Genomic DNA, 57,671 nt, shown 5'->3' on the forward strand with positions numbered 1-57,671 from the left:
TGAGGTGGTTCCAGAAAAAATCGATGCACAAAGCGCCTTGACGCTGATGTTGGCAGATCCTCTGTTGATTCGCCGTCCTTTGTTAGAGGTAGGCGATGCCTCTGACGGGCAAAGCCTACGCCGTGAGATAGGATTCGATGTAGAAAAGATTGATGCTTGGATTGGTTTAAAGCCTGTAGATGAGTCCTTGCGAGAAATCAGCGAAAATCTTATGAAGGAGAATTTGCAAGGCTGTTCTCACGGTCACGACCATAGCCATGATCACCATAAGAAAGGTGGCTGTAAGCATTAGTATGTTGTTCAATAATGCCTAAAGTAGCTGAAGTAGCGGCTGTTAATAAGACTACCATCTACTTCACTCACAAAGGCTTTGTGATTTCCTAAAAAACTAGGAAATCACATTGATCTGAAAGTACACCCGTAGGGGCACGGTATGCCGTGCCCCTACACCTTGGAATATAATGTTGTAGCGCATTTGAATAGGAACCGTTATATCTTCTCGGTTTCCTTAACGCACCCCAGCAGTTTCTAAAGCCAAGTCTTGAAACATGGGTGTGCTGAGGTAACGTTCGCCAAAGGAAGGCTGAATCATCACGATTAAACGTCCGGCGTTTTCTGGACGTTTACCTACTTGAATTGCAGCACACAATGCTGCACCAGAGGATATCCCAGACAATAAGCCTTCTTCTTTTGCCAAACGTCGCCCATAAGCGATCGCTTGTTCATCGCTGACTCTAATTACTTCATCAACCAATTCCAGACGGAGAACATCTGGGACAAATCCGGCACCAATACCTTGAATTCTGTGTGGCCCGGCTTCACCACCTGAGAGAACTGGACTGTTGCTGGGTTCAACTGCGATCGCTTGAAAAGTCTTCTTACGCTGTTTGAGTACTTCTGCAACCCCAGTAATGGTTCCACCAGTACCCACCCCAGCAATGACGATATCCACTTCCCCGTCTGTATCTGTCCAAATTTCTTCTGCGGTGGTTTCCTGGTGAACCTTGGGATTAGCAGGGTTGCGGAACTGTTGCAGCATAAAAGCATCAGGAGTATTAGCCACAATTTCTTCGGCTTTGCGAATAGCTCCCCGCATTCCCTCAACCCCTGGTGTCAACTCCAAAGACGCACCATAAGCTTTGAGCATAGCCCGTCGTTCTTGGCTCATTGTTTCTGGCATTGTCAAAATCAAACGGTAGCCACGCGCTGCTGCTACCATCGCTAGAGCAATTCCTGTATTACCGGAGGTAGGCTCAACTAAAATGGTTTTTCCAGGGGAAATTGAGCCAGCAGCTTCTGCTGAGAGTACCATACTTAACCCAATGCGGTCTTTCACCGAAGCTGCTGGGTTCATCCCTTCTAATTTGGCAACTATCCTTGCTACTACTCCCTCAGCTTGAGGAATTTTGTTCAGTTGAACTAAAGGAGTCCGTCCGATCAGTTCTGTTATGTCTTTAGCAATCCGCATTATTTAACTCCTAAAATCCTAAATCTTAGTACAAAGTATTTACTTCTAACAATAAGCTTTTGTGTATTTAATTTGTAGTGTAGTGTCAATGACTGCATATACTATCTATTCTAACTAAATCACAAAATATGAAAGCTTAGGAAGAACCTTTATCAGATGTTCCCATTGATTCTCACTTCAGCAGAAGGCTAGCTTGCCATACTTGTATTTTACCATTTGGAATTGCTGACTATTGTTTTTTGGACTAAAAATCTGTATATATGCATAATTTTTACCATTATTTTTAATATCTCCTATATGTTATAGAAATATAATTTACTTTCACAACATTTAATTGTTTTTTCTAATTTTTTAGTCTATCTTTATCAAAAGACATTGATATTTTCTTTTGAGTGCAGTTTTTGTCTTCTAAAAAATGCATCAGAAATAGTCCTTAATCATTGCCTACACTGCTTTGAGGTTGAGTGCAGAAATACCAGAACCCCACCTCGTAAACACTAGAACCCCGTCCTAAAAACACTAGCACCCATACCCCAATTAATTTTTGTAAGACTTATCAGGCAAGGATTACAGGGTTTGAGTACTATTCTAATGAATTTAATAATCTTAACACGGCTAGGGTAAACTGTTTTGTGGAGAGCGGCTGATATAAATCGTATAGGATTTACGCAGAGATTCCCCTCTACCCCCCAACATTCCTGAGCGAAAGCTTAGTGAACTAGGGGGGACTTCTTAATCTCTCTTTTGAAAGGAAGATGAAATCACATTCTCTGAATCTGAGTGCGTTATTTCTAGCTGATTAATCCTACGTTTTGTGAAAAGGTTGGTAACTTTTCAGTGGTCAGTAGTCAGTGGTAATTATAAAAATGACTGGCAACTAACAATTGTAAAACTACCATTTACACATATTTTAATATCAAACCTGTTTAAAAAGTAGAAATATATAGCTACTTTCAATAAGCAGCAAAAGATATTTTCTTGCTGAGTGCATACTACCTAGCAAGGGAGAGCCGAGATGAAAGCCAAACTTTTAAATCTTCTCACAGTTTGCGTAGTTACATTAGTAGTGCTTTCTCCAGGAGTAGTAGTATTTGGCATAGTTTGGGAACGACATTTGGAGTTAGTAAAATCCCAGAATTTAGCCTGCGAAATTAACAAGACTAGTAGAAATGCTCCTATCTTGGCTCCCCGGATGGAGGGTACACATTCCCCTCAGACTAACATTAAATCCTCTGACCGTAATGTGATTCATCAAATGCTGACTGTTGCTGAACAATATAAATTTGCCACGATCCTACAATGGTTCTTCTTGCTAACCCCTATTTGTATTGGGTTAGGGATTCTTTTTTACGACAGATATTTTGTTCATCGTGCTGCTGTTTTAAAAGAACAAGTTGAAATGTTGGAAAGGCTATGGCAGCACAGTATCGAACAATAACCAATTCACAATTAACTCACTAAAATCAACAAAATTACTATGTCAGAACAACGCCAACAACTGTATTTCAATCTTATTGATGAGCTACTCAAATGTCCTAATGGTCAAGAACCAGAAGTTTTGGAAAGTAAGCCAGAATTGATTGATTCTGGGTTTGTAGAGACAATGTTACAAGTAGCAACTATGTTTGCCCATGAAGGCAATCAAGATGGTGCTAAGTTTTTATTTTTTGTAGCGCGTGAGCTAGCTAAAGAACTGGGTTTATACCCAGAAGTTTCCAATCCTGAAGTTGCAAATACTGAAGCCGCAAATAAGGAGTAAAAATGCTGTTGACTTCAACGGATGCGGGACAAATAGCTTTAGAACTGCTGATGGCAGATTGGAATATTTCAGAAGAGAATCGGGAGTGGTTTACAATCTTTAACTCTCGTCTAATTGGCGAGAGTTGGTACACTGTAGAATTAGGTGTAGAAGGATTTCCCGATAGATGGTTTCTTCAAGTATATGACAATGGAGTGTGCGATCCAAACTACACATTTATATCGCCAGTGCATGGTTCTGAAGGATTTACGGACTTTGTAAATGTGCCGGATATTGTAGCAGAAGTCTTAGTTTGTGAACGCAATGCTCGATAATAATTAAAAAGGCAAAATTTAGAATTCAACATTAAGATATGCTATTTAAATGCATTTTCTTTGAATTCATAATTTTCGATATTAGAGTATTTGGGAGCATCTCACCTTTGCAAATATACCTGTCGATTAGAAATCGCGGTTAATCTTGCAAACATAGACGCTTTGCTGCTACTCTTACGAGAAGGGTTTCAGCGTCACTCGCAGGGTAGTTCGCCTACGCTGACTAAGAAAAACAATTTGCTCAAGCAACTGGTTTAACCCACACAGGTGGGTTAAGTCTCTTATAACTGCGAATTCCATTTGCCAAGTCTAATACCGCAAGGCGGAAGTCAAAAGTCACGCATAATTGTATTCTAAACTCTTGCGCCATTTCAAATGATATGTTTATTTCTGCCGTGCTGCACTAAGGTTTTCAAACCAATACTTTTATATTTAAATATAAAGATGCTTTACGCAAAGCTGAGGTAATACTAAACAATGTATGCCTCTTTTTTTGTAATGTTTAATATTTTATTTAAGCCTGTTAGGCTATTTTGTCATGTTTAATTGATAAAATTATGTTATATTAAATAGCGTGATGGACGCTACAGAAACATCAGTTCCAATGATTGCTGAAGATATCTTAGCCAAAGAATTCACAAGAGTCCTCAACGAATACTACCCAAAAGTTGGAGAATTACTAGACGGGTGTTATGTAAAAGTCATCACCTGTTTTTGGGGACGACCTGCTAGACGCTTGCAATATATAGGAATTTATTGCTCTGACGAAATGATTTCCTGTGTGCAAGCCCATAAAGAAATACTCAGAGAAGTAGCAGACAACATGGGTTTAGTACAAGTAGTCTGCATGAATGCCAAGCGATTATTGCGCGATCCAATGTCGAACATCAAACACAATAACCCACGTCTATGGTTGGAGTTACAGTGGGTTGCAAATTAGTCTTTGATCGCATTAATTGAGAGGAGTAAATATGTTTGTAGTGAAAACTTTAGTCCTCAAATATTTAAGCACTAAAGCACTTCCTACGAACCTATCGACCACTAGAATAGCCAGCACAAAGTATTAACGCAAGTAATGAAAACTGGAATTTTCTGCAATTACGATAATCATCACCAAGATGCTCGTCGTGCCATCTTTGAGCAAGTCACGCTGATAAAACAGGCAGAAAGTTTAGGTTTTGAGTCAGCCTGGGTGAGTGAGCATCATTTTAGTGAATCCAATCTCAGCCCCTCCATGTTGCTGTTGATGGCACATTTGGCGGGGCTGACTTCAACTATCCAATTAGGCACTGCGGCGGTGTTACTGCCATTCCATAACCCGATTCGGGTAGCGGAAGATATCGCCACTCTGGATAACCTGTGCAATGGACGATTATTATTTGGAGTTGCCAAAGGCGGCCCATTCCCCCAACAAAATAAGCATTTTGCGACACTCCCAAGTGAAGCACGTCCTAAGACGCTAGAGGCGATCGCAATGATTCACAAGCTGTTATATGAAACTGAGGTATCATTTAATGGCAAGTATTATCAATGCGATCGCTTAACAATTTACCCAAAACCATTGCAGAGTCAAATACCAGTGTATGTTGCCACTGGCGGCGATGATGGTATCGAGTTTGCTGCTAAACATTCCTTCAGCTTGATGGGTGGGCCGCCATTCTCCCTACAGAGATTGAAGGATACTGTTGCTAAATATCGAGCCTTAAATTCTAGTGGTGCGGAAAATTTCGTGCTGGCACGCTTTTTTTATGTTGGCAAAACATTTGATGAGGCAGTGAGTGAGGCATTACCTTTCATCCGCCAATTTAGCAAGAAAATGACAGCTAATTCGGCTGAAGTATTACAGAATAGTGCGAATCCCAACCAAAAACCATTTGATCGCACAAACATTTGTTTCGACGAAGATTATTTGATTGAGAACTCAATTATTGGTGATGTGGAGACTTGTCGAGACAAAATCAAGAAATTTCAAGACGAATTAAATTTAGGTACGTTAGCACTCAAACCCTCATCTTCGGATATGCAAAAAAACCTAGAGAGTTTGACGCGCTACAACCAAGAGGTGCGAAATTATGTCTTCTAAACTATATCAGCTTCCTCCCGATGATTTACCTCCATCTGAGGTAACAAAAGAGGATGGAATGCTGCAAATGGAGCTAGAACAGTCAACAGGTAGATGCTTTTATCTAGCCTGCGATCGCATTACGCGAGTCCTGTTGTCTAATTGTCAGTGGTATATCACAACAAATGCTAGCATTCTAACATTAATTGTTGACTGTCCTGATTTAGTATCTTACTGGCATATAGTCAGCAATATTGCCCAGTTAGGTAATAGATTAGAGCGGTTTGCTAGCAACGGTAAAATCCGCGTTTATCCGCCATTTGGCAAGGGGATGCCATTTGAAATCAGCGTAAATGAAATATCAGCTTATCGAGATTGGCTTTGAGGTAAATAGAAACTGGGAATCACACAAAATATAGCTGTCTTACACCCTGTACTCCTAAAGTGCAGGGTGTTGCAATTTTTATCAAAGCCAATTCTAAAAATATCAGTGTTACAGAATAGAATTCAATACAGTTCAGTTAAGCAATTTTTCCTTCTCTTTCTTCTCTCTGTGTCCTCTGCGTCTCTGTGGTTTGTAAAAAAATTAGATATTCGTCAAGCGGTAAGAGATTAATGCTGACAAGTTTTTAAGTTTTCAATTAGCCACGCATACCACTTCTCTAGCCCAGTACCAGTAGTTGCGGAAACCTGAAAAATCTGAATTTGGGGATTAATTTCTCTAGCATAATCTATGCACTTTTGAACATCAAAATCTACATAAGGCAGCAAATCAATTTTGGTGAGAATCATGATGTTACTAGCACGGAATATATGCGGATATTTTAGCGGCTTATCTTCTCCCTCCGTGACAGAGAGAATCACGACCTTTGCCTGTTCTCCTAAATCAAATAAGGCTGGACAAACCAAATTTCCGACATTTTCAATCATCACAACTGAGTTTAGTGGCGGATTCAGTTGTTGTAAACCCCTCTTTATCATTAATGCATCTAAATGACAGCCTGTTCCGGTGTTGATTTGGATGACTTTAGAACCTGTTTCTTTTATTTTTTTGGCATCGTTAGCTGTTTCTTGGTCGCCTTCAATTACACTGATAGATAATTGATGCTTTAAATCATTGATAGTTTGCGTCAACAGAGTTGTTTTCCCAGCACCGGGAGAACTCATTAAATTTAAAGCAAGAATATTTCGCCCTTTAAACCATCCCCGATTTTGGGCAGCTAGTAGATTATTTTTTGCTAAAATATCCTGTTCTAAAGATATTGTTGTATTGTGTATTTTTGCATGAATTTGAGGTGTTTCTATATGAGTATCATGACTGTGGGAATGAGTTATAACAGTACCATCGGGTAAAGTATGAGTATGATGATGTTCAGTTTCATCTGTTTCTAAATTGATAATTTTAGTTTCACCATCATCCGAACAACCGCAGGTTACACACATAATTCCTCTATTTCTATTTCTTTAATTTTCAGTTCTTCACCAGTAATTAAATCTAATTGCACACTACCACAGCTACAAATACCAAATGGTTTATCTAAATAAATTTCTGCACCACATTGGCGACATCGCCCTAAACCAGGAATTTCCAGAATTTCTAATGTTGCCCCTTCTAAAACTGTGCCTTGAGTGCAAATATCAAAACAAAATCGGATAGCATCGGGCATAATGGCTGAAAGTTTGCCAATTTCTAATAAAACTCGCTGCACTTTTGCGCCTTTGGCGTGTTCAGTTACAATTGCCACAATATTTTGGGTAATTCCAAGTTCGTGCATACTATAAAATTTATTAACAAATTCGTGGCAATTGGTCGCCTACCAGCATATCAACAATTCTTTCAGCACCAAAAACTGTTTTTAACAATACGATACCTGGGGGTGAAGAAATAACTTCGCCAATAATACAAGCATCTTTACCTGCTGGGTGTAATTTCATAGCTGATAAAACGTTTTCAGCATTCTTTTTTGGAACCACTACAACTAACTTACCTTCATTAGCTAAATACAACGGGTCTAAACCGAGAATTTCGCAAACTCCGTTGACTTCTTCACGTACTGGGATAAATTCTTCAAAAAGACGAATTCCTACATTGGAAGTGAGGGCAAATTCATTTAATACTGTAGCTAAACCGCCGCGTGTGGCATCTCGCATAGCATGAACTTGAGGACATACACGCAGAATACTTTCTACTAAACTATGTAACGGCTGACAATCGCTTTCAATATTAGTTTCTAAGGCTAACTCACCACGGGCAATTAAAATTGCTGTCCCATGATTGCCTATTTCACCATTAATTATTACTGCATCTCCAGGTTTAATATTTTGGGCGGAAATGTTAAGCCCTCGGGGGATGATACCAATGCCAGCAGTATTAATAAAGAGTTTATCGGCAGCACCACGATGTACAACTTTTGTGTCACCAGTGACAATTTGAATACCAGCTTTTTCTGCGGCTGCTTTCATGCTGGCTGCGACACGGCGCAAGGTTTCGACAGGTAATCCTTCTTCTAAAATTACGCTACAAGTTAGATATAAGGGTTTTGCACCGCTTACAGCTAAATCATTAACTGTGCCGTTTATAGCTAATTCTCCTATATCACTTCCGGGGAAAAATAACGGGTCTACAACATAAGAATCTGTTGTAAATGCGAGTCTGTCTCCTTGTTGGAGGAGAGGGGCTAAGTTGAAGCTGGCTTGGTCTTCTAGTTGTGAGAGAATTGGGTTATCAAAATTGCTGACAAAGATATCATCAATTAAATCGCGCATGGCTTTACCACCGCTACCATGTGCGAGAGTTATATGAGTGTCTTGCACTTTAGCTTGGCGACGACGGACTTGTTCTATTTTTTGGAATAGGGGATTTTGTATTGGGTTTATGGGGGGGAAATTCATATTATTTTTTTTAACGCAGAGGAACGCAAAGGGAAGCGCAGAGGTACGCGGAGTATTATAAGTCTGAGGAGAAGCCGCAGGCGGGGAGAGGTTCTTGAGTTATTTTTGGTTTTTGGGTGATTGTTCTTTTGGCAATGGTGGAGAGTCGCCCATATTTGTAATAGGCTGCACAAGCGCCTTCGGAAGATACCATGCAAGTACCGATTGGTGTTTCTGGTGTGCAAGCTGTACTGAATACTTTACACTCCCAAGGCTTTAAGACTCCTTTGAGAATTTCTCCACATTTACAAGCTTTATGGTCGGCTACTTTGAGGTTAGGAATGGTAAATTTAAGTTCGGCATCAAATTGGGCATATTCTGGTTTAATTTGTAATCCTGAATAGGGGATGTCACCTAAGCCACGCCAATCAAAACTATCTCGCACTGCGAAAACTTTATTTATGGCTTGCAGGGCTACTGTGTTTCCGCTTTTTTGGACAATTCGGTTATATTGGTTTTCAACTTCGCAACGATTTTCTACTAGCTGTTGCAATAGCATCCAAATTGATTGGAGAATATCTAAGGGTTCAAATCCTGAGACGACTATTGGCTTATTATATTGTTGGGAAATAAATTGGTAAGGGTCACTACCAATTACCATGCTGACATGGCCAGGGCCAACAAATCCATCTAGTTGTAAGTCGGGATTATCTAATAGTGCTTTGAGGGCGGGAATCACGAGGACGTGATTGGAAAACATACTAAAGTTATGAATTTTTTCGGCTGCTGCTTGCAGAATGGTGAAGGCGGTGCTGGGGGCTGTGGTTTCAAAGCCTAATGCGAAGAAGACTACTTGTTTGTCGGGGTTATCTCTGGCAATTTGCAGGCTATCTAAAGGAGAGTACACCATACGGATGTCTGCACCTTGTGCCCTAGCTTGCAGTAAAGTGGTTTTGGAACCGGGAACTCGCATTGCGTCGCCAAAGGTGGCAAAAATGACGTTATGATTTTGGGAGATTGCGATCGCATCATCTAATCTCCCTTTTGGCATAACGCATACTGGACAACCAGGCCCATGAATTAGTTCAATGGTTTGGGGTAATATTTCTTCGATACCGTATTTAAATATGGAATGGGTATGTCCGCCGCATACTTCCATGATTTTGATGGGTTTTTTTAGCCGATTGCATAATTTGGCGATTTCGCGGAGTATGGCTTCTGCTTTTTCCGGTTCGCGGAATTCGTCAACATATTTCATAGGGATTGAAAAATAGTTTTTGGATATCAGTTAGTTTCGCTTTCTTTCCGGGGTATTTTTTTAACGAACCGCGAAGACGCAAAGGGCGCGAAGAAAGAAAGAAAGAAATTAAACTCTTTCTCTGCCCCTCTACGTGAGACAGACAAGAAAAGTTTATTATTTAAGTACTAATCCCTGCTTGTGCTGCTGCTAATTCTTGAAAAAGTTGTAATGTTTCCGCCGCTTCTTGTTCGTTAATTCGATTCATGGCAAAGCCAACATGGACTAATACCCAATCACCAATACAAGCTTCGGGGGGATGTTGTTCATCAACGATACAAGCAATATTTACTTCACGCTTAACACCACCAATGTTAACTAGGGCTAATTTATGGTTGACGTTGGTAATTTCTATAATTTGTCCGGGGATTCCTAAACACATTTTTTTATTCTTTAAGATAAACTAACCGCAAAGGCGCGGAGAACACAGAGAGAGTTATTTGTGACAGAAAACTTGTAAAATATCAAGACTCATGTATTAATTGTGCGGCTGCAATAACTGCTTGTCCTAAAGATAAGCCGCCGTCATTAGCTGGAACTAAGCTATGAGTGAGTACTTTTATTCCCAATGTTTCTAATCTTTTGGTAACTTGCTGTAACAATATACAATTTTGAAATACTCCTCCGGTTAAAGCTACCTGATTAATCAGATTTTCTTGGTAAAGATGCTTAACCATTTCCACGATGGCATTAGCTAAACCTTTGTGAAATTTGGCAGCTATAACTGGTTGGGGAATCTGCTGCTGCAAGTCATTGAGTAAGGCTTGCCACATTGGACGCGGGTCTATACAATAAATACTATCTGAAAAGCTAAAACTAAAAGGGTATATTGGCGCTTCTTTATCATTATTTAAGCTACTAACATCTACTATAGCTTCCATTGCGATCGCAGCTTGTCCTTCATAACTACATTCATCTCTATAAATACCGATAGCCGCAGCCACTGCATCGAACAACCGCCCTACTGAAGAGGCTGGAGGAGAGTTAATTTTTTTCTCTATAAGTTGATTCAGTAGTTTTAGTGGTTTTTTATTCAGCAATTTTACGATTTCTAAATCAGCATACTGTTCTTGGCAATCATCCCAAAGTTGAGCAGCTATTAATTGGGCGTAGGTATTACGCCAAGGCTGATAAGTTGCTTGTTCACCACCAATCATTGCCACTGGTTTAAATGTTGCTAGTCGCTGAAATTGGCGATAATCTGCTAAAAGAAATTCTCCGCCCCAGAGTGTACCATCATCACCGTAACCTAATCCATCTAAAGCAATACCTAATACTGGAGGTGAATTTAAAGGAATTCTATTTTCTACCATGCAAGCAGCAATGTGGGCGTGATGATGCTGGATTTGATGAATTGGAATTTGATTTGTATTTGATAGTTCTTTACCAAGTTTGCTGGAAAGATATTCTGGATGTTTATCAATGGCGATTACTTCTGGTGTATGTTCAAATAAATTCAAGTATAAGTTTAAAGTCTCTTGGTAAGCATTAAAAGCCGCAGCATTTTCTAAATCTCCCAGATGTTGAGAGAGAATTGCTTTTCCTTCACGCAATAAGCAAAAGGTATTTTTTAACTCACTACCCATTGCTAAAATTTGCGGTACATCTTGAAATCCCGGTGGTAAGCTAATAGATGCTGGTGCATATCCTCTGGCACGGCGAATTATTTGAGTTTTATCACTGATAACTCTCACCACTGAATCATCTACTCGATTAATAATTTCTCGATTGTGAAAGAGAAAATAATCAGCGATTGTCCTTAATTTATCTTTTGCTTCGTCATTATCAATACATTGTGGTTCATCGGCAAGATTACCACTTGTTAAAACAATTGGGCGATTCATCCGCCGTAGAATTAAATGATGTAAGGGCGTATAAGGTAGCATGAAACCGAGGGTATTTTGCCCTGATATTATCGATGGTGCTACTACTTTTTTACCTGTCGCTTGTAATAAAACAATTGGTGCAGCAGAACTTGCCAGTAATTCTTTTTCTTTGGCGTTGACTGTGCAATATTCTTCAATTACCTTAATATCTCGCGCCATTAAAGCAAAAGGTTTATGATAGCGCTTTTTACGCTGACGCAGTTTTTGTACAACAGTTTCCTGTGTTGCGTCGCAAGCCAGATGAATACCACCTAAGCCTTTAATTGCAACAATCTCACCCTTTTGCAACAAGGTACAAACGGCATCAACATCATCTAGCATGGAGAACATGGAAGCAGTAACCGATTTCCCATCAGCGCGTTCTAACCAAGCTGAAGGGCCACAAGCATAACAAGCTACAGGTTGGGCGTGAAAACGGCGGTTTTCGACATCGTGGTATTCCTTTGCACATTCGGGACATATAGCAAACGCAGACATACTGGTATTGCATCTGTCGTAAGGAATTTCACGAATAATACTCAGGCGAGGGCCGCAATGAGTACAGTTAGTAAAGGGGTAACGATAAAAGCGGCTAAAAGGGTCGAATATTTCTTGTTGACATTGTGGACAAGTGGCTGCATCAGGGGTAATTTCTGTTTTAATAGCATTACTAACACTAGTAGAAATCACAAAGTTATCAAATTTTAAGTCACCTTCATAAGGAGTTCTTGCTAATTGATTAATTCTTGCCAATGGTGGACATTCTGTTTGCAATCTGGCAATAAATTTGGTTATTGCTTCCTCACTACCAGATACCCGAATTAATACACCTTCACCATCATTACAAACATCTCCAAGCAAACCGCAAGCTTTAGCCAGACGATATACAGTAGGGCGAAATCCTACCCCTTGAACAGTACCGCGAACTCTAATTTCTTCAGTCGCCATACAAATCTTACTTTTAAAAATTACGAATTATTAAACTGCCATAGCAATATTCGGTTATTTCCAGAATCAGCAATTACTGCCGTATTGCCACAAACTTTTATGCCATAACACCAATTTAAGCTATCTCGTTTTGGCAATCCAAAATTACGATTTTCACCTTTATTTTGAAAATTTATTTGTCCTGCTAACCCACCTGCCATTACACCTTGCAACGATAAAATTGATTCTGGCTTTCTCCATCCTACCAAACGAGAATTAGCAGTATCTGCCACTACTAACCAATCTCCAGCCACCGCTACACCATAAGGCATACTCAAACTACTAGCACTAGGATAATAAACTCCTTGATTCATTTCCACAAAATTAAAGCTTTTTTGCCCTAAAACCACAGCACAAGGAGTATTATTTTCTGTAGGTATTCCCTGCCAAATCATTACCCGATGATTACCTGCATCACTGACAACCAAATTCTCTCCCCAAAAGGTAATATCGTGACACCAACGCATACTCGCTGCGGTTGCAGAACCACCGCCGTTTTCATCACGTGATATCATATCCGGTTGTCCCAAAACTAAATCAGCAGGTTGACCATTTTCTGTTGGTAATTGATGCCAAATTAATAACCTTCGATTACCAGTGTCAGCAATAAATAGCCGTCCTTGATGATAGTAAACACCATAGGGCCAGTGCATTGTACTAGCAAATGCTTGTTGATTTCCTCGATTTGGTTCATTATCAGTAAAATTAACTTGCCCTAATACCAAATCTGCTGGAACATTGTTATCTTCTGGCAAGCTTTTCCAAATCAAAACCCGATGATTCCAAGCATCAGCTACAGCTAACCCTTCGCCGCAAGCACAAATCCCTGTTGGTACACTTAAAGTTGCCCTTCCCGGTGTATTTTTAGCATTTTGTCCTTCATGGTAAAAATCAGGTTGTCCAATTACCCAATTAGCCGGTTGACTATCTCTTGTGGGTAAACTTTGCCATCCTAATAATCGATGATGTCCTGTATCTGATACCCATAAAGGGCCAGTTTCTGATAACAGGCAAGCACCACGAGGCCCAAACATTGTTGTGGCATTGGGTGCTACAGGTATAACTAATTGTTCAGGTTCAATAATGTTACCTAAAATTACCTCTGCACCTTGAGGTGATAGAGGCAAATTTTGAGAAATTTCTGTTGTTTCTGGCGGTAATTGTGATATGAGATTACTTATGATTGGGATATCTATGAAGCGCAAATAGACGCTGATAATTATTTAAAAACATTAATGTTGATCGGCGTGTAACAACAGTAACAGTTTTGCATTATGTTTTTTTCAAATTAAGTTAAAACCTGTAATTAACTTCCGTATTAATCAATTCTAAAAAAATCTAGCTAATCTTAGTAACTTTTACTACATAGTGAATTTTTTGCATGAGTGCGCGATGTACTGAAATAAGAAAGCAAACTGGGGTTTGAGAAAGTAAAAGCTGATTTTGCTTGCGGAAAACACCAAAATGAGAAAGTAAAAGCTCATTTTGCTTACGGAAAACACCAAAATTAATAAGTAAAAGCTGCTTTTGAGAAAGTAAAAGATGATTTTGCTTGCGGAAAATACCAAAATGAGTAAGCAAACTGGGGTTTGAATAAGTCAAATGACCTTTTGAGAAAGTAATATGCCTTTTTACTTTCTCAAAACACTAAAATCAATACCTAAATTACACAAATGAGAATTAATTTAAAGATATTGAGAAAGCATTCAGGCATTTTGCTTGCACAAAATACTAAAATCAATGCGCGAACTACCGAAATTAAAAAGCAAACTAGCTGTGATTGACTAATCGTCAAGTATATTTGCTGAAATGTCACCTTTGCATCATTTTTGCAGTTTCACAAAAACCTTATCACCTTTAATCTTGACTGGATACGACTGAAGCGAAATATCAGGCGCAGTTAAGCATTCACCTGTCTCTAATTTGTACTGGAATCCGTGAGAAGGGCAGGTAATAATACCATTTTCAACTTTACCCTTTTCTAAGGGAGATCCTAGATGAGCGCAACCATTACGATAGCATTTTACTGTAGCACCTTGGCGATGTAAAATTAGTGAAGTACCAGCAAGTTGTACTACCACTACACTAAATTCAGGAACTTCATCAAGGGTCGCTACTTTCATCCAAGTACAAGTTATTTTTGTAGAGAATGGACTGATTAAACTAGAATTAGCGTTGTTAACAGTAGAACTGTTATTGACTGCCACTACTTTGGTAATTTCGGGACAATGATTTTTTATTGCTTGTTCTACTCCCTGAGATAAAGTTAAAGTAGAAGTCGGACAACTGCTGCAAGTTCCGATTAATTTAACTTCTACTGTATCTGGTGGTTTAATTGCCACTAATTCTACATCACCGTCATGGCTTTTTAAAGCTGGGCGAACTTCTTCAAGTGCTGTCTGAATGCGCTGTGAAAGGGGAGGTTTTGGTGGTTTGACTAATTCGTGATACAGTAGCACCGCATACACTACTTCATCTGCAACTGCATGGCGCAAAGCTGGCATTGATTCTTCTTTCAAGCTTTTAATCAAACTAGTCAATGCAGCTTTATGCAAAGCTTCAATTGCTCTTTTTAGACCCACCGCTACACACCGTTGGCTTTCATCCCACTGGGATATAATTGCCTCAAAACGATTAATTTCCTGAACTAATTCTTCAAGGTTTGTCATTGGTCATTTGTCATTTGTCATTTGTCATTGGTTATTCATCAATGACCAATCACTTCATCTTGAAATCTTTGAGGAGAAATGGCATCATCATGCCCGTCACTAAGCTAGATAATATTATTGGTAAGTAGAAGGGAATCGGGGCTTGTGCGAGTAACACTAGCAATAAAAAACCTATAGCAATACCAATAGTAGTTTGCTTGACAAAATACACTGGGTCGCGTATTAGCTTTCCTTTAAAAAATAACTTAGCAGAAAACCAACCTATTTCTAACATGTTATCTCCTAATAATTTTTCAAGAAATTTAAGGCAGTAAGCCCTAAGAAAATGGCGGGAATTACACCCGCAGGAGCAAATAATGCACCTAGCATTGCTGAAAACTGATAGCCTATATCTCTCCCAGCTAATAGCATTCCACCAATTGCACCGCCGACCATAGACAAGGCTGTGGCGATGATTAACCACACAAATTCTGTTGCTATGTTCAAATCACCATCTGCTAAACTTGTGAAAAAATTGATGGCATTTGAGTAGGTAAAAATATCTCTCATGCTGTTTTGTCCTGATTGTTAGGAATTAGGGGAGTAGGGAGATGAGGGAGAAAGAATAACTAACCTATTCCCTATTCCCTATTTCTGCTTCTACATCTTGTAGCGCTTGGATTACTACTTCTGCTTGTGCAATTTGTTGATGTTCTGTAAATATTTCTAAAGCGTCTTGATAGTAAATACGTGCTTGCAAAAGGTTGTTAGGATTACCAGATTCTGGTTTTTCGGGGTCATCTGGTAAGTTGAATAGGGCGTTGGCTTTGTTGGAAATTGTGTTAGCGTACTCTAAAGGTGTATCTTTGGGATTACGCACTTTTAGCGCTTCGTCATAAGCTGCGATCGCACGCAAATTATTCTCTACAGGATGGGAACTCACTAAATATTGCAAAGCGTTACCTAAATTGTTTTGCAACATCGCATATTCTCTAGGATGGTCAATCAAATTAATGTGCTTTAGTGCCACCTCAAATGATTGCACAGCTAACCCTTGACGCAAGTATTCCCGTTCCGATGCTAAGGGCATAGAAAGGTAAGCGATCGCAATATTGTTATACAAAATCGCGTATTCTTGGGGGTAATCTTCCCAAGTAAACACCCGCAACGCCTCATGATAAGCCTGGATGCTGTCGGTTATTCGTGCCAAATTAAATGGCACTAGCGACTGTAACACCAGGCCAAAATTCATCTGCGTTTCTGCTACTTCCTCTGGCGTTGCTAATTGTTGTAAAATCGGTAATGCCTCTTCATAACCGACTTTCGCTTGCATCAGCAGTTGGTAATCAGCATCCGGTATTGCCTGTAACGTCCCTGCCATACCCACTTGGGCCCTAGCTTTTAACAGGGGATACTCCTCACCACACATCTCATAGGCCCGGTAATATAACCCAACTGCATTTCGCAAGTCTTGGGCAGCTTTGGGCTTTTTTTGAAAACCCTGTGCTATCTCGATCAGCATCTGGATTTTCTCATCTGCTGAGGCTGACTCTGAAGCAATAGCTGCTAACGCAGCCTTCACTGCTGAATCTGTAATGCTGGGGGTCATAACTCTGCCGTACTCTAGCCAATTGGGAATTGAGTCAACGCCCACGAATGATTAAGACACGCTTTAGGTGTCTAATCACGGGCCATACTGATTTACGCAGGCTTCGAGTCCTTTAGGCGGAATTCCCCTTGTTTGTCTGAGACTAGGGCTAAGAATAGAGAACAGGAGACAGTTTATAAACTCTATCCCCCATAAGTTATTTCTTTCCTTATACCCCATGCCTAAGAATTGAGTGAATCAATTTGTTTACTATAAAACACTCTATTTCTAAAATTCTAGGGGGAAATTGCCAATATTAATGTCAGCTTTAAACACCTTACTTTTTTCTAATATGTTTTGTATCATGACCTAACACAACGTAGTTATCCTATATTGATCTGATAACAGGTTATATATTTAATACCTAACTTTGTTATCCAAGTATAACTATTCACTCTGATATTAAAAAAAGTTTATTTACCGTTTATTTTTTTTGGTTAGCAGTCATATTTTATAATTTGCAAGGCTTTCAACTTGAAAATATTAGACCTGCCTTGAAAATAGGGACTGGGGATTGGGGACTGGGGAAGAAATATTTTCATTCCTTCGTTGTGCTCGCGTAGCGTGCGCTTTGCGCTCACCGTGTTCATGGAGTCTCTTGCATAAATCACAGATAATAACCCCACCTCGCCAAAGCTACGTTTTATCTCTCACCACCGAAAGCAGTGAATGCTTGGGGGTTGTGTGTTAGAAACTTTCGCAAGAGATACATTAGCCTATTCATATCTAAAGTATCTTACTTTTCAGAGATAATTGATTACTGCTATCTAAAACCAGCGTGTTTAGTTTATATTCAAGTTTTTTCTAAAGAGTCTGTTGTTAATACAACCTTTTAGCCAATCTTAATTAGATTTTAATTCTCGCTAATGAGTAATTTTTATTTAACAATAGATAATTTCATAAAAAGTATATTAATATTAATAAATAAATATTTATAAATACGTGAGGCTCCATAAGCATTATTCACTAAATCACGTATGGTAAACAATACAAAAAGACCTAGCCGATGACTAACGTACTATGGCTACAAGGTGGCGCTTGTTCAGGCAACACCATGTCATTTCTCAACGCCGAAGAACCGACAGTCTGCGATTTAATTGCTGACTTTGGCATCAATTTACTTTGGCATCCTTCCTTAGGATTGGAACTGGGTAACAACCTACAAACACTACTGCGAGATTGTATTTCTGGCACAATTCCTTTAGATATCTTGGTATTTGAAGGCAGCGTTGTTAATGCCCCCAACGGTACAGGCGAATGGAATCGGTTTGCCGATCGCGCCATGAAAGATTGGTTAGCAGACCTCGCCAAAGTTGCTCAATTTATTGTAGCGGTGGGAGACTGTGCCACATGGGGAGGAATTCCCGCCATGTCACCCAACCCCAGCGAATCGGAAGGTTTACAATTTCTCAAACGTCAAGAAGGCGGCTTTTTAGGGAAAGATTTTCTCTCACAAGCTGGATTACCTGTAATTAATATACCTGGATGTCCCGCCCATCCCGACTGGATTACGCAGATATTAGTTGCGATCGCTACTGGACGCATAGCAGACATTGCTTTCGACGAACTAAATCGTCCCCAAACCTTCTTCAACACTTATACTCAAACAGGTTGTACCCGCAACGTTCACTTTGCCTACAAAGCATCAACCGCCGAATTTGGTCAGCGCAAAGGCTGTCTATTTTATGACTTAGGTTGTCGTGGCCCCATGACTCATTCCTCCTGCAACCGCATCTTATGGAACCGCGTTTCATCCAAAACTCGCGCCGGAATGCCTTGTTTAGGTTGCACAGAACCAGAATTTCCCTTCTTTGATCTCAAACCAGGAACCGTATTTAAAACTCAAACAGTAATGGGAGTTCCCAAAGAATTGCCGCCAGGAGTCAACAAAAAAGACTACGCCTTACTCACAATGGTTGCAAAAGATGCAGCACCACCTTGGGCAGAAGAAGACTTTTTTACAGTTTAGTTATTGGTCATTGGTCATTAGTCATTGGTCATTAGTCATTAGTCATTTGACCAATGACCGTACCCTGTAACCCTCGACGAAAAATCAAGTATTTCGACCATTTTGCAGGGGGGCGAGTGAATAATTACCAATGATAAATGACCAGTGATAAATGACAAATGACAAGTAACAAATGACAAAGGACAAATGACAAATGACAATTCAATCATTAGATATATCGCCCGTCGGTAGAGTTGAAGGCGATTTAGATGTCCGAGTTGATATTGAACATGGAAGGGTAGTCAACGCTTGGACACACGCGGAACTATTTCGTGGATTTGAGGTTATCCTACGTGGTAAAGACCCCCAAGCCGGATTAATTGTCACACCTCGCATTTGCGGAATTTGTGGCGGTTCTCACTTGACTAGTGCATCTTGGGCATTAGATACAGCTTGGGAAACAGAAGTTCCCCGCAATGCGATTTTAGCTAGAAATCTAGGACAAATTGTCGAGACAATTCAAAGCATCCCTCGCTATTTTTATGGATTATTTGCTATTGATTTAACTAATAAAAAATACCGCAATAGTCGCTATTATGACGAAGCTGTTAGACGCTTTGCCGCTTTCACAGGCAAATCTTACGAACTAGGCATAACAATTTCCGCTAAACCCGTAGAAATTTATGCACTATTGGGCGGACAATGGCCCCACAGCAGTTATATGGTGCCTGGTGGTGTAATGTGCGCCCCAACCCTTACAGACATTACCCGCGCTTGGGCGATTCTTGAATACTTCCGCACCAATTGGTTAGAACCAGTGTGGTTGGGTTGTTCTTTAGAACGCTACGAACAAATCCAAACTTATGATGACTTCAGAGATTGGTTGGATGAAGACCGAAATCATCGAGATTCCGACTTAGGTTTTTATTGGCGCATGGGTTTAGATATCGGTTTAGATAGATATGGCGCTGGTGTTGGAAAATATGTCACTTGGGGATATTTAGCCCATGAAGATAAATACCAAAAGCCGACTATTGAAGGACGAAATGCGGCGATGATTATGAAAAGTGGAGTGTATGACAGCTTTGCAGACACTCACGTTTTAATGGATCAGTCATTTATCCGCGAGAATACAACTCACTCTTGGTACGATGAAGGGACAGAGGATATTCACCCTAGCGATCGCACCACTAAACCCACTGCAATCAATACAAAAGACTTCGATAACGCCTACTCTTGGTCGAGTGCAGTCCTTCACAAAGACTTCGGACGTTTGGAAACAGGCCCCTTAGCGCGTCAATTAGTAGCCGGTGGTAAACATGGCGAATCTTGGCAACACTACGACGGCTTTATTCTAGATGTCTTTAAAGAAATGGGTGGTGCTAGTATTCATGTGCGCCAGCTAGCACGAGTTCACGAACTTGTCAAGTTATATCGGCAAGCTGAACACTGTTTGCGCGAATTCAAGTTAAACGACCCCTGGTATATTAAACCCACAGAAAAAGATGGCAAGGGATGGGGTGCAACGGAAGCAGCACGCGGTTCTTTATCTCACTGGGTAGAAGTGGAGGGCGGTAAAATTAAGAATTACCAAGTGATTGCCCCTGGTACTTGGAATATCGGCCCTCGTGATGGTGAAGGTATCCGAGGCCCCATTGAAGAAGCTTTAATTGGCACACCAATTTACGATTCTAGCGACCCTGTGGAAGTTGGTCATGTGGCGCGATCATTTGATTCATGCTTGGTGTGTACAGTTCACGCCCATGACGCTAAGACTGGTGAGGAGTTAGCGCGTTTTCGGACTGCTTAATTTAATTATCAGTTATCAGGTAATGATAAAACTGATAACTGATATTTTGTTTTGAGAGATGAATGTAAATAAATATCGGCTTGTCAGTAGGTGTTACTTCACAAACAAATTCAAAAATTAAATCCCAATAACTTATCGTAAAATGTTGCTAATAGTTATTGTTATATTACCTGCCTTTAAACCAGCACTTAGTTAAGTGTAGTGTTAAGCTAGTTTTTCAAGCTCCGACTCAGAAGCAACAAGTATCAAAGAACTAGAATAAGGATCGATTCTATAACTTTTAGGAGATGGATCGTAAAAATATATATTAATTTATTAAGGCTCACAGCACTTGCGTCTATTATGAGGTATAATACGCTGCTACTGTACCTCATAACAGCCGTAAATGCTGTAATGTCGGGTTATGTGCTAATGAGGTGAATGCTTTTCTTAACCAATATCTACTAAAGTGATAGTTGAAGAGTTAGATAAAAATCTCTGTATAGTACAATTTTGTCAAATATCTTGACAGTAAGTCAATCATCTGTATCTATGCATAACTTTGCTTTCGCGTCAACTTCTGGTGAAATCCAAGAAGTGGGGAATTTTGTTCAACTTATACTGCATAACAATAAACTGCCCACTCCTAAACAAAAATCTTTTCGCTTCAATTGGGTATTTAGTGGCGATCGCGAGTGTTGCAGTCTTGCCAAGTATTAGTCTTGGTGCTAATGTTACCACTGTTACCAGTTTTAGTCCATAAAATATTTACAGGAGTAAATTACGTTGAAAATACCGCATCCAATGTATATATCTGCGTTCAGTAGGACACAAATGCAATTGTTACAGATATCTGCGTCTCTGTTATCCTAAATCCTTAATTGCAAAGAAAGGTAGTTATTAGTCGAGGAAATAAGTATTACCAAAAACTTTAGTTATAGATTATTGCCCACTAGTATCAAAAAAGTGTATTGAGTGGAAAGTGCTGCGCGATCCAAAGCGTCCACATAAGCTTCAGGCTTTTAAATGTGTGTTCTCTAAGCTCAAATGGCTTTCTACCTCCTGAAAAGTCTTTGATCTGGCTCCTAAAGAAAGCTGTTCTTGAGCGGGAGGAGCAAGAAAAGTGCTTTTTTTGATGTTTAACGATAGCTTGCTACGTACCCTTCTTGATATGATTAGATTACTCAGTAAAAAAGTAGAGTTCAAAAATGGACATTTTATCTTAGAAGAATTTACATTTAAGCGCAATTACATTAAATTATAGCCAAACTTTTAACACTTAAATATTTTTTTGTGTGTTTATAATTATGATTTATTTTGAAAGTTACTTTTAGTAATTTATTTTCCAGATAAGTAAGTAAACGCAATTAAATATAAGATGTCATTGCAAGCGGAACGAAGTGAAGCGCGGCAATCTTAGTCTTTGCGATTGCAACTCTTAGAGACGCTTTGCGAACCCTTCTTACCCTGCGGGAAGACTTACGCCAACGCAATGACAAACTATCTTATATTTATTTAGATCCACCTACTTAATTAAATCGCTGCTTGGTAAAACTTTGATTTTTTTTAGTAACTCCATTAAATAACTAAATATAATTCTGTTTGAAAATATGCAAGAATCAAGAATAAAGGAGGGTAACTACTTCAAAATATATGCTGATGATGCTTTAGACAATTGATTTGTGACTGGTGATGATGTTAGTATTAAGGAGTAGGTTGATTTTGGGTTTATTATCTCCAAGAATTGACTTGTAATGTATCATAGACCAAAATTCATCAGTGTTGCCAATTGATTGATTAGCAGAATGGAAAATCTATGGGTCTGAATATCTAGACTTGATACCAATAAATTGATGACGTTACAGAGAAGCAAATAACCATGAGCAACTTAACATCTCCACCTACCGAAGTTCAAAAAACAAAGAAAAAAAGTTTAGCGGCAGATAAAAAGCCTCGAGCAACAGATGATATTGTGCGTAGTTATCTGCAAGAGATCGGGCGTGTAGATTTGTTGACTCGTGAACAAGAGGTTATTTTTGCTCAACAGGTGCAGCAGATGATGAATTTGCTAGCTGCTAAGGAAGAATTGGCTGTGAAATTAAATCACGAACCCACGCAGCAAGAATGGGCAGATCAGGTGGAGTCAAGTGTTCAGGAGCTAGAGCAACAGCTAAGTCAAGGGCATCAAGCCAAGCAAAAAATGATTCAGGCTAATCTCCGGTTAGTGGTAGCAGTGGCGAAGAAATACCAGCACCGCAACCTGGAATTTATGGATTTAATTCAAGAAGGTACTTTGGGTTTAGAGCGAGGAGTGGATAAATTTGATCCTGCTCTTGGTTATAAGTTTTCTACTTACGCTTACTGGTGGATTCGTCAAGGAATTACACGAGCGATCGCTCAACAAGGACGAACAATTCGTCTACCGATTCACGTCTTTGAAAAACTGAACAAAATTAAACGGGTGCAACGAGAATTATCTCAACAGTTAGGTCGCGTTCCTACTACTGCTGAAATTGCCAGTGCCTTATCCTTGACACCCAGCCAAGTTAGAGAATGTTTGTACTTAGCCCGTCAACCCTTCTCTTTAGAAGCGCGAGTTGGTGAACAGCAAGATACAGAATTGCAGGACATACTGGAGGATGATGGCCCGTCTCCCGAAGATTACGCTGTTGAAGAATCTCTTCACCAAGACTTACAAGACTTGTTGGCAAAGCTTTCTCCCCAACAACGAGAAATATTAACCTTACGCTTTGGACTGACTGATGGCTATGAACTTTCTTTAGCACAAATTGGCGATCGCATGGGTATTAGTCGAGAACGAGTGCGTCAGATCGAGCAAAAAGCTCTCAGTCTCCTCCGACGCCAAAAGGAACAAGTACGCAGTTATCTAGCTAGCTAAAGTTATTTTTTTACAATTATATAGGGCATTAAAATTTAGCCATTCACCATTATGACTGTATAAAATTCAGTCATTTTGGGTGAAAATAAGCCTAAGTAATATCTCTCTAAGATTTATTTAATATGGGCATATCAAAAACAGTCCAACAATTGCAGGCGCAATGGGTAACTTCTGAAAACTTTCGGCGTTATGGACAGGTGATTTTTGCAAGTCTTGATGGCAAAAATTATGATGGGGAAGATGCCCAGTTAAATCTACAAAACGGGATTCCACGATTTTATATTATGCGATTGGAGAAGAGAGGGCGAAAGTTTCACAAAATTACTCGTCATCTGCAATGCACTCAATGTTTGGGTTCTTTGGAAGGGAAAGATTGGTTAATTGCTGTTTGTCCTCCTGATAATGATGTTAATGAACCAGCATTAGAAGAAATTACTGCTTTCCGCATTGCGGGGAATTGTTTTATTAAGCTACATGAGGGCACTTGGCACGCTGGCCCCCATTTTGACCATGAAACTGTAGATTTTTATAATTTGGAACTAGCTGATACTAATGTGGTAGATCATTTCACTCATGATTTTCTTAAAAGTCATCAATTAGAGTTTGAGATGGTTTAGGTGATGTTTTTTACACTCATTGCAACCCTCCCCGCAAGGGAGGAGGGGAGATAAAAGTTAACCCAAGGCGGATCTTAAGTCACTTTCTGCTTGTACCAAAGCTTCTGGCAGTTTACTCGCATCGCGTCCGCCTGCTTGGGCTAAGTTCGGTCTGCCACCGCCACCGCCACCGCAGATTTTAGCGATCGCACCCACAAATTTACCAGCTTGCAGTCCTTTTTTGTTCACTTCAGAACTAAAAGCTGCAACTATGCTGACTTTCCCCGCTTCAGGAACAGAACCCAGCACCACTGCACCGTTACCGATTTTTTGCAGCAAGCGTTCGGCTGCGGTTTTCAATGATTCTGGATCAACATCTTCTAATTGGGCGACAATAATTTTATGAGCGCCTATAGTTTCTGCTGTTTGTAGCAAGCTGTCAGATTTAGCGATCGCTAACTGTACCTTTAAGGTTTCCAGTTCTTTTTGGCTATTTCTTAGTTCACTTTGCAGACTTGTGATTCTGTCTGGTAACTCTTCGGGTTTAACTTTAAAGCGATCGCTCAAATCTTTAACTACTTTATCCCGCAGGTTAAGATAATCTAGTATTGCCGGCCCCGAAACAGCTTCAATACGTCGCACCCCGGAAGCCACACCAGCTTCGGAAATAATTTTAAATACGCCAATTTCAGCCGTATTACTCACATGAGTCCCACCGCATAATTCCATTGACACGCTAGGGAAATCAATCACGCGCACTTCGTCACCATATTTTTCGCCGAACATGGCAACAGCACCTCTAGCTTTCGCCTCAGCTAAAGGTAATACTTCCACTTTCGCAGCATGGGCCTCAGCAATCCAAGCGTTCACCTGTTCCTCAATTTGTTGCACTTCTTCGGCTGTCAACGCACGCGGACAGTTGAAGTCAAAGCGCAACCTGTCAAAGGAAACTAGGGAACCAGCTTGAGATATGCTATCATCAACAATTTTTTTCAAAGCCGCTTGCAACAGGTGCGTTGCGGTATGGTTAGCTTGAGCGCGTCGGCGACAAGCCGGATCAATTTGGGCTGTAACATTATCGCCTACGCGTAGTGTACCGCGTTCGATGCGTCCGAAGTGAACAAAGAAATCAGATTCTTTCTTCACATCTTCCACCCGAACAACGATACCATCACCAGAGATATAACCGCGATCGCCGATTTGTCCCCCAGATTCACCATAAAATGGCGTTTTGTCAAGGACAATTTGTACCTCTGTCCCCGCTTCTGCTTCCTCTTGAGAAACACCTTCTACTAAAATCGCTTCGACTTTTGCCGTCGCCGCCGATTGGGTATAGCCTAAAAACTCGGTGACTTGGATGTGTTCTGCCAATTTATCGAGGGAACCTTGTACAGTTAAATCGATGGTTTCATGTGCTGCTTTGGCACGTTCCACCTGCTTTTGCATTTCGGCATCAAATCCCGCTTCATCCACTGTGAGATTATTTTCCTCGGCAACTTCTTGAGTAAGTTCGAGGGGAAATCCGTAGGTGTCATAAAGGGTAAATGCACTTTCACCGCTAATTTTAGTGTTCCCTTGCTGTTTCACCTCTTGGATAATTTCTTCTAGCAGTTTTTCACCTCTATCCAGAGTTCTGAGAAAATTCGATTCTTCCCGTTGCAGTTCAGCTTTAATTGCTGCTTCTCGTTGGCGCACATTGGGGTAAGCTGATTCCGAAAGAGCGATCGCAGTTTCAGCAACTTGAGTAGTAAATTCGCTAGAAATTCCAATTAATCGCCCATGACGCACTACGCGCCGAATTAACCGCCGCAGCACATAACCCCGTCCCACGTTAGAAGCGCGAATTTCATCAGCGATCATGTGGACAACAGAACGAACATGATCGCCAATAACTTTTAGAGAAACTTTGGTTTTCTCATCACTTTTGTGGTACTCAATGCCAGCAATTTCGGCTGCTGTTTGGATAATTGGGAAAATCAGATCAGTTTCGTAGTTATTGGGTACTTTTTGGAGGATTTGCGCCATTCTCTCCAAACCCATACCGGTGTCAATGTTCTTGTTTTGTAGTGGCGTTAAATTCCCCGACGCATCTCGGTTATATTGCATGAACACGAGGTTATAAAACTCGATGAACCGGGAATCATCTTCTAAATCTATATTTTCGTCACCGCGTTCTGGGTAGAAGTCGTAATAAATTTCGGAACAAGGGCCACAAGGGCCAGTCGGGCCAAGTGCCCAAAAGTTATCGTCTTCGCCCAAGCGTTTAATTCTCGCTATCGGCACACCGATTTGATCGCGCCAAATCCCAAAAGCTTCATCATCATCTTTAAAAACGCTGACGACGAGATTTTGGGGGGAAATGCCAAAAACTTGTGTGGAGATTTCCCAACCCCAAGCGATCGCTTGTTCTTTAAAATAATCACCAAAGCTGAAATTGCCCAGCATCTCAAAAAACGTCTGATGCCGTTTGGTGCGTCCGACATTCTCGATATCGTTGGTGCGGATACACTTTTGCGAAGTCGTAGCCCGCTTAAATTCTGGTGTGCGCTGCCCCAAGAATATCGGCTTAAATGGTAGCATCCCCGCGATCGTCAGCAGCACGGTTGGATCTTCTGGCACGAGGGAGGCACTTGGGAGAATTTGGTGTTCCCGTTGGGCAAAGAAGCCGAGAAATATGTTGCGAATTTCGTTACCGCTTAGGTACTGGGGATTTGAAGACATGGGTGTTTTTAACTTTAGACTTTAGACTTGGGCGTAGCGGCACTAGGTAAGTGTATTTTCATAAATAGCTTTATATATTCTTGCATTTTGTTTCATATTACTGCCAGCAAATTGTGCCAGTCGATGATATGTGTGCAGTTACTAGGATGTTTTTAAACCACTACTTTACTTTAGCAGGATGCGCGTAGCCATAACCCGTCGTAGACATTGCATTTCAAAGCTTTACATTAATTCTTAAGAAATACTTTTTACAGGCTAAAACTTCTGGGCGTAATCGGGTTATTGACTCGAACTACTTGTCTCATACCTCACATTTGAAAGTTGTTTCTTCGTGAACTACTTAGACTTGCCTACGGCTGAAGTCTTCTTCCCAATCCCTCAAAAACTTTAGGGGGTTTGGAAAAGTCCGCTTTAAGTTACTAGACTGAAGTTAGTTGCCCAACTAGTATTGACTGTCCCATAGATAGAATAAATGACTCAACTAACTTCTAGAATTTGTATCCTTGGTGGAGGCTTTGGTGGCCTCTACACAGCCCTACGGTTAAGCCAATTACCTTGGGAATCTACACAAAAACCCGAAATTGTTCTGGTAGATCAAAGCGATCGCTTCTTATTCTCTCCTTTACTTTACGAATTACTCACTGGCGAACTACAAACCTGGGAAATCGCCCCACCCTTTGAAGAACTTTTGCAAGGTACTGGGGTACGTTTTTATCAAGGAGTTGTGTCTGGAATTGACATCGACCAGCAACGGGTAAATATAAACGAAGGGCTGGAAATTCCTTACGACCGATTAGTGCTGGCGCTAGGAGGTGAGACACCGCTAGATTTAGTCCCTGGTGCGGCAGCCTACGCCTACACATTCCGCACAATCTCTGATGCCTATCGTTTAGAAGAACGCCTGCGATTTTTAGAAGAATCGGATGCTGATAAAATTCGGGTAGCGATCGTTGGGGCTGGCTACAGTGGTGTAGAGTTAGCCTGCAAGTTAGCCGACAGATTAGGTGAAAGAGGACGTTTTCGGATTATTGAAATTGCTGACCAAATTTTGCGAACTTCCCCAGAGTTTAACCGGGAAGCAGCAAAGAAAGCAATAGAAGCCCGTGGTGTGTTTCTTGATTTAGAAACCAAAGTAGAATCAATAGAGCAAAATACCATCTCCTTAGAATACAAAAACCAGTTAGATAAGATTCCTGTGGATTTGGTAATTTGGACTGTAGGAACTAGAGTTGCGCCCGTAGTGAAATCTCTTTCTCTCAAGCAAAATCAGCGTGGTCAAATCAGCACTACATCCAATCTGCAAGTTCTTGATCATCCAGAAATCTTTGCCTTGGGAGATTTAGCAGACTGTCATGATGCCGAAGGACAACAAGTACCCGCCACCGCACAAGCTGCTTTCCAACAAGCTGATTATACTGCTTGGAATATCTGGGCAACTCTGACTAATCGCCCCCTCCTTCCCTTCCGCTACCAACAGTTAGGAGAAATGATGGCATTAGGAATAGACAACGCCACTCTCACTGGTTTGGGAATTAAACTAGATGGGCCTTTAGCATACGCTGCCCGTCGTATGGCGTATTTATATAGGTTGCCAACCTTAGACCATCAGCTTAAAGTTGGTTTTAATTGGCTAGTGCGTCCTATCATAGAAACACTTTCTCGGTAACTTCAGGTTGGGCATTGGTCATTGGTAAAGAACCAAGGCATTTACAATCATCTGCTTTATTTTCGCCAACCAACTGAGTAGATGCTAGACTCTACCCACAGAAGCTCTCTAACAAGCCAAAATCTAAAATTCAACATTCAAAATGTTCAAACTTTGATGAAACAACCGAAAGTTATTTTTTTAGATGCTGTGGGTACACTTTTCGATGTCAAAGGTAGTGTAGGCGAAGTTTATAGTCAGATAGCCCAGGAATTTGACGTTACAGTTTCCGCCGAAACATTGAATACAGCCTTCATCAAAAGCTTTAAAGCCGCGCCGCCACCGATATTTCCAGATGCGGAACTGCAAGATATTCCTCAGCGCGAATTTGATTGGTGGCGGATAATTGCTCTGAATACTTTTGAAAATGCAGGTGTTCTCAAGGAATTTTCTGACTTTTCGGCTTTTTTTAGCGAACTTTACATTCACTTTGGCACTGCCGAACCGTGGTTTGTCTATCCCGATGTTTTACCAGCTTTAATCAACTGGCGGCGGTTAGGAGTTACCTTGGGGGTGCTGTCCAATTTTGATTCTCGAATTTACTCAGTATTGCAAAGTTTGGGATTGAGAGAGTTTTTTAACTCTGTTACCATTTCTACCCAGGTACGTGCAGCTAAACCAGATCCTCAAATTTTTGCTATTGCCTTAGATAAACATAAATGTTCCCCAGAGGCGGCGTGGCATATCGGCGATAGCATTGTAGAAGACTATCACGCAGCTAAAGCGGCTGGACTCAGAGGTGTCTGGATCAACCGGGGAAAATGAGGGGATAGGTTCAATTTAGATTGCTATACAATTACGAATTATTTTGACATAGTTTGCATTTATATTATGGAGGCAATAAACCGACTCAGATCCCCGACTTATTTGAGAAGTCGGGGATCTTAATTGTTCACGACTGATTTAGGACTGCTATATTTTGTATTTATATTATGGAGGCAATAAACCCCTCCAATAGCGATCGCCTGACGAATTTCCCAGTCATGGCAAAACCTACTACTCCAAAAATTTCCTATATTTTGCTCAAAGGATAATAGATAAAAGGGATAAGTGCGATTCGTTGCTTAGTGAATCACGGTAATCAGCCCGTACATAACTAAGCCAGCCCGACAGCAGATTACTGTCACTAAAGGCTGAACTCTCGGTCAGATGTAGGTGAAAGCCCTACCATTCAGACTCAGAATTGACTCCTTATCTGCCCACACCGAACAAGCTCGGTTCTTGTAGAGTGAAGCTCTTAACTGGGCGCAATCAGACGACCGTTGCGGGTTGACACTGGCGCTAACAGGGAGTTCCTATGATGAAACAGAGCCTAGAAAAGCGACTTATTTTAGGGCAAGGGCGCAACAAAAAAAATCCCTGACCCCACTGGAGTTCATTCCCGCCGAACCATTTAACCAGTAACGGCAAGAGTCCAGGGAATCCAGTAGTCGAATTGGCTACATCTAACGGAATTATCAATCTCACCGAGGGAACGAATAAAAACGAGTTGTGGGTCTTGGGGCAGTCGAACCCCCAGTAGCCCAGACGAGCGGAGGAATCCCCACAATTCGGGTAGGACGAACCGTAATTGGTTCGAGGTGTTCAGAATACACAAACTCTAAGAAGAGAAAATGATTAGACACAGTTACAAAACTAGTGAATCTTGGAAAGCTCTACCGTGGAAGAAATTCCGCCGTAACCTTTTCCGCCTTCAAAAGCGCGTGTACAAAGCTGTTCAAGTTGGAGACAAGCGGAAAGCCAGGTCACTCCAAAAGCTTATTCTAAAATCCACCTCGGCTCGATTTCTTGCAATAAGACAAGTATCACAGCTAAACGCTGGTAAAAAGACGGCTGGTATTGATGGTAAGAAATCCCTTTCATTTGAAGAACGCTTCAACCTTGAAGAACTACTGAAAATGAACAGTGGAAATTGGAAGCATCAGGGATTACGGGAAATCTCCATCCCCAAAAAGGACGGAACCACCAGAATGCTCAAGATACCAACCATCGCGGATAGAGCTTGGCAATGCCTAGCAAAATATGCACTTGAACCAGCACACGAAGCCACTTTCCACGCCAGGAGTTACGGGTTCAGAACTGGGCGCTCTGCCCACGATGCACAAAAATACATCTTTGATAACCTAAACTCACGATGTAACGGAATAGAAAAACGAGTCATAGAACTCGATATTGAAAAGTGCAACGACCTGATTAACCACTCAGCAATAATGGACGAACTCATCTCCCCCAAAGGCTTAAAACTCCGTATCTTCCGATGCCTCAAGGCAGGGGTAAATCCAGAATTCCCCGAACAGGGCACACCTCAAGGGGGAGTGGTCAGCCCGCTACTAGCTAACATCGCGCTCAACGGGATTGAGAGTATACACAGATACCATTGGGATTACAAACGAGGAAAGAGAATAACAGAAAAAACCTCGGCAACACATATTGTCGAGCCATCAATCCGATACGCGGATGATATGGTTATTATACTTCGACCCGAAGATAACGCGATAGAAATACTTGAAAGAATCAGCGAGTTCCTCCGCAAACGCGGAATGAATGTAAGCCAAAAGAAGACCAAAGTCACCGCCGCGACAGATGGGTTCGATTTCCTCGGCTGGCACTTCAAAGTCCAGAAAAACGGAAAGTTCAGATGTAACCCCTCAGGGGACAACTTCAAAGCGTTCCGTAAGAAAGTAAAACACGTCGTCAACAACTCGAATTATGGTTCTATTGTGAAGGCTGAAAAGCTAGCACCAATAGTTAGAGGTTGGAGAAATTACCATAAGTTCTGCAAGATGGACGGGTCAAGAAACTCGCTATACCACATCGAAGCAAGAGCCTACAAGGTATTTAACAAGGAAACCAAGCAAGACCGCTACTCTAGCAAGAAATTACTAGACAAAGCATTCCCAGAAGTTCCTTACTCCGAAAACAAACACGTCAAAGTCAAAGGAATAAAATCCCCTTATGACGCAGATACAGTCTACTGGAGCGAACGCAACAGTAAACTCTACGACGGCGAAACTTCTATTGCTCTTAAGAAGCAAAACCATAGATGTGCCTCCTGCGGCTTAAAGTTCATCGATGAGGAACGGGTTCACCTGCACCATATCGACGGAAATCATGCCAACTGGAAGAAAAATAATCTTGAAGCACTTCATGAGAGTTGCCACGATTACAAACACATGAGCAAAAGCGCAAGCTAAGAACATCGGAAGCTGGGTGCGGTGAAAATCGCACGCCCAGATTTAACTGAGAGGTGCGGGGAATAATATCCTCCATCGACTCAACCATAAGTACACCTGTAGGGAACATGCCGTGCCCCTACTTGCGATATTATGTTGTACCGCATCTGAGTGGGAACCGCTATCATCCACCTCAGATACTCGTTCATCCACCTCAGATACTCATTCATCCACCTCAGATACTCGTTCATCCACCTCAGATACTCGTTCATCCACCTCAGATACTCATTCATCCACCTCAGATACTCGTTCATCTCAATGCCCAATGCCCAATGCCAAATGCTGCCCCAACACTCGTATGATCAAAGTATCAGGAAAACATAACAGCCAGCTTTTTACCGCAAAACATGGGCAGTATTTGGGAAATTGATTTTTACTCCCGTCCGATTTTGGACGATAATCAGAAAAAAATTTGGGAAGTCTTAGTCTGCGAAAGCCCCTTGGATATCGACACAAAAGCAGATTCTTTGTTTCGCTATGCTCAATATTGTCCCAGTACCCAGGTAAATTCGGGTTCATTGCGGGCAGCATTGCAGGAGGCTATTAACCAAGCTGGAAAAGCACCAATCAAAATCCGCTTTTTCCGTCGCCAAATGAACAACATGATTACTAAAGCCTGCCAAGACTTAGGCATTCCCGCCCAGCCTAGCCGCCGCACTTTGGTTCTCAACCAATGGTTAGAACAGCGAATGGAAGAAGTGTATCCTCAAGAACCAGGGTATCAAGGGGGGGCTAATCCCTCAGTCCGCCTGGAGAAACCTTTGCCCCAACGTTTACCAGATGCTTTAGAAGGACAGCAGTGGGTATTTGTTACCTTAGATGCTGCGGATTTGGCAGAAATGCCAGAGTGGGAAATTGGTTTTGGTGAAGCTTTCCCCCTAGAGTTGGCGAAAGTTTCACCCGAAGCCCGTATTCCTGGCATTTTGATTTTCTCACCGAGAGCGTTACCCTTGGCAGGCTGGATGTCTGGTTTGGAGTTGGCTTTTTTAAAATTTGATGCCAGCGAAGAGGCGAGATTGCTTTTAGAAACTGGTGTAAGTGACAGCTGGATTGTGGCAAATATCAAGAAGCCTCAAATTTTAGCAGAAGCCAAAGGTTTTGAAGAAGCCAAGCAAAAAGCTAACGGAGTGCATTTTATCGGTATACAGTCTGATCCTAAAGCAGAATCTTTTGCTGGTTTTTGGCTGTTGCAAGAGGTTAATCTTTGAAAATGGAGATTGGGGATTAGGGAGTGTGAAGGGGGCAGAGAGCAGGGGGCAGGGGGCAGGGGGAGAATGACTAATGACTAGTTGAGACATGGCAATGATTTGGGATAATTAACTGCGTCTATCAGTGTTGAACTGTGGTTCCAAATCGTAACTATAAGGAAACGCTGATGATTTTTGGATAGTTATCTGCGTTCATCAGCGGAAAGTCTGATCGTCAAAAGCCGACGATCGCACTTTCAACAGACAGCGTTGATATGCGGTTCAAAATCCACTATTCACTAAGGGTCATGGGTTCTGAAAATTTGTCACAAGATACACTAGCAGAACAGCTGCTGGAACTAGCTATAAAATCTGGAGCAGAAGCTGCTGAGGTGTATCAGTCGCGATCGCTTTCTCGTCCAGTGTTTTTTGAGGCCAACCGACTCAAACAGCTAGAAACCAGTCAATCTGAAGGCACAGCACTACGGCTTTGGCGAAATGGGCGTCCGGGACTCACGGTAGCTTATGGTTCTGTCTTAGCCGAAGTAATGGTGGAAAAAGCTCTAGCCCTAAGTAAACTTAATCAACCAGAAGCAGTAGAATTAACCTCTAACTTTCAGCCCTTCTACCCAGATTTAGGGGAAAGTGTGCCGATAGAGGTTTTGGTAGATTGGGGCAAAGAGGCGATCGCACTTATCCGTGATGTTTATCCAGATGTTGTATGCAATGGTGACTGGGAATGTGATATCGAAACCACTAGACTAGTCAACACCAAAGGTTTAGATTGTCACTATACTGACACTACCCTTAGCTGCTATGTATCCGCAGAATGGGTACGTGGCGATGATTTTTTGAATGTTTCCGATGGACAAACGAAGCGTGGCGAACTCCACCCGGAAAGATTAGCTAATCAAATTTTACAGCGGTTAATTTGGGCTAGAGAAAATATCTCACCTCCGACTGGGCGCGTACCAATTTTGTTCACTTCAAAAGCTGCTGATATGCTTTGGGGTACTGTGCAAGCAGCCTTGAATGGTAAGCGAGTCTTAGAAGTAGCTTCCCCTTGGGCAGAACAGGTGGGTAAGGCAGTAGTTGCACCCAGCCTCACTCTCTACCAAGATCCAGAAGCGGGCCCTTACAGTTGCCCTTTTGATGATGAAGGCACTCCGACGAAATCTTTAGTATTTATCGAGAACGGGACTTTACAGCATTTTTATAGCGATCGCACCACCGGACGCCAACTTGGTACTAGCACCACTGGGAATGGTTTTCGCCCTGGCTTAGGCAGCTATCCCACCCCTGGTTTATTTAATTTTCTTATCCAACCAGGTTCGGCATCTCTACCAGATTTGATTCGACAACTAGATGATGGCTTGATTGTGGATCAAATGCTAGGTGGTGGCGGCAGTATTTCTGGAGATTTTTCAATCAACGTTGATTTAGGCTACCGCGTCCAAAATGGTCACGTAATTGGGCGCGTTAAGGATACTATGGTTGCAGGTAATGTCTACACTGCCCTAAAGCAATTAGTTACACTAGGCAATGATGCTGATTGGAATGGTTCTTGTTATACTCCATCTCTGATAGTTGAAGGGCTATCCACTACGGGGAGAAGCAATTAATTCGTAATTCGTAATTCGTAATGACGCTCCTGCGGACGCTCGATTACTCGCTAACGCTAACGTAATTCGTAATTGAGGATAGTGCTTGTGTAATAGCGAATTATATTTCAATACTTTAGTTAAGCCCAAAATCTTTGGTAGAGACGCAAAATTGGACTGGGCCCCCGCTGCGCTAGCGCGTCTCTACAGGGCAAAAATGATTAACCCAAGCGTAGCAAATTATATTTAATGACTTTTAAAATATTTTCTGAAATTTCGGTGACAGCTTTTTAGTAGAGAGTTGTAATCCCAAATCAAAAATCTAAAATCTAAAATTGGTATGAATCAGCGCTTTCGTACCTGGTGGCAGCCTCGAAAAGGTTTAGCGATCGCTGAAGCTTGTGTAATCGGTCTAGTTGCTGCTCTATCTGCGGTGTTCCTAAAAGTGGGTTCTGGATGGCTGGGGACATGGCGAGTCCATAGTACCCACATTTTCCCCGCATGGCTAGCACTACCGATAATTGGTCTTGTCCTGGGATTTGTGGCTGGCTGGTTGGTAGAAAGGTTAGCACCAGAGGCTTCTGGTAGCGGTATCCCGCAAGTCAAAGCAACTCTTGCCAATGTGCCTATGAGATTATCTTGGCGGGTGGCAGGTGTGAAGTTACTTAGTGCGATCATTATCATTGGTTCGGGCATGACTTTGGGACGGCAAGGCCCCACCGTCCAAGTGGGTGCAAGTTTGGCAGCAGGAATGAGTCGTTGGGTTCCCACTTCCCCAGATCATCGGCGGCAAATGATTGCAGCTGGTGCAGGTGCAGGTTTGGCGGCTGCTTTCAATGCCCCGATCGCAGGTGTATTATTTATTGTTGAAGAGTTACTCCAGGATTTATCAGGGTTGACTCTGGGAACTGCCATTATTGCCTCCTTTATTGGTGGGGTAATATCCCGGCTGTTGGGTGGTGGCAGTTTAGACCTTAATTTGCAATTAACCCAATCTTCCAGCCAATTCTCTATCCCGGAAATTCCCTTTTTCATTTTATTGGGTATTTTGGCAGGCTTGCTGGGCGCATTGTTTAATCGCGGCTTAATATTTAGTATTAAATTTTATAGAAGACTACATATCAGCTTACCGCTACGGGTGGCTTTAGCTGGATTTATCTCTGGCATTGTCGTGGCAATTCTCCCTGCATCCTTCCGCGACAATACAGGATTACGAGAGTCCTTAATTACTGGAGGTTCTCATCCTAGCGTAGCTGCGATCGCCTTTGCCGCCCAGTTCATCCTCACACTCATTGCCTTTGGTTCAGGAGCGCCGGGGGGATTATTCGCTCCCAGTCTAATTTTGGGTTCTTGTTTAGGACACATCATCGGTGTCTCTGAGTTATACATCACCGGCGCGGGTTCTCCGACTACTTATGCACTAGCGGGTATGGGTGGATTTTTTAGTGCCGTTTCCAAAGTGCCAATCACGGCAATTGTGATTGTGTTTGAGATGACTACAGATTTCAATCTGGTACTACCTTTAATGATTGTTTCTGTCGCAGCTTACCTAGTTGCGGATAAGGTAGTGCCTGGTTCGCTTTATGAAAAACTTTTGGAGTTAAAGGGCATCACTCTCACCAAAGAAGTTCCTATAGAAGGAGCGTTAACCAAATTAACTGCAAAAGATGTGATGCAAGAACGGGTAGAAACTTTGGATGCAGAGATGAGCTTGGAAGAAGCAATGCAATCCTTTGCCCGTTCCCATCATCGCGGTTTCCCAGTGGTAGAAGATAGCAAGTTAGTTGGGATTGTGACGCAATCAGATTTGCTGAAAATACGCGATCGCAACCTAGCCAATGATATTTTCTTAAAAGAAATTATGACACCTGTCCCGATGACAGTAACACCAATCCACACCCTGAGTAATGTGCTGTATTTACTCGATCGCTATCAAATCAGCCGTTTACCTGTAGTGGATGGACGAAAACTGATTGGGATCATTACCCGTGCAGATATTATTCGGGCGGAAGCAGATCATCTCAATTGTGATAACCGGACTCTTAAACTGCGACCAGAACCTTCATACATAGTTTACCAAACGCGATCGCCGAGTATTGGCAGAGGTAGATTATTAGTGCCCGTAGCTAATCCCGAAACGGCGGGTATTTTGTTACTTATGGCAGCAGCTATTGCCCGCGATCGCCATTATGAAATAGATTGCGTGCAAGTGATGCTCATACCCCGCCACAGTTCCGCATCAGAAACCCAAGTAAGAACGGCAAAAAGTCGCCGCTTGCTACGACAGGCTGAAGTCTTAGCAAAAAAGTGGCAGATTCCCTTACACACGCAGATTAGAGTTACCCACGACGTAGCCCAGGCAATTTTAGAGACAGTCAACGAACAACACATCGACCTCATACTCATGGGATGGAAAGGTAACACATCTACCCCCGGTAGGATTTTTGGCACTGTCGTAGACACCGTAATTCGCCAAGCCACCTGCGAAGTAGTCTTAGTAAAATTAGGCAAAACTCCCCATTACCCCTTATCCCCAGAGGGGGCCCCACCTTCCCTAGTCTCCAATCCTCTCTTCAACCGCTGGCTAGTCCCAATAGCTGGTGGCCCCAATTCCCAACTGGCGATTCAATTGCTACCGGCTTTAATTACATTGGGAAATGAACCGCAAATTCGCCTGACACAGGTGTTTAAGCCATCTGAACTCAAGCCAGATATGTCAGTTTTAGAACAAGGCATTCGCCATTTAATGCGTCGCCGCAAATTGGCCAGTACTGTAGTTGCTCTTCCAGTCCAAGCTGATTCAGTTGCAGAAGGTGTGATCAACCTAGTGAAAACCGAAGGTTACGATGTTGTCGTTGTGGGAGCTTCGCGCGAGGGATTGTTGCAGCAAGCGATTCAAGGTAATATTCCAGAAGCGATCGCCTCTGGTGTAGAAAGTACAGTGATTTTAGTCAGGGGTGCAATTAACAGTTAAGTAGGGGCGCAAGGCCTTGCGCCCCTATAAATCTACAAATAATTGTCCTTAATCCCCAATCCCCAGTTCAACGATAAAATGTGCCAATAATTAGAGAAACAATTATCGGTATTAAGATTGGAATAGCAACTATAAGCCCCCACTTACCAAACTTAATTTCCTCACCCTCAGACTTTAAAAACGCAATCCAACCTACAACTCCCATCAAAATCCAAATACACCCAAAGGCAAGAAATATAACAAAGACTGAATCTTCCATTTTTCCCTATTACAATATATACAAAAAAGAATTTCTTTAATGACCATCAACTAACTCTGCTAAACTTGCACGAAACCGACTAAAATTAAAAGCTTCAATAGTTTTTTGCTGCAAGTATTCTGGTTGGTAAACTACTGGGTTAGAGCAATCGCCTTGCAGGATTTGAATTAGATTATTGGCAATTTCTTCTACGTTATCAGGGTTAACTAAACATCCCAATTTCCCCTCAGCCAAGGGATCTATAGAACCATCTTGATTACCCGCTAGCACCGGTTTCCCACAAGCTAAAGCTTCTAGATAAACAATACCAAATCCTTCTCCTTTACTAGGCAGAGCAAAAACATCGCAGAGATTGTAATAAGCACACAATTCTTCATCTGGTACAAATCCTGCAATAGTGACACAATCTTGTAGATTTAACCTGGTAACTAAAGCATTAATTCGAGGTAAATCATCCCCTTTTCCTGCAAGAATGAAGTGAACATTAGGGATATGCAACCGCACTTTAAGTAAAGCATGAAGGATTTGGTCATAACCCTTGTATTTTGCCATGCGTCCCATCCGCGTTACTGTTAAAATTACAGGCTGTTCATCTGTTAAATTATATCGTTTTAGCAAGTAGAGAGGTTTAGGATTTATTTTAAATTGATTGGCATCAAATGTATTAGGTAAAAGAACTACTTTTTCTGAATCAATGTTTTTATATTCAAGCAAGCGCTGACGAGTGTAATTACTAACACTAATAATTTTATCTGCTTTTTGTAATGCTAATGTTGTAGCCTTATTTTCAATCTCCCAAACTTCTAAGCCATGAGCAACTACCCAGTAAGGAATCCCAGTGAGAAGTTTTAGAACATAACAAGCAGTGGCATAATTAACATGAGTTGATATGACTATAGTGGGGCGTTGGAGAATAGCTAAAATAATGATTTTGGTAGCGAATAAAATGGTTTGCAATAATCGTGGTAAATCTCCAAAATAATGAAATCTTGTTGAAGTTAAAAATTGCAAGTTTTGCTGCTGTCCTAAATTGTACTTGTCATACTTGAGAAACACATCATAATGAGCTTCAGGATATATATCTTGTAAAGCTTGGAGTAAAAATGTTGAGTAAACTTGAATACCTCCCTTAAAATCAAATATATTCGGAAATATTAAGTGAAAATGACGTTTATTTATCGGAGATTTTTTGAACATTGTAAATAATTTCAGGTTTTGGTTCAATGACAAAATCTTTTCTAGAATTGATAGTTGCTGCCAGAAAATAAAACTCAATAGTTGTAAAAGTATAGTCTTCAGCAAAAAAATCGGGCAATTGAGATGCTAAAAACATAATAATCGGAATGATAGTAACAGGATTAGCATATTTAACTTTAGATGCTATTTTTACTAAAAGATTTGTAAATAGTAATAATCCAGCAACTCCTTGTTCTACTAAAACATTCAAAAATATGTTATGTGCGTGATAACCTCTAACTCCAAAAACTTTCACTCCTATATGTTCTGCAAAAACCCCTACACCTATACCTGAGATTGGCCTTTTAATAGTTTCAATAATAGCTGCTTGCCAAAGGGCAAACCTTGATAAAGCTGTACCTACAGGGCTAGGAAGCGCTATGTTGCTAGGATTGGTTGAAAATAAATTAATTAAGGGAAATATTTTACTATTTCCCAAACCAATTCTATATGTAGATACTGGTATAGATATAATGCATAAAAGCCATACACTCATGATAAAAATCATTTTTCTAATACTAATGATTTTATATATCAATAAAAGAAACATACCAAGGATAAAAACTAGCCAAGCATTTCTACTAGCAGACAAAGCTAGGGAAATAAGAAAAATAAATTCGCTTATATATAATTCAAATTCAGATATATTTTTCTGCTTTTCTAAAATTAAACTTAAACATAATCCAATAGAAACTATTACCCCAAACTGGTTAGGATTTTGCATGATTGAACCAATCTGAGGATAATAACTTGGAAATTTTAATAATTCAAAAATCCAATGATTGGGAAATAACGCTTCAACAAAACCAAAAACCGCAATTATTTGTAATAAATATAATATGCAACGATAGTAAAATGTTAAAGATGAGGCTTTAACATTTTTAAAAGTTAGAACTAAAAAAGCAAAAAATACTATAAAGTAAGTAGAATATTTTAAACTATAAGTAATAGCTGTATTTGGAAATGGGCTAATCAATGAGGATAGCCACATCCAAGAATAGATTAGACTTATAGATATGAAAATAATTCTATGCTTCTTTACAACTTCTGATATTAATTTTACAGATAAACTAATTACACCAAAGCTAAATACAGAAAGTAATAAATAATGAATACCAATATTTATGCCAGGAAATTTTATTCGCCCTAGAAGCGAAGAAAATAGTATGAGCAGGAAAAATATATTAATCATAACTTGTAGTTGTGAATACTTGTTTGAAAACAAAAACCTAGATTAAACCCACATTCGCAGGTTTAAGCGGAGATTTTGATATTTTTTCCAGCTAAAATCCTGAGCATGTAAAGAATATTATCATATTACAGTCGCCGACAATATCATCTGTTGAAGCTATAAGTGATCTTAGATTTGAGCCAAGCTAAATCTTCTGAAGTCGATGTCAAAAGTGGTATGAAGTATGATAGAGGCAGATGCACAAAAAAATAAGTAAGTCAAAAAGTTTTCATCAGCCTTACCAATTATTTATTTTAATTTGGGAATGCAATCTGCCGAAATTATTTTATAATCGGCCTCAAGTATCTCTATCCTAGGTATACTTAAGAGCGATCGCCAGCCCCTAGATTTACCAAAAACAACCACCTGCAAAGCTCGTCAAGCTAAATTGCAACACAATATTGTTCGCTAATTTTATTTTTGACAAATCTTAATTAACAATTCAACCAGGCAAACTTGGCACGCCCTCACTCTCCAAAGGTTTGAGTCATGTATACACACGAACAAAGCCTGTATTGACAGGCTTTACGCATAATTTCTTTAGGACTTACGCGAAATTAGAACACAACTCATTATTATGCTCTTCATTCAAGTTATCTTCATTCTTTAGTAATAGATATTTACTCTTGTTGAAGCCCGATAATTGAAGGTGATATTTCCGAAGCGATCGCCTATGGTTTAGAAAATAGAGTAATTCTAACTAGGGGTGCGCTTAATAATTAAAGTATTGCACAAATAAATGCGGGATGATTTTATAGCTTTTCCTTTGCATTTTTGCGTGATCTTTCATACCATAAATGTGCATACCCCCAGTTGACATTTCTTCTAAAATCGGTATTGCGTTATCTGTCAATTGCTATAAAAATTTCTGCACTTTTCATTGAATCGTCTGCCAAATCTTAAGAATGTTCTCACCACTCCCACCACCAGCAATAGTTTGTCCATCTGGGCTGATGGCAACGCCATAAATATATCCAGAACCCGTCTTTAAAGTGCGGATTTCCTTTCCCGTTACTGGATTCCAAAGTTTGATGCTCTTGTCACTGCTGCCACTGACAAGGGTGACACCGTTTGGACTTGCGCTTGGCAAAAAGGCGACAGAATTAACCTTATCATTATGTCCTTTTAAGGTGTGGATTAACTTACCTGTCTCCAGATTCCACAATTTAACTGTCTTGTCCCCACTGCCACTAGCAAGGGTGACGCCATCGGGAGCAAAAGCGACTGAAAGAATCGACTCTGCATTTCCCTCCAAAGTACGGATTAACTTACCTGTCTCCAGATTCCACAATTTAATTGTCCTGTCCCAGCTACCGCTAGCCAGGGTTTTGCCATCAGGACTAAAAACCACAGATGAAACACCATTAGTATGTCCATCTATGGTGCGGATTAACTTACCTGTCTCCAGATTCCACAGTTTAATTGTCTTGTCCTTACTAGCACTGCCACTAGCAAGAGTTTTGCCATCAGGACTGAAATCAACAGAAGCAACTCCGTCGCTATGTCCCTGCAAGGTGCGGATTAACTTACCTGTCTCCAGATTCCACAATTTAATTGTCTTGTCCGCACTGCCACTGGCGAGAGTCTTACTATCAGGACTGAAGGTGACAGTCCAAATCCAAGTGGAATGTCCTTGTAAAGTGCGAATTTCCTCTCCACTTGCCAGTTTCCATAGCTTGATTGTCTTATCATCACTAGCACTGCCAAGGGTTGTGCCATCAGGACTGAAAGCTACGGAATTTACATCACTGGAATGTCCCTTAAGAGGTTTAGGTAGAAAATAATTTTTCGGGACGCTTTTTTCGTCGGGCTGAATCGGCCGAGAAATAGGTGGAGAATATTCGCTCATTGTATGAGGGCGAGTCTGTAAATACCAAACTCCCCCCAATCCCAATACCAAAATGCTAGAACCTAACAGCAATTGCATTTGTAGCTTGCTATTTGATTTTGGTGAAACTGCTACTTTGTTTACTGAGGTAGCTGCAAATGTTGGTGTAAGTATAGTCGGAGGTACTGATAACAATGGTGATGGTTGAGATGTCAAGTCAGTGATGACTTCATCTGCCGATTGGTAACGTTTTTGGATGTCTAATTGCAACAACTTATCCAAAATTTCACCTAACTCTGTAGACACAGAAATACCGTCCCTACCTGGACGGTTCAAATATTGCCGCCAAGACTGAACCCAACCATAACCCTGCTGTATCCACAGTTGAGATGGGCGAACCCCAGTCAGGAGATGAAAACAAGTCGCCCCCAAACTAAATAAATCACTCGCTGGGTAAGCTTTTCCATCTTGCATTTGTTCAAGTGCAGTGTAACCGTGTGAGCCAATAACAGTGCCCATCTTAGTCTGCACTGTTGCCGTTAGCTGCTTAGAGGCTCCAAAATCAATTAGCACTAATCGCCCGTCAGTTTGACGGCGAATAATATTCTGTGGTTTGATATCCCGATGAATCACTCCGCGCACATGGATAAACTTCAGCACAGGTAATAAATCTAGCAAAAATGTGCGAATCTCTGTTTCGCTGTAGCTTCCCAGCGTCTCCCATTCCTTAAGCAAGTTTTGCCCATTGATAAACTGCTGTACTAAAAACAGATAGTGATTTTGCTCAAAATAAGCCAATAAGGTGGGAATTTGCGGATGTTCTCCGAGTTCTTGCAATCGGCTCGCTTCTTGTTTAAATAGCTCAATAGCCTTTGTTAGTGGCCCAGTTCCCTGAAGTTTTGGCGCGAATTGCTTAACAACACAGCATTCATTCAGTTTGTGTACATCTTGTGCCAGATAGGTTCTACCAAATCCGCCCTCGTCTGACAACAAATCAGTGGGACGATAGCGACCTCCTAGCAGGGGTATCAATTCCGCTTTACAATTGTGGCAAGAGGTGTTTTTATCAGGATTTAGGGGTTTTTGGCAATCGGGATTCACACAACAGAGCATACTGGGAATCCATTTAACTTGAGGTATATATTCATCTTAAGTCATGTAGTATAATCTCTCTTGTTAGTTAATATCACTGGATACTATACAAATTCCCAATTTCCTTACCTCATCAGGTATTGAACTGAGGACTGGGGATTAGGACAATTTTCATAGAGACTCAACCCCTATAGAAATTGCGAAAAGCTCTTTCCCAGTACCCAGTCCCAGAGCTAACATTCCTCCCGAACAAGCTAAAGTTTGTTCGCGTAGCTTCATTGTAGAGAAGTTGCCTAAGGAATGGGCGCGACCCTTCGAAAAATTTAGATAACTTGTAAAAAGTTGTGGTTGAGCGATGCCTTTTAATTCATTGATGGGCGTTAACTCTGCTTAGGCATTACATCTGTGTGTGGCATTTAGTCAGTTTCGAAAAAAATCTAGGCAATAATCCGAAAAGCAGCATTTCCAGTTTGTAGTTCAGTATATACCTACAAAACCAAGATTTACCCTAGTAATCTTAATTAAAAATGTAAATTTCCCGATTAATTGTAGGCAAGATTTGGGGCGTGTGTAATGTACGATTTCAATTGATAACAGTCGATGCCTTTGGCTAACCGCTATGGTGTCTACGCTAAATTTTTCGGTCTACATAAGAAGTTAGATTTATTTGCTACGGTAAAACAGCAGCTACGATTACAATTTTCTCTTACTTAAAACAAACCCATCAGCAAATTTAGGAGCGTAATTATGCTATTAGAAAATCAAACCTATCGCCGGAAATTAAGTAATGTTTTAATTTGTTGTGTGAGTAGTGGTTTGTTAATCACAAGTAATGTGCTTCCTATCAGTGCTTTGGGAAGACCTCAAAATTCTCAAAACTTCCTAATTGCCAAATCACCAGACGAGAGACAACCAGAAGCAGTAACAAAAGCAATTGAGCAAATTCCTGTTTCTCAAGCGGCAATAGCTCCAAGACGCAAGGTATCTATTCAGTCGCCAATACAAACTCGTCGCATAGCGTCTAACATCGAAAATTCGCAGCGAACTTCCAACTCTTCAAATGATAGTTCGACTCCTAGATCATCTGGACGTAGGGCTTCTAACTCAAACTCTAATCGTTCTAATAGTACTGCATCTAGATCATCTGGTGGTAGAACTTCTAACTCAAATGCTCATCGTTCTAATGCTGGTTCCGGGAGAGTTCGCAAGTCAAGTTCTAATGTAGCTACAAGTCGGAACCAAAATATCGCCAATTCAGGGCTTTCTTCACCCGCTACACCTACTTACAAGGAAATTAACTTTGTAGATGTTGCATTAGGTATTCTGAGTAAGCGTGACTTTCAGTCTGAAGGTAGATACTTTCATTTCTATGAGTTTAAAGGTAGAGAAAATCAATTAGTCCAAATTAGGCTGATTGGCAGTGAGGATACACGCAGATCCAATAACTTGAGTTTAAAACCCTTATTGTTTCTGCATGATCCTGATAATAATATCATCGTCAAAAAAGGCGCTTTGGATAAAACCAGTGGTGGCGATGATGCATTCATTTTTGCACGATTACCGAAGAACGGCATTTACAAGATTGCAGTTACTAGTCAAAATCCTGGGGATACAGGGCGCTACAGTTTGGCTCTCAGAAATGATAGAGCTAGCTATACTGTAGATGAATTAGGTCAATTAAGTGCCAAAAGCTCAACTATAAAACAAAGTGGCAGCGCTTACAATATTTCTAATTTTCAAGGGAAGAAAAATCAACTAATAAGTATTCGTGTAGATAGTATTGATGAAGAATTTTCTCCTTATGTAGCTTTGCTGAATTCTCAAGGGAAGATGATCGCTATTGATAAAGACAAAGACAAAAATGGTGTATACAGTGCTTTACTTGACCGAGCTAGGTTGCCTGAAGATGATACTTACTATATTGTTGTTACTTCCAAGAATCCACAGGAGCGCGGTCAATACAGATTGACTATCTTTTGATAATTTAGGTTATTTGAAACTACCGCTTTATAGGTAGCACAGATGTGCTACCTTACTGCGACAAACGCCAAATTTTAATAGTGTTGTCTTCACTACCGCTGACAAGGGTTTTGTCATCAGCACTGAAGGTAACTGATGTCACGGTGTTGGTGTGCCCTGCTAATGTGAGAATTTCTTCTCCTGTGGCTGGATTCCACAGTTTGATGGTGCGATCGCGGCTACCACTAGCAATAATTTTACCATCGTCACTGAAGGCTACGGATGTAACGGTATTGCTATGCCCCGCCAGTGTGCGAATTTCTCTGCCGGTAAGTGGATTCCAAAGTTTGATGGTGCGATTGCGGCTAGCACTAGCTAAAGTTTTACCATCTGGGCTAATAGCCACGGTTGTCACTGTTTGAGAATTTCCTTCTAATGTGCGAATTGGGTATCCTTTTGTCAAATTCCAGATTTTGATTGTCTTATCAAAGCTGCCACTAGCAAGGATCACACTGTCGGGACTGATGGCTATTGAACGCACCCAGAATGTATGTCCTGTTAGTGTCCGAATTTGCTCTCCTGTAGCTAAATCCCAGATTTTGATGGTGTTGTCATCACTACCAGTAACCAGTGTCTGGCTATCAGCACTGATAGCTAGGGCATGAACTGAGTCAGAATGCCCTTCCAAAGTGCGAATTTGTTTTCGCGTTGCCAAATTCCAGATTTTGATGGTGTTGTCATCACTGGCACTAACCAGAAGTTTCCCATCTGGACTAATCTTTATGACATTCACCTGCTGAAAATGCCCATTGAGTGAAGAGATTTGTTTTCCGGTTGCCAGATCCCAAAGTTTGATTGTGCGGTTGCCACCACTACTGGCAATGGTTTTACCATCGGGGCTAACGGCAACAGATAAAACTGAATTTTCATGTCCTGGGAGGGTGTTAACTAAGGAAACCTTACCTAAGATAATCTTTAATGATTGAGCTAAAAGTGCCTCATCTTTGCCAGAAGTATTGTGCTGACTCAGCCTTGAGACTAAGCTGGTCTGAATCCGCCGAAAATGTTTATACCAAGATTCTCCAAACCCGAACAACATAATCAAGGCACTTACCAAGATTAAAATTCTCAGTAAGGGATAACTTTTTGGTAATGATGGCGCTCTAGTTGGTGGTATTTTTCCAGACGATTTACCGGCTGGTGGCAATGCCAGGAGTTGTTTTGGAGTCAAGTCTCTGAGAACTTCATCGGCTGACTGGTAACGTTCATAAATGTCTTTTTTCAAAAGCTTGTCGATGACAAAATCCAATTCAGGATTTAATGGACTCCGCAAATATTCTCGCCAATTACTCACCCAGGCATACCCAGATTCCATCCACAACTGAAAGGGGGAATTTCCCGTTAGCAGATGAAAGCAAGTAGCTCCCACACCGAACAAGTCGCTGGCGGGAAAAGCTTTACCATCTCTAATCTGTTCTAGGGGAGAATAACCGTGTGAACCAATGGATGTGCCAGATTTCTGCTGAACTTTGGCGGTGAATTGCTTTGAGGAACCAAAATCAATCAGGCTTAATCGCCCATCACTCTTATGGCGGATAATATTCTCTGGCTTGATGTCTCGATGAATTACTTTGCGATCGTGGATAAATTTGAGGATGGGCAGCAAATCTAGCAAAATAGATTGAATTTCCCTAGCGTTATAAGCCTTGCGCTGTTGCAACTCCTTTAACAAATTATCCCCATTGATAAACTGCTGCACCAAATATAGGCAACCGTCTTGCTCAAAGTAAGCTATCAAAGTTGGAATTTGGGGATGTTCCCCAAGGTCTTGTAATCGCTGCGCTTCTTCAGCAAACAACTCCATCGCCTTTTTTTGCGACCAAGTTCCTTGGAATTTTGGAGCTAATTGCTTGATAACACACCGTTCATTGAGTTTATCTACATCTTCTGATAGATAGGTTCTGCCAAATCCCCCCTCATCTGAAAGGACTCGGATGACACGGAAGCGATTTCTTAAAAGTGACACCAACGGGGTGCTACAACTTTGGCAAAACTTCTTTCCATTGGAATTCAGGGGATTTGAGCAATCGGGATTTAAGCAGCAGATCATGATCTGACAGGCGCGACTGCATGACAACTTAGACTAAGTTTGCCCCGAATTTTCCCTTAAGAATATTGACTCTCGCTTACTTGTGGTAGAAAACCCTGTTTTGGGGATTGGGGAATTACTTATATGGTTAGCGTTTGTAAATAGTAGTCAGTCTTCCCATCTGTGGAAAACTACGAGAGCCATAAGATTAATTATTCTCTCGATTATATAGTAATCTGAATAAAAATATTTTTAGAAACTGTTAAACCTAGTAATTCTGCTTGTATATTGATAAGTGGTAACTAACTAAGTATTAAAGAGAAATCCTGATTAATTAATCATTACTGACTAGCAAATATAGTTAAAATACATACTAAATTTGTTTTGACTATTTTAACTCGACCATAATTAATTATTCATTTGATACTTTCGATAAAAAAGGCTTCAACTTCATTGTGCTACCTTGTTTCTTTAAACCTTGTCCTCCATTTGCGAATGGCACTAGCAGTTCTGGCTATAGGAGGCACATAAACATCATAATTTTCCGGTTGTGTAGTTTCGTATTGTGTAATACTTTTATTATTGAATTTTTGGTTAGTTAAACAGTTAGCCAAAGTAGGCAAATAGCTTTCATTACCTAAAGCTTTGATCACTTCATCGGCAGTTTTAAACCGCTCATCTAAGGTAAATTTCACCATTTTTGCTAAAATCTGGGCGAAACTGTTGCTGATATTTACCTGTTGTTGCCAACATATTTCACCAGTCTTTGGGTCGGAATCCAATTCTAAAGGACTTTTAGCAGTCAACATATAAATACAAGTTACACCCAGTGCATAAATATCACTGGCATAAACTGGACGTAGAGAAAACTGTTCTGGTGGCGCAAATCCCCTAGTCCCGATAAAGTTGGTGTTTGCAACCTTATTAATTGAGTTTTCACAAACATCAGCTAATTGCTCTTTCACCGCACCAAAATCAATCAGAACTATCCGCCCATCATATTGACACCGCAATAAATTCTGGGGTTTAATATCTCGATGAATCACATTATTTTTATGAAGATACTGTAATACAGGTAATAATTCCCGCAAAAACTCTTTAACTGAGGCTTCACTTTTGGGCCCAGTTTGCCGTACTTCTCGTGCCAAAGTTAAACCCGGCACGTATTCTTGAATTAAAAAAAACTCCCCATTCGCCTGAAAGTAGTCTAATAACATGGGAATTTGCGAATGACTACCAAGTTTACCCAAGGTTCTTGCTTCTTTTTCAAAGCGCGTACATGCCTTTTCCCAACTTTGGGGACTAGTCACTTTTGGACAAAGCTGTTTAATGACACATAGCGGGTTCCCAGGTAATACGGTATTTTTGGCTAAAAATGTGATGCCAAAACCACCTCGCCCCAAAATTTGCAGTATTTCATAGCGATCGCGAAATAGCCTTTTGGAGCCACACATCTGGCCAAGTTGAGTTTGCTGTGAAATACTCTCTTGAGAACTCGTTATTTTCTGAGAAAAACGATTCATTAGTACAAAATATCTGCTCTGAAATGTCTTTAATTTTATAACAATTATTTGTTAGCAACAGTAAGATTACTTAATCTTTGCCAAATCATCATTACTCTCCTACTAATACTAAAAATTTAAAAAGTAAAGATAAATTTTCAAGGGATTGTATGACGGACTAATTTGTAATTTGGTTAACAGAGGCGAAAATTCGTTGGTTGGAGAATAAAAAACTTACCAAATCAGGATTTGAGCGTTTTGTCAAAGTAATTTTCTTATCCGTAATAGTTGGCTTTTAGAGAAAGCGCTGTGTCCCCAAATCCTGGGTAACCTGTTTGAAAATAGTGCAAAAACCCAATACAGTCATCAACAGAATTCGCCTTGTTGTTTGCGGAGTCTAACCATCAGCAAATTCATACTAGAGAACTTTTTAGAGCGTGTTTTAAACCACAACCCCAAAAAACGCAGGTGAATATAAACTAGTTTTGAGAACGGAGAGGGGGGGATTCGAACCCCCGTTAAGTTTCCCTAAACAGACTTTCCAGGTCTGCGCCTTAAACCACTCGGCCACCTCTCCAGGTGCCACAAGTTACGATCATACTATATAATCCCAAAAAATGCAAAGATAAAGAAAGATATTTTTAGATTGAATCTGAAAGTCCCAATCCCAAAACGCAAATCCAGATGTCCCGTACATACACAATTAAAGTTCGCGATCGCGCCACTGGCAAAACATACACCCTACAAGTGCCAGAAGACCGCTATATCCTGCACACTGCCGAAAAACAAGGGGTGGAACTACCGTTTTCGTGCCGTAACGGGGCTTGTACCGCTTGTGCTGTGAGAGTGTTGTCAGGAGAAATTTACCAACCAGAAGCGATCGGATTGTCGCCAGATTTACGTCGGCAAGGTTATGCCTTGTTATGTGTAAGTTATCCCCGTTCTGACTTGGAGGTAGAGACACAAGACGAAGATGAAGTTTACGAACTCCAGTTTGGACGCTACTTTGCTAGGGGGAAAATTAAAGCAGGTTTACCCTTAGATGAGGAATAAACAATTCAAAATCATCAAAGTTCTGATGGTTGGATGTCTTAGTATCTGGATGCGAAAAATAGCTATTTTGGCTTGCTTATTGCTCTTGGTGAGTTGCCAAGGTAGAAACCAGCTGCCAAACAATAAGGCTCAAGTGAAAGTAGCGCGAGTTGTTAGTGGGCAAAGCTTGGAAGTCTTAGGCATGGCTGAACAACCAAATTTGATTTCCCAAGTCAGGTTAGTGGGTGTTGATGCACCAGATTTGCGACAACGCCCTTGGGGGGAAGCAGCAAAAGAACAGTTAGAGAGTCTAATTGGTGATGGAGAACAATCAGTAATGCTGGAGTTTGATTTAGAAGCAAAAGACAAAATCGGACGAACTCTAGCTTATGTATGGAAAAATAAGGTGTTGTTGAATGAAGAATTAGTCAAACAAGGGAATGCAATCTTTGTTGGGCGATCGCCTAACCATAAATATGACCAGCGTTTAGAACGTGCCCAACAATGGGCTAGACTCATGGGGCAAGGAATTTGGAACCCAGAAAAACCTATGCGCCTCACTCCTGCTGAGTTTCGCCGCCAAAATCTTTAAAAAGTGGAGGTTGGGATTGGGGGAGAAGAACAAATGCCCAATGACTAATGACAAATAAAAAATGACAAATTTACAAATTTTTCTAGACATTGCTACAGAAGCAGCCTTAGCCGCAGGTGCGATTTTGCAAGGCTACTTGGGTAAGTTAGAAGACGCAATTACTGAAAAAGGACGGCCTGGTGATTTAGTCACTGTTGCTGATAAAGCCTCAGAAAAGGTGATTTTAGAAATTTTGCGCCGCCACTTTCCCCAGCACTCTATTCTTGCTGAAGAATCAGGGAAATTAGGTAATCAAGAGAATGAGTACCTCTGGGCAATAGATCCTTTAGATGGCACAACCAACTACGCTCATCAATACCCATTTTTCGCGGTTTCCATCGGGCTGTTAATTAATGGCGTTCCAAAAGTTGGTGTAATTTATGACCCTTTTCACAACGAGCTATTCCGTGCTGGTGCTGGTTTGGGAGCAACGCGAAACCGTCAGCCCATCAAGGTTTCAGAAACATCTGAACTGAATAAAAGCATACTAGTTACAGGATTTGCCTACGATCGCCGCGAAACCTCTGATAACAACTACGCAGAATTTAGTCACCTCACCCATCTTACCCAAGGTGTCAGACGTAGCGGTTCCGCATCGCTAGATATGGCTTATGTTGCCTGTGGGCGTGTCGATGGTTACTGGGAACGAGGGCTTTCTCCTTGGGATATCGCCGCCGGGATCATTTTGGTACAAGAAGCTGGAGGCAAAGTCACCGCCTACGATGGCACTTCCGTCAAAATCGAGTCAGGTAGAATTCTCGCCACAAATAGTTATATTCACGACTCCCTTAGTAGCGAACTTTTACAAGTTCCACCACTCTCATCCTGGGTGTAGCAGGTGGGAGCTTTCATTGCGACTTTGGGTAAACTAAAAAGAATCTAACTGCTCCTTTGGTGCAAAATCTCTATATGTCTTTCAAAATAGATCGTGGACTATTTAAATATGATTTCATAGATCATCACGCAGTATTGTGCGTTCCAGTGGATGCGGATGTTAAAGAGATTCGTAAACGCTACCTCCAAATTGCCCGCCGTTTGCATCCAGATAGTAGTTTTACTGAAACTGCTACTAAAAAAGAGCTAGGCAACGAATTGTTATCAAAGTTGGTTAACCCAGCTTACGAAAAACTTTCTGGAGAACGCACTCGTGGTGAATATATTCTAATTTTGTCGCAAATTGGCAAGCGCCTGCTACAAGAGTCTACTTCGGTAACTTTAAACACCGACTTGGCTAAACAGTTAGCTGAGGCATCTAATATCGATCATTTCTATAAAAGTGCGATCGCTAAACTAGCCCAAACCCAATATGATGCTTTAGAACAGGCGCTGCAAGTCATTGCTCAAGCTAGTGAGTTGAATCTAGTCTATTTAATGCGGAGTGCGGGCAAATCACCCGGAGCGCCACCTGCTCAACCCAAAGTCCAATCAGGTACACCTCAACCAAATACACCAAGAAATACACCACCAGCACTGCTAAAAGAAGACTCGATTGTAGAACAGTATGTTCGTCGCGCTCAATCTTTGATTGACAAAAACCAATTTGCCCCAGCCAAAGTAGAGTTGCAGGATGCGCTAAAGCTAGAACCGAAAAATAGTCGCTGCCATAGCTTAATCGCAATGGTGTATTTGAAGCAAAATCAGCTAAAAATGGCAAAAATCCACTTTGATAATGCTCTAAAGTTAGACCCTAATGACCAAACGGCGTTGCAATGGAAGCCTAAAATAGATAAGGCTTTAGGACACCAACCTAGTGATCATAAGGTGACTTCATCCCCCAATAATGGAGATAAGCAACCAGATAAATCTGGTAGTGGTTTGTTTGGTGGTTTGTTTGGTGGGAAGAAAAAATAATGGTGTATCAACCAGCAGCGGGAGCCAGGGACTTATTACCCTTGGATGTGGAGAAAAAACGCTGGATTGAAGATCGGTTACAGCAGGTGTTTCACCGTTGGGGATATCACAGGATTATCACCTCGACTTTAGAGCGTATGGATACCCTGATGGCGGGGGAAGCAATTCAGCGTCAGATGGTGATTCAACTACAACAAAATGGCGAAGATGATGAATTAGGGCTACGTCCAGAATTAACAGCATCCATCGCTCGTACTGTTGTCACTCGGATGTCGGGTACTACTTATCCGCAACGGTTGTATTACAACGCCAATGTGTTTCGCCGCACTTGGGAAAGTAGACACAATCGCCAGCAAGAGTTTTATCAAGCTGGGGTGGAATTATTAGGTGCTAGCGGATTGCTGGCGAATGCAGAAGTACTGTTATTAGTAGCAGATTGTTTGGCAGCACTGGGTTTACAGGGATGGCATTTAATTTTAGGTGAAGCGGGAATTACGCGATCGCTCCTGAGTGCCTTTCCTGCTAATCTCCAAGATCAAGTTCGCAGTGCGATCGCTCATCTTGACCGAATTACTATAGATACTTTACCCGTGAGTGACAAACTGCGCGATCGCGCCCAAATCATGCTAGATTTGCGCGGCTCCAGTGCAGATGTGTTGCAAAAAATTAGTAGTTTGGATCTAGATGAAGAACAGCAAGAGGCAGTGAATAACCTCAAATCCCTAGTAGAATTACTAGAATCAGAGAAAAAATTGCCGTTAATCCTTGACCTCAGCCTCATCCAGACTATAGATTATTACACTGGTATTGTATTTGAAGTTGTCAACGATACCGAATCCCAAGCCAGGGTTTTAGGACGCGGTGGTCGCTACGACCAGCTTTTGGGACTATATCATCCTCAAGGAGAAAACATCCCCGGAATTGGTTTTGTACTCAATATCGAAGATTTATACCAAGTTCTGCTGTCTACTCAGCAATTACCACAAGTAACTCCAGCGAGTGACTGGTTAGTAGCACCAGAGACAGCCAGTGCTAACGCCGCCGCCTTTGCCTACGCGCAAAAACTCAGAGATTCTATCGATCTAGTGCGGGTAGAAATTGATTTGGGGGGCAGGGATGCAGAGGCCATCCGTCAACATGCACGCGATCGCAGCATTGCCCAAATTGCCTGGATAAAAGCTGATGGCTCACCAAAAATTGAGCCATTGCTTTAGTGGGCATAAGGTATGGGGGATTGGGGACTAGGCAATACGGTTCGGTTAAAGGGGAAAGGGAAAAGGGGAAAGGTTTTGAATACATCCTTTACCCTTTACCCCTTCCCCATTCCCTGCCCCCTGCTCCCTGCTCATCCCCCAATCCCCACTCCCCTGCTAGGCTAGAAACAGCCGATACAGAAAAGAGGGAATCGAGAATATGCCGCACACGATTGTTACAGAAGTCTGTGAAGGCGTCGCTGACTGCGTAGATGCCTGTCCAGTTGCTTGTATTCATGATGGCCCAGGCAAAAATGCCAAGGGAACTGATTGGTACTGGATTGACTTTGCCACTTGCATCGACTGTGGTATCTGTCTGCAAGTTTGCCCTGTAGAAGGGGCAATTCTTGCAGAAGAAAGACCGGAGTTGCAAAAAACCCCTTAATAGTCCATAGTCAACAGTCAATAGTTATGCTTGACTTGACTGTTGACCAATGACAAATGACCAATGACAAATGACAAATGACTATTTACTAGATGTTCAAAATGTCCACGCTGGTTACATCAAAGATGTAGATATCCTGCAAGGAGTGAATTTCCGGGTTGCACCAGGGGAATTGGTAACAGTGATTGGCCCCAACGGTGCGGGAAAATCTACTTTGGCAAAAGCAATTTTTGGGCTTTTGATCCCCCACACAGGGACAGTTACCTTCAAAGATGAAAATATCGTAGGGCTAAAGTCCAATGAAATAGTCCAACGAGGAATGTGCTACGTACCGCAAATCGCCAATGTCTTCCCCTCCCTCAGTGTTGAAGAGAACTTGGAGATGGGTGCTTTTGTGCTTAACGTTCCCCTGAAACCAGTTAAAGATAAAATATTTACTATGTTCCCCAGACTAAGCGATCGCCGTCGTCAACGCGCTGGTACCCTCTCTGGAGGAGAACGCCAGATGCTAGCGATGGGCAAAGCTTTGATGTTGGAACCTAGTTTGCTGATTTTAGATGAACCATCTGCTGCTTTGTCCCCGATTTTGGTGACACAAGTTTTTGAGCAGATAAAACAAATTAATCAGGCAGGTACTGCGATCGTATTAGTAGAACAAAATGCCCGTAAAGCTTTAGAGATGGCTAATCGTGGATATGTATTAGAATCGGGACGCGATGCGATCTCCGGCCCTGGTGAAGAATTGTTGAATGACCCGAAAGTAGGTGAACTATATCTGGGAGCAGGTAAGAGACATTAACCCTTTGTAATCACTCTTGCCCCATTCAACGTAACACCAGCTCAATATGGGAGCTTCACAAAGCGATAGCGATGTTTAGGTTGGGCTACGCCTAAACTATCTATAACTAATACAAAAGCCATAACACTTCCTGCCACTGCCGCGACCGTCGTTTTCGATGCTCAAAGAATTCTCCCCAATAATCCTTGCGTTTCTAATCACATCTACAGCCAGTCAAAAGGCAAAACAGGACATTCATTCAGGAAAAAGTGACTAAAACGTAAATTACCTGGATCTGCCAAAATCCCCATTAGAAACTCGCAATTCTTAATTACATCATGAATAAGTATTTAGACCACAATTAAAAGGTTGCGACCTATACAAGTGTGTTACTATAAGGAGTTTCTTAATTAGCAATAACTTTAGCGAGTCTGCTCATCTTCACTAGACATCTGGTAAAAATGAATGTCGAGACGTAATATTACTACATCTCTACAAGGATTGTGGATAAGGCATATTTAATTTCACCAGATGTCTATTCAAAAGCTAGCTACCCACAGCATCTGGTAGAGAGTGTCATTACGAATTACGAATTATGTTGATTGCTTTTGGCAATTTGGCATCCAAAAATTTTCTGTTGCAGTTTTAATTGAGATATCAACAGGGTTACAGGGAAATTGAGAAAATTCTACAAGGGATCAACTCCCGTCTCAAAAGTCCCACCCAATGGCCAGTTGTTGACGCTCCCGCTCTCCGAACCACCCTAAAGTGGATGCAGCGCCAGCGTCACTGCTTCACCACAACTGGCTAGAAATCAAACAAAAAACACATAGTACAAATGGACTTATACCATTTCACGAAACACTTGATACAAGTTTAGGGGCGTACAGATGTACGTGCCTATAGGCAAATTATATTGTAAAGATTTTTGGCGAAGAGATTGATATCTGACCTTTCACTGAATTTAGAAAATCTCTTTTCCTTTAAGGAGAAAGATTTTGAATTTTCCCCTTTCCCGCGTCGGGAAAGGAATTAGGTTTTTCGTGGGTTTTTCCATACTCAGATTGACACACCAAGGCGATCGCTACGATTTATTTAACCTGTAGCTGTCTGAGTTGACTATTTACCGACAGTAGTAGCTCTTGAGCTTGCAGAAATCAAAAAATAAGAAACGCTTGTGGTATTAAAGTTACAACTTACTTACCACAAGCATTTTGGGTAGCCATACCGCACAACCGTTTTGCGCTGTTGTGGTTTATAGCTTGGTTTTAGTAACAGAAAAATTTTGGTGTGAGGCATTGGAATGAACTGTCTCATTTACAATGCTTGGCTGATCACTGGAAATTCGTTGTTTTTGTTTGGGACTGTCCAAGGGTGGGAGTGGATGATTCTCAACCTGGGAATACTGGGAATCAATTCGGTGAGCTTTTTGAGCCATCCGTTGAAAAAACAGATTGACTAATTTTAATTCCCAAAAAATCTTTTGCGGATCTTTAAGATGAGTTGTGGGTAGTTGCTGTCCCATTTTTTTGAGGGCTAGACCTACAGGAATTTTAATTTCATCCTGGAGTTTAAGAAAACGGGTAAATATGGGTGCAAAAGCGGACAATACAGAACCAGCACCTCCTCTAGCTTGTTCCCAACCGATGTAATAAATTCCTTTGTAATCTTCAAGAAATGACCCTCCATAACATTTCACTGTTGCTCCTTTCACCCGTTGCAGTTCTGGAGATAAAAATGGATAGGCAAGATGAAAACCAGTTGCACAAACAATTAAATCAAAGGTTTCTCGGCTACCATCCGCAAATTCAACTTCTTTGCCATCTAAATGTCGTACCTCTGGTTTATAGGTAATGCGACCGTGTTTAATATAATAAGGCACTTCATTATTTAAGGTCGGGTGCTTATCAAAAATTCGATATTTGGGTTCGGGTAGACCATAATCTTTGTGCTTACCGAAGGTCAGCAGAATAATTATATAAGTCGTAAACCGCTGAAACCATTGTGGCATCCACCATTCAGTTAAATCGGAAATGGGAACACCTACAAAAGTTTTGGGAATAAACCACACAGATTCACGCATACTCAACACAGATTTAGCTCCCACCCTAGCTGCTTCTGAGGCTATATCACAAGCTGAATTCCCTCCACCAATCACCAAAACTCTCTTTCCACGTAGTTGTTGGGGATTTTTATAATCTTTGGAGTGAATTATTTCCCCATCAAATTCTCCTGAGAATTTGGGAAAACGTTTGCACCAGTGATGACCATTACAAATGATAATCCCTTTGTAAATTCGCTGTTCCCCATTATCAAAGGTAACTTCCCAGAAATTATTCTCAACAGGTCGCACGTAGCTAACTCGACGATTTAGTTCAATATTTTTACGTAGCTCAAAATGGTCAGCAAAAGAGTTTAAGTAATCCCGTATATTTTGAGCGCTGGGAAAGTCCGGATAATTATCCGGCATGGGAAAATGGGTAAATTGGGTAATCTTCCGTGATGAAATAATGTGTGCAGTTTCATACACGCCATGATACCAATTTCCACCAATGTCATCGCTGGCATCAACTTGGTCGTAAGGAATACTCGCGCTCTTGAGCGCTTCAGCCATACTTAATCCGACAAAACCAGCCCCAAGAATTAAATGCTTGTGAGTAGTGTCTAACATAATTTTGAATTTTACTTGACTATTATCTAAACTTTTGGAAGATACCAAGCTAACCCACTCAAAAAGAGAGAATATCTCGTAAGGATATAAAAAGCGCAGGCTAAAACATCAGGAAATACGTGCAATTTATTGGCAACAATACTTCCAAGGATTTGTGTAAAAATAACCTGAACAATTTTTACGTGAAAGCTAAATTTAGCAAGCTATCCCAAATAAATTTTGTACTTTTTAGATGATGCCTAATTGCCACCCGCATTACCTGTGTTGTGTTGTCATATATTTCGGAACACTTTAGCTTCTCT

At 41.1% G+C, this 57,671-nt stretch carries 46 protein-coding genes and 1 tRNA gene (1 of these 47 cut by a window edge); 26 read left to right on the forward strand and 21 right to left on the reverse strand.

Features of this window, described 5'->3' with window-relative positions; all coding sequences use genetic code 11:
• Window positions 1-292, forward strand: partial view of an ArsC/Spx/MgsR family protein gene (locus H6G97_RS07775; protein ID WP_190940084.1) — the 3' portion only. Its footprint begins 200 nt before the window's first position; 292 of the gene's 492 nt are visible here — the last part of the coding sequence; the start codon falls outside the window, past its left edge; the stop codon is at window positions 290-292.
• A gap of 216 nt (window positions 293-508) precedes the next feature.
• Here the strand turns inward: H6G97_RS07775 and cysK are convergent, their stop codons facing one another.
• The gene (gene cysK, locus H6G97_RS07780) at window positions 509-1,468 is read right to left on the reverse strand and encodes a cysteine synthase A (protein ID WP_190940085.1); all 960 of its coding nucleotides are present in this window, start codon (window positions 1,466-1,468) and stop codon (window positions 509-511) included.
• A gap of 1,015 nt (window positions 1,469-2,483) precedes the next feature.
• Between cysK and H6G97_RS07785 the strand changes: the two genes are divergently transcribed.
• From H6G97_RS07785 to H6G97_RS07810, 6 genes are all read left to right on the forward strand, one after another.
• Window positions 2,484-2,906: a hypothetical protein gene (locus tag H6G97_RS07785; protein ID WP_190940086.1), complete on the forward strand. Its 423-nt coding sequence runs from the start codon at window positions 2,484-2,486 to the stop codon at window positions 2,904-2,906.
• Between the two features lie 39 nt (window positions 2,907-2,945).
• The gene (locus H6G97_RS07790; protein WP_100900566.1) at window positions 2,946-3,227 is read left to right on the forward strand and encodes a hypothetical protein; all 282 of its coding nucleotides are present in this window, start codon (window positions 2,946-2,948) and stop codon (window positions 3,225-3,227) included.
• Window positions 3,228-3,229: 2 nt separating this feature from the next.
• On the forward strand, window positions 3,230-3,541 hold the full coding sequence (locus H6G97_RS07795) for a hypothetical protein (protein WP_190940087.1): 312 nt from the start codon (window positions 3,230-3,232) through the stop codon (window positions 3,539-3,541).
• Window positions 3,542-4,118: 577 nt separating this feature from the next.
• A complete protein-coding gene (locus H6G97_RS07800; protein ID WP_190940088.1) occupies window positions 4,119-4,481 on the forward strand; it encodes a hypothetical protein in 363 nt (120 codons plus the stop codon).
• Window positions 4,482-4,616: 135 nt separating this feature from the next.
• A complete protein-coding gene (locus H6G97_RS07805) occupies window positions 4,617-5,624 on the forward strand; it encodes an LLM class flavin-dependent oxidoreductase (protein WP_190940089.1) in 1,008 nt (335 codons plus the stop codon).
• Window positions 5,614-5,988, forward strand: coding sequence for a hypothetical protein (locus H6G97_RS07810; RefSeq protein WP_190940090.1), 375 nt, complete (start codon window positions 5,614-5,616; stop codon window positions 5,986-5,988). Before H6G97_RS07805 ends, H6G97_RS07810 begins: the two co-directional genes overlap by 11 nt.
• 227 nt (window positions 5,989-6,215) lie before the next feature.
• On the opposite strand, the gene hypB is transcribed toward H6G97_RS07810, so the two are convergent.
• The 11 genes from hypB to H6G97_RS07865 all read right to left on the reverse strand — a co-directional run bounded on the left by hypB (window position 6,216) and on the right by H6G97_RS07865 (window position 16,880).
• The gene (gene hypB, locus H6G97_RS07815) at window positions 6,216-7,046 is read right to left on the reverse strand and encodes a hydrogenase nickel incorporation protein HypB (protein WP_190940091.1); all 831 of its coding nucleotides are present in this window, start codon (window positions 7,044-7,046) and stop codon (window positions 6,216-6,218) included.
• Window positions 7,037-7,378, reverse strand: a complete 342-nt coding sequence (hypA, locus tag H6G97_RS07820) for a hydrogenase maturation nickel metallochaperone HypA (RefSeq protein ID WP_190940092.1) — start codon at window positions 7,376-7,378, stop codon at window positions 7,037-7,039. Before hypA ends, hypB begins: the two co-directional genes overlap by 10 nt.
• A gap of 13 nt (window positions 7,379-7,391) precedes the next feature.
• Entirely contained in the window at window positions 7,392-8,495 is a 1,104-nt protein-coding gene (gene hypE, locus H6G97_RS07825) for a hydrogenase expression/formation protein HypE (protein ID WP_190940093.1), read from the reverse strand.
• Window positions 8,496-8,550: 55 nt separating this feature from the next.
• Window positions 8,551-9,732, reverse strand: coding sequence for a hydrogenase formation protein HypD (gene hypD / locus H6G97_RS07830; RefSeq protein WP_190940094.1), 1,182 nt, complete (start codon window positions 9,730-9,732; stop codon window positions 8,551-8,553).
• Between the two features lie 160 nt (window positions 9,733-9,892).
• Complete coding sequence (locus tag H6G97_RS07835) at window positions 9,893-10,153, reverse strand: HypC/HybG/HupF family hydrogenase formation chaperone (RefSeq protein WP_190940095.1); 261 nt, start codon at window positions 10,151-10,153, stop codon at window positions 9,893-9,895.
• Between the two features lie 82 nt (window positions 10,154-10,235).
• The gene (gene hypF / locus H6G97_RS07840) at window positions 10,236-12,584 is read right to left on the reverse strand and encodes a carbamoyltransferase HypF (protein WP_190940096.1); all 2,349 of its coding nucleotides are present in this window, start codon (window positions 12,582-12,584) and stop codon (window positions 10,236-10,238) included.
• 20 nt (window positions 12,585-12,604) lie between these two features.
• Entirely contained in the window at window positions 12,605-13,792 is a 1,188-nt protein-coding gene (locus H6G97_RS07845; RefSeq protein WP_190940151.1) for an NHL repeat-containing protein, read from the reverse strand.
• Between the two features lie 654 nt (window positions 13,793-14,446).
• Window positions 14,447-15,292: a NifU family protein gene (locus tag H6G97_RS07850; protein ID WP_190940097.1), complete on the reverse strand. Its 846-nt coding sequence runs from the start codon at window positions 15,290-15,292 to the stop codon at window positions 14,447-14,449.
• 49 nt (window positions 15,293-15,341) lie between these two features.
• Window positions 15,342-15,566, reverse strand: coding sequence for a hypothetical protein (locus H6G97_RS07855; protein WP_190940098.1), 225 nt, complete (start codon window positions 15,564-15,566; stop codon window positions 15,342-15,344).
• Window positions 15,567-15,574: 8 nt separating this feature from the next.
• Window positions 15,575-15,841 carry an asr0689 family protein gene (locus H6G97_RS07860; protein WP_190940099.1) on the reverse strand — a complete coding sequence of 89 codons (267 nt, stop codon included), beginning with the start codon at window positions 15,839-15,841 and terminating at the stop codon, window positions 15,575-15,577.
• 64 nt (window positions 15,842-15,905) lie between these two features.
• A complete protein-coding gene (locus tag H6G97_RS07865) occupies window positions 15,906-16,880 on the reverse strand; it encodes a hypothetical protein (RefSeq protein ID WP_190940100.1) in 975 nt (324 codons plus the stop codon).
• 1,045 nt (window positions 16,881-17,925) lie between these two features.
• Here H6G97_RS07865 and H6G97_RS07870 point away from each other — a divergent pair.
• The 4 genes from H6G97_RS07870 (at window position 17,926) to H6G97_RS07885 (ending at window position 24,172) form a co-directional block, all read left to right on the forward strand.
• A complete protein-coding gene (locus tag H6G97_RS07870) occupies window positions 17,926-18,888 on the forward strand; it encodes a hydrogenase small subunit (RefSeq protein WP_190940101.1) in 963 nt (320 codons plus the stop codon).
• A 193-nt stretch (window positions 18,889-19,081) separates the two neighbouring features.
• Window positions 19,082-20,677 carry a nickel-dependent hydrogenase large subunit gene (locus tag H6G97_RS07875; RefSeq protein WP_190940102.1) on the forward strand — a complete coding sequence of 532 codons (1,596 nt, stop codon included), beginning with the start codon at window positions 19,082-19,084 and terminating at the stop codon, window positions 20,675-20,677.
• A 1,858-nt stretch (window positions 20,678-22,535) separates the two neighbouring features.
• A complete protein-coding gene (locus tag H6G97_RS07880) occupies window positions 22,536-23,555 on the forward strand; it encodes an RpoD/SigA family RNA polymerase sigma factor (protein WP_190940103.1) in 1,020 nt (339 codons plus the stop codon).
• Window positions 23,556-23,677: 122 nt separating this feature from the next.
• Window positions 23,678-24,172, forward strand: coding sequence for an ureidoglycolate lyase (locus H6G97_RS07885; protein WP_190940104.1), 495 nt, complete (start codon window positions 23,678-23,680; stop codon window positions 24,170-24,172).
• A gap of 57 nt (window positions 24,173-24,229) precedes the next feature.
• On the opposite strand, the gene alaS is transcribed toward H6G97_RS07885, so the two are convergent.
• Window positions 24,230-26,872, reverse strand: a complete 2,643-nt coding sequence (gene alaS / locus H6G97_RS07890; RefSeq protein ID WP_190940105.1) for an alanine--tRNA ligase — start codon at window positions 26,870-26,872, stop codon at window positions 24,230-24,232.
• Between the two features lie 472 nt (window positions 26,873-27,344).
• On the opposite strand from alaS, the gene H6G97_RS07895 reads away from it, so the two are divergent.
• The 7 genes from H6G97_RS07895 (at window position 27,345) to H6G97_RS07925 (ending at window position 37,572) form a co-directional block, all read left to right on the forward strand.
• Window positions 27,345-28,538 (forward strand): NAD(P)/FAD-dependent oxidoreductase, encoded by a 1,194-nt coding sequence (locus H6G97_RS07895; protein WP_190940106.1) that lies wholly within the window; start codon window positions 27,345-27,347, stop codon window positions 28,536-28,538.
• A gap of 156 nt (window positions 28,539-28,694) precedes the next feature.
• Window positions 28,695-29,342 (forward strand): HAD-IA family hydrolase, encoded by a 648-nt coding sequence (locus H6G97_RS07900; protein ID WP_190940107.1) that lies wholly within the window; start codon window positions 28,695-28,697, stop codon window positions 29,340-29,342.
• A gap of 848 nt (window positions 29,343-30,190) precedes the next feature.
• A complete protein-coding gene (locus H6G97_RS07905) occupies window positions 30,191-31,771 on the forward strand; it encodes a group II intron reverse transcriptase/maturase (protein ID WP_190940108.1) in 1,581 nt (526 codons plus the stop codon).
• A 107-nt stretch (window positions 31,772-31,878) separates the two neighbouring features.
• Window positions 31,879-32,112: a hypothetical protein gene (locus tag H6G97_RS07910; protein WP_190940109.1), complete on the forward strand. Its 234-nt coding sequence runs from the start codon at window positions 31,879-31,881 to the stop codon at window positions 32,110-32,112.
• Between the two features lie 45 nt (window positions 32,113-32,157).
• On the forward strand, window positions 32,158-33,018 hold the full coding sequence (locus H6G97_RS07915) for a Tab2/Atab2 family RNA-binding protein (RefSeq protein WP_190940110.1): 861 nt from the start codon (window positions 32,158-32,160) through the stop codon (window positions 33,016-33,018).
• Between the two features lie 287 nt (window positions 33,019-33,305).
• Window positions 33,306-34,619, forward strand: a complete 1,314-nt coding sequence (locus H6G97_RS07920; RefSeq protein WP_190940111.1) for a TldD/PmbA family protein — start codon at window positions 33,306-33,308, stop codon at window positions 34,617-34,619.
• Between the two features lie 319 nt (window positions 34,620-34,938).
• Window positions 34,939-37,572 carry a chloride channel protein gene (locus H6G97_RS07925; protein WP_190940112.1) on the forward strand — a complete coding sequence of 878 codons (2,634 nt, stop codon included), beginning with the start codon at window positions 34,939-34,941 and terminating at the stop codon, window positions 37,570-37,572.
• Between the two features lie 67 nt (window positions 37,573-37,639).
• Here H6G97_RS07925 and H6G97_RS07930 read toward each other — a convergent pair whose 3' ends face one another.
• The 4 genes from H6G97_RS07930 to H6G97_RS07945 all read right to left on the reverse strand — a co-directional run bounded on the left by H6G97_RS07930 (window position 37,640) and on the right by H6G97_RS07945 (window position 43,239).
• Window positions 37,640-37,831 carry a hypothetical protein gene (locus H6G97_RS07930; RefSeq protein ID WP_190940113.1) on the reverse strand — a complete coding sequence of 64 codons (192 nt, stop codon included), beginning with the start codon at window positions 37,829-37,831 and terminating at the stop codon, window positions 37,640-37,642.
• 36 nt (window positions 37,832-37,867) lie between these two features.
• On the reverse strand, window positions 37,868-39,028 hold the full coding sequence (locus H6G97_RS07935; RefSeq protein WP_190940114.1) for a glycosyltransferase family 4 protein: 1,161 nt from the start codon (window positions 39,026-39,028) through the stop codon (window positions 37,868-37,870).
• On the reverse strand, window positions 39,003-40,259 hold the full coding sequence (locus H6G97_RS07940; RefSeq protein ID WP_190940115.1) for an O-antigen ligase family protein: 1,257 nt from the start codon (window positions 40,257-40,259) through the stop codon (window positions 39,003-39,005). Before H6G97_RS07940 ends, H6G97_RS07935 begins: the two co-directional genes overlap by 26 nt.
• A 916-nt stretch (window positions 40,260-41,175) precedes the next feature.
• Complete coding sequence (locus tag H6G97_RS07945; RefSeq protein WP_190940116.1) at window positions 41,176-43,239, reverse strand: serine/threonine-protein kinase; 2,064 nt, start codon at window positions 43,237-43,239, stop codon at window positions 41,176-41,178.
• 726 nt (window positions 43,240-43,965) lie between these two features.
• Here H6G97_RS07945 and H6G97_RS07950 point away from each other — a divergent pair.
• On the forward strand, window positions 43,966-45,198 hold the full coding sequence (locus tag H6G97_RS07950; protein WP_190940117.1) for a peptidase: 1,233 nt from the start codon (window positions 43,966-43,968) through the stop codon (window positions 45,196-45,198).
• 52 nt (window positions 45,199-45,250) lie between these two features.
• On the opposite strand, the gene H6G97_RS07955 is transcribed toward H6G97_RS07950, so the two are convergent.
• The 3 genes from H6G97_RS07955 to H6G97_RS07965 form a co-directional block, all read right to left on the reverse strand.
• Complete coding sequence (locus H6G97_RS07955; RefSeq protein WP_190940118.1) at window positions 45,251-47,287, reverse strand: serine/threonine-protein kinase; 2,037 nt, start codon at window positions 47,285-47,287, stop codon at window positions 45,251-45,253.
• A 437-nt stretch (window positions 47,288-47,724) separates the two neighbouring features.
• Window positions 47,725-48,789 carry a serine/threonine-protein kinase gene (locus H6G97_RS07960; protein WP_190940119.1) on the reverse strand — a complete coding sequence of 355 codons (1,065 nt, stop codon included), beginning with the start codon at window positions 48,787-48,789 and terminating at the stop codon, window positions 47,725-47,727.
• Window positions 48,790-49,260: 471 nt separating this feature from the next.
• A tRNA-Ser gene (locus H6G97_RS07965) sits at window positions 49,261-49,345 on the reverse strand.
• A 107-nt stretch (window positions 49,346-49,452) separates the two neighbouring features.
• Here H6G97_RS07965 and H6G97_RS07970 point away from each other — a divergent pair.
• The 7 genes from H6G97_RS07970 to H6G97_RS08000 all read left to right on the forward strand — a co-directional run bounded on the left by H6G97_RS07970 (window position 49,453) and on the right by H6G97_RS08000 (window position 54,719).
• Complete coding sequence (locus H6G97_RS07970) at window positions 49,453-49,821, forward strand: 2Fe-2S iron-sulfur cluster-binding protein (protein ID WP_190940120.1); 369 nt, start codon at window positions 49,453-49,455, stop codon at window positions 49,819-49,821.
• Window positions 49,822-49,846: 25 nt separating this feature from the next.
• Window positions 49,847-50,392: a thermonuclease family protein gene (locus H6G97_RS07975; protein ID WP_190940152.1), complete on the forward strand. Its 546-nt coding sequence runs from the start codon at window positions 49,847-49,849 to the stop codon at window positions 50,390-50,392.
• Window positions 50,393-50,453: 61 nt separating this feature from the next.
• Window positions 50,454-51,266 carry an inositol monophosphatase family protein gene (locus H6G97_RS07980; protein ID WP_190940121.1) on the forward strand — a complete coding sequence of 271 codons (813 nt, stop codon included), beginning with the start codon at window positions 50,454-50,456 and terminating at the stop codon, window positions 51,264-51,266.
• Window positions 51,267-51,340: 74 nt separating this feature from the next.
• Window positions 51,341-52,282 carry a J domain-containing protein gene (locus tag H6G97_RS07985; RefSeq protein ID WP_190940122.1) on the forward strand — a complete coding sequence of 314 codons (942 nt, stop codon included), beginning with the start codon at window positions 51,341-51,343 and terminating at the stop codon, window positions 52,280-52,282.
• The gene (locus tag H6G97_RS07990; RefSeq protein ID WP_190940123.1) at window positions 52,282-53,496 is read left to right on the forward strand and encodes an ATP phosphoribosyltransferase regulatory subunit; all 1,215 of its coding nucleotides are present in this window, start codon (window positions 52,282-52,284) and stop codon (window positions 53,494-53,496) included. The genes H6G97_RS07985 and H6G97_RS07990 overlap by 1 nt, the downstream gene beginning before the upstream one ends.
• 199 nt (window positions 53,497-53,695) lie before the next feature.
• Window positions 53,696-53,920 (forward strand): indolepyruvate ferredoxin oxidoreductase subunit alpha, encoded by a 225-nt coding sequence (locus H6G97_RS07995; protein ID WP_012407913.1) that lies wholly within the window; start codon window positions 53,696-53,698, stop codon window positions 53,918-53,920.
• A 70-nt stretch (window positions 53,921-53,990) separates the two neighbouring features.
• A complete protein-coding gene (locus H6G97_RS08000) occupies window positions 53,991-54,719 on the forward strand; it encodes an ABC transporter ATP-binding protein (RefSeq protein ID WP_190940124.1) in 729 nt (242 codons plus the stop codon).
• A gap of 1,234 nt (window positions 54,720-55,953) precedes the next feature.
• On the opposite strand, the gene H6G97_RS08005 is transcribed toward H6G97_RS08000, so the two are convergent.
• Entirely contained in the window at window positions 55,954-57,369 is a 1,416-nt protein-coding gene (locus H6G97_RS08005) for a flavin-containing monooxygenase (protein ID WP_190940125.1), read from the reverse strand.
• Between the last annotated feature and the right edge of the window lie 302 nt (window positions 57,370-57,671).

Origin of the sequence: Nostoc flagelliforme FACHB-838 (assembly GCF_014698065.1) — a bacterium.
Lineage (GTDB): Bacteria > Cyanobacteriota > Cyanobacteriia > Cyanobacteriales > Nostocaceae > Nostoc > Nostoc flagelliforme_B.

Bases quoted from the DNA above. Each gene is read 5' to 3' on its own strand.
- cysK (WP_190940085.1), bottom strand. From the start codon at position 1,468: ATGCGGATTGCTAAAGACATAACAGAACTGATCGGACGGACTCCTTTA.
- H6G97_RS07785 (WP_190940086.1), top strand. From the start codon at position 2,484: ATGAAAGCCAAACTTTTAAATCTTCTCACAGTTTGCGTAGTTACATTA.
- H6G97_RS07790 (WP_100900566.1), top strand. From the start codon at position 2,946: ATGTCAGAACAACGCCAACAACTGTATTTCAATCTTATTGATGAGCTA.
- H6G97_RS07795 (WP_190940087.1), top strand. From the start codon at position 3,230: ATGCTGTTGACTTCAACGGATGCGGGACAAATAGCTTTAGAACTGCTG.
- H6G97_RS07800 (WP_190940088.1), top strand. From the start codon at position 4,119: ATGGACGCTACAGAAACATCAGTTCCAATGATTGCTGAAGATATCTTA.
- H6G97_RS07805 (WP_190940089.1), top strand. From the start codon at position 4,617: ATGAAAACTGGAATTTTCTGCAATTACGATAATCATCACCAAGATGCT.
- H6G97_RS07810 (WP_190940090.1), top strand. From the start codon at position 5,614: ATGTCTTCTAAACTATATCAGCTTCCTCCCGATGATTTACCTCCATCT.
- hypB (WP_190940091.1), bottom strand. From the start codon at position 7,046: ATGTGTGTAACCTGCGGTTGTTCGGATGATGGTGAAACTAAAATTATC.
- hypA (WP_190940092.1), bottom strand. From the start codon at position 7,378: ATGCACGAACTTGGAATTACCCAAAATATTGTGGCAATTGTAACTGAA.
- hypE (WP_190940093.1), bottom strand. From the start codon at position 8,495: ATGAATTTCCCCCCCATAAACCCAATACAAAATCCCCTATTCCAAAAA.
- hypD (WP_190940094.1), bottom strand. From the start codon at position 9,732: ATGAAATATGTTGACGAATTCCGCGAACCGGAAAAAGCAGAAGCCATA.
- H6G97_RS07835 (WP_190940095.1), bottom strand. From the start codon at position 10,153: ATGTGTTTAGGAATCCCCGGACAAATTATAGAAATTACCAACGTCAAC.
- hypF (WP_190940096.1), bottom strand. From the start codon at position 12,584: ATGGCGACTGAAGAAATTAGAGTTCGCGGTACTGTTCAAGGGGTAGGA.
- H6G97_RS07850 (WP_190940097.1), bottom strand. From the start codon at position 15,292: ATGACAAACCTTGAAGAATTAGTTCAGGAAATTAATCGTTTTGAGGCA.
- H6G97_RS07855 (WP_190940098.1), bottom strand. From the start codon at position 15,566: ATGTTAGAAATAGGTTGGTTTTCTGCTAAGTTATTTTTTAAAGGAAAG.
- H6G97_RS07860 (WP_190940099.1), bottom strand. From the start codon at position 15,841: ATGAGAGATATTTTTACCTACTCAAATGCCATCAATTTTTTCACAAGT.
- H6G97_RS07865 (WP_190940100.1), bottom strand. From the start codon at position 16,880: ATGACCCCCAGCATTACAGATTCAGCAGTGAAGGCTGCGTTAGCAGCT.
- H6G97_RS07870 (WP_190940101.1), top strand. From the start codon at position 17,926: ATGACTAACGTACTATGGCTACAAGGTGGCGCTTGTTCAGGCAACACC.
- H6G97_RS07875 (WP_190940102.1), top strand. From the start codon at position 19,082: ATGACAATTCAATCATTAGATATATCGCCCGTCGGTAGAGTTGAAGGC.
- H6G97_RS07880 (WP_190940103.1), top strand. From the start codon at position 22,536: ATGAGCAACTTAACATCTCCACCTACCGAAGTTCAAAAAACAAAGAAA.
- H6G97_RS07885 (WP_190940104.1), top strand. From the start codon at position 23,678: ATGGGCATATCAAAAACAGTCCAACAATTGCAGGCGCAATGGGTAACT.
- alaS (WP_190940105.1), bottom strand. From the start codon at position 26,872: ATGTCTTCAAATCCCCAGTACCTAAGCGGTAACGAAATTCGCAACATA.
- H6G97_RS07895 (WP_190940106.1), top strand. From the start codon at position 27,345: ATGACTCAACTAACTTCTAGAATTTGTATCCTTGGTGGAGGCTTTGGT.
- H6G97_RS07900 (WP_190940107.1), top strand. From the start codon at position 28,695: ATGAAACAACCGAAAGTTATTTTTTTAGATGCTGTGGGTACACTTTTC.
- H6G97_RS07905 (WP_190940108.1), top strand. From the start codon at position 30,191: ATGATTAGACACAGTTACAAAACTAGTGAATCTTGGAAAGCTCTACCG.
- H6G97_RS07910 (WP_190940109.1), top strand. From the start codon at position 31,879: ATGCCGTGCCCCTACTTGCGATATTATGTTGTACCGCATCTGAGTGGG.
- H6G97_RS07915 (WP_190940110.1), top strand. From the start codon at position 32,158: ATGGGCAGTATTTGGGAAATTGATTTTTACTCCCGTCCGATTTTGGAC.
- H6G97_RS07920 (WP_190940111.1), top strand. From the start codon at position 33,306: ATGGGTTCTGAAAATTTGTCACAAGATACACTAGCAGAACAGCTGCTG.
- H6G97_RS07925 (WP_190940112.1), top strand. From the start codon at position 34,939: ATGAATCAGCGCTTTCGTACCTGGTGGCAGCCTCGAAAAGGTTTAGCG.
- H6G97_RS07930 (WP_190940113.1), bottom strand. From the start codon at position 37,831: ATGGAAGATTCAGTCTTTGTTATATTTCTTGCCTTTGGGTGTATTTGG.
- H6G97_RS07935 (WP_190940114.1), bottom strand. From the start codon at position 39,028: ATGTTCAAAAAATCTCCGATAAATAAACGTCATTTTCACTTAATATTT.
- H6G97_RS07940 (WP_190940115.1), bottom strand. From the start codon at position 40,259: ATGATTAATATATTTTTCCTGCTCATACTATTTTCTTCGCTTCTAGGG.
- H6G97_RS07945 (WP_190940116.1), bottom strand. From the start codon at position 43,239: ATGCTCTGTTGTGTGAATCCCGATTGCCAAAAACCCCTAAATCCTGAT.
- H6G97_RS07950 (WP_190940117.1), top strand. From the start codon at position 43,966: ATGCTATTAGAAAATCAAACCTATCGCCGGAAATTAAGTAATGTTTTA.
- H6G97_RS07955 (WP_190940118.1), bottom strand. From the start codon at position 47,287: ATGATCTGCTGCTTAAATCCCGATTGCTCAAATCCCCTGAATTCCAAT.
- H6G97_RS07960 (WP_190940119.1), bottom strand. From the start codon at position 48,789: ATGAATCGTTTTTCTCAGAAAATAACGAGTTCTCAAGAGAGTATTTCA.
- H6G97_RS07970 (WP_190940120.1), top strand. From the start codon at position 49,453: ATGTCCCGTACATACACAATTAAAGTTCGCGATCGCGCCACTGGCAAA.
- H6G97_RS07975 (WP_190940152.1), top strand. From the start codon at position 49,847: ATGGTTGGATGTCTTAGTATCTGGATGCGAAAAATAGCTATTTTGGCT.
- H6G97_RS07980 (WP_190940121.1), top strand. From the start codon at position 50,454: ATGACAAATTTACAAATTTTTCTAGACATTGCTACAGAAGCAGCCTTA.
- H6G97_RS07985 (WP_190940122.1), top strand. From the start codon at position 51,341: ATGTCTTTCAAAATAGATCGTGGACTATTTAAATATGATTTCATAGAT.
- H6G97_RS07990 (WP_190940123.1), top strand. From the start codon at position 52,282: ATGGTGTATCAACCAGCAGCGGGAGCCAGGGACTTATTACCCTTGGAT.
- H6G97_RS07995 (WP_012407913.1), top strand. From the start codon at position 53,696: ATGCCGCACACGATTGTTACAGAAGTCTGTGAAGGCGTCGCTGACTGC.
- H6G97_RS08000 (WP_190940124.1), top strand. From the start codon at position 53,991: ATGACAAATGACTATTTACTAGATGTTCAAAATGTCCACGCTGGTTAC.
- H6G97_RS08005 (WP_190940125.1), bottom strand. From the start codon at position 57,369: ATGTTAGACACTACTCACAAGCATTTAATTCTTGGGGCTGGTTTTGTC.